Here is a 57,671-nt window from a genome sequence, read left to right as displayed (position 1 = left end):
ACTTCAGGCTGTTCTGGTCTTGCTTATGTTCTTGAGTTTGTTGACGAAGTCGACACTCATGACCAGGTCTTTGAACAGTTTGGTGTTAAAGTTTTCGTAGACCCAAAAAGTCTGGTTTATCTCGAAGGTCTAGAAATGGACTACGTGAAAAACGGCTTGAACGAAGGCTTCGAATTTAATAACCCAAATAAAAAAGGCGAATGTGGTTGTGGTGAGTCATTCACTGTCTGATTGCAACAATAATTCTCTTTTTTCAGCATTAAAACAGTGTGAAATACACTGTTTTAATTGCATTTAGGCAAGTTATTTTAATTGTCATCAAGCTTAATCATTTTTGCATATTAATCGCGGACTCTATCTCCCATGAATCATTTTGAGTTGTTCAATCTTCCTGTAGCACTCGATATTGATTTAGCCACTTTAAAAGCAGAGTTTTTAAAGTTGCAGCAACAATATCACCCCGATAAAGCTGAAGATAAAGATCAGGCTTTGATTAAATCAAGCGAGATCAACCAGGCATTCAAGGCTTTGTCAGCGGTTGATAGCCGTGCAGCTTATTTACTGTCTTTAAAAAAACAGGACTATCATCTGGATCAGTCTATTAGCGATTTTGAATTTCTTCAGGATGCGCTGGAAATTCGCGAACAATTAGATGAAGCCTCATCTGCTGAAGATCTTTCTTCTCTGAAAGTTGAAGTTCAGCAATGGATTGATGGTCTGGTTCGTGAGTTCAAAATCGACTATGAAGATGAAGACTGGGGTGAAGCTCGCGATACCGTGCGTAAACTGCGTTTCTTTGTTAAAGTCATGGCGGACATCGACAAAGCGGAAGACCGTTTCCTGGATGATGACAGCTTTGATCTTGATGATGAATTTTAATTTTTCTATTTAATTTTAACGTGCAAAGGATGTAACACTATGGCTCTCTTGCAGATTGCAGAACCAGGTCAATCAAGTGCACCACATGAACACCGCATTGCGATTGGTATCGATTTAGGCACCACCCACTCTTTGGTTGCCACGGTTCTTTCAGGTCAAGCCAAAGTACTCAAAGATGAACAAGGTCGTGTGTTACTTCCTTCTATCGTTCATTATGCAGCACAAAGCACTGAATATGGCGATGATGCCAAACCTTTTATTACCACCGATCCTAAAAATACGATTGTATCCGTAAAACGTTTTATGGGTCGCTCCCAAGCAGATATCAAATTCCAGCATCCTTATGCCTTGGTGGGCGAAGCGAATGAAATGCCAGCATTTGAAACTGCACAAGGTCGTAAAACGCCAGTTGAAATTTCTGCGGAAATTTTAAAGCAGCTCAAAGAACGTGCTGAAGCCAGCTTAAAAAATGAGATTAACGGTGCCGTGATTACGGTTCCTGCATACTTTGATGAAGCACAACGTCAGGCAACACGTGATGCTGCGCAACTGGCTGGTTTAAATGTTCTGCGTTTATTGAATGAACCAACGGCTGCTGCGGTAGCTTATGGACTGGATCAAGAAACCAACTTGAGCACAGATCGCAACTATGTGATTTATGACTTGGGTGGCGGTACCTTTGACGTATCCATTCTGCGTTTCTCTCAAGGCGTATTCGAAGTATTGGCGACTGGCGGCCATACTGCTCTGGGTGGTGATGATTTGGATCGTCTGATTCTGAAATGGGCTAAAAAACAGCTTAATATCGAAACCCTAGATGATGCTGAATATGCGCATTTCATTACTGCTGCGCGTAAAGCTAAAGAAGCATTATCTGATGCTGACTCAGTTGAATTAAAGCTGCTTGACCAAAGCCTGACTTTAGATCGTCCGACTTTTGAAGAAATTATCAAAGTTGCTTTGGATAAAACCATCAGCGTATGTAAGCGTGTCATGCGTGATGCTAAGCTAGAACTTGATGATATTCAGAATGTAGTTCTTGTGGGTGGTTCTACCCGTTCATATGCTGTGCAAAAGGCAGTGCGTGATGTGTTTAACCAAGAACCACTTTGCACCATTAACCCGGATGAAGTGGTTGCGATTGGTGCTTCAATTACAGCAAATCAGCTCATTGGTAACAGCAAAGATGGATCATTATTATTAGATGTGACTCCACTTTCTCTTGGTCTGGAAACTATGGGTGGCCTGGTTGAACGTCTGATTTCACGTAATACCGCGATTCCAGTCGCACGTCGCCAGGAATTTACGACCTATCAGGATGGCCAAACCGCTATGCTGATTCACGTAGTTCAAGGTGAACGTGATCTGGTAGAACATTGTCGTAGCTTAGGCCGTTTTGTCCTGCATGGTATTCCTCCAATGACTGCAGGTCAAGCACGCATTGAAGTGACTTTCCAAGTGGATGCAGATGGCTTGTTAACCGTTTCTGCCAAAGAAATGACTTCAGGTGTGACTGCACAAATCGATATCAAACCATCTTATGGTCTGTCGAGTGAAGATACTGAACGCCTATTGTTAGAAGGTTATCAGTTTGCTGAAGAAGATAAAAATCTTCGTCATCTGCAGGAAACCAAGGTGGAAGCACAACGTGAACTTGAAGCACTGGTTCAGGCACTGAAAGTAGATGCTCAATTGATGAATGAACAGCAATTGGCAGAACTGACTGCTGCGCAAGCACGACTTGAGTCCGAGCTACAAGGTACAGATATCAAAGCCATTGAATCTGCAGTAGAACAGCTTAAAATACATAGTGATGCATTTGCTGCTCTGCGCATGAATCAACATATTGATGCTGCCCTTAAAGGCACTAAACTCGACGATTGGTCAAACTCAAACTAATTTAAGGTAAAGACTATGCCACGTATTAAAGTTCTTCCACATGCGCAAATTTGCCCTGAAGGCGCTGAGTTTGAAGTTGAACAAGATGCCAATCTATGTGAAAGCATGCTGAAAAACGGAATCAAGATTGAACATGCGTGTGATATGTCATGTGCATGTACCACTTGCCACGTAATTGTCCGTCGCGGTTTCGACAGCCTTGAAGACATGAATGATGTCGAAGCTGACTTACTCGATCGTGCTTGGGGTTTAGAACCCGACTCTCGTCTGTCTTGCCAAGTGAAGATTGTAGATGAAGATCTGGAAGTTGAAATTCCAAAATACACCATCAACCATGCTTCAGAAAATCATTAAGATTCAAAATCAAAAAACCACGCTTAGGCGTGGTTTTTTATGGTCTTTATTATTTATTTAAATCATAAAAATTAGATGACTTTTGATCGTTCAGCTGCTCGAAATGCTTCATCAGTAGATAAAGGCTCAATCACTTCATCTTCAAGTTTTAATTTCACAATTCCTTGAGAGTTGGTCAGTTGCTGCTGGGTTTGAATGCGTTTAATCATTTTCTCCAGCACATGCAGCAACTCTGGGTAATCATAGTTTTGCACTTCATCCAGATTTAACAGTAAATGGAAACCTTTATATTCATAATCAAACCAGCGTTGATATTCAACTTTCTGGAAGGCATATTTTTCCATCACCTGCCAGGTGCGAACTGGTGCCTTAATCCCTTTCAGGAAAATTGGCTCTTTAGGTGCACATAGATAGTCATTTTTGATCAGGTTATGGGTATCTTCAGAAATCAGGATTTCATCAACTTCCGCAGCACTTTGTAAGCGTGCAGCCAGATTGGCATCACGACCAACAATCGTATAGGCCATACGGTGATTGGCGCCATAGTTCCCCACGTGGCAATAACCGGTTGAAATCCCCATACGGATATGTAATGGCGGATAACCCATTTTGATCCAGCGTTCGCGTAACAATTTCATTTGCTGACGCATTGAAATTGCCATTTCCAGACAGTTTTTAGCATCCTGCTCTACACCATCTGAATGCGGATCGCCAAAGAAGATCAGGATGGCATCACCCATAAACTTATCGACTGTTGCTTCATATTTCTTGGCGATTTCAGTCATATGACTTAAATAGTCATTCAGCAGGAAAGCCAAGTCATCCGGAATCAGAGTTTCAGAAAGCTCTGTAAATCCCTGAATATCCGAAAAGAAAATCGTGAGTTTTTTACGTTTGTATTCGATCTTAGCTTCAGATTCGCCTTTCATGATGGATTGCCATAACTGCACTGGCGCATAACGGCTGAGTTGATTGGCGAATTCCATATAACGGTTCATCTGGTCGAAGTAATGGTTTTTCTTCTGGGTCATATATTGCATACGACCGCTTTGATAGAAATTTCCAACACCAATATAAGTAATCAGACAGATGAAACCTAGTACGGTGAGTTCGGTACTGGTTGGACTGAAATAGCTGGTAAATCCAAAAATACCAATGGTAGACAGATAAAAGATCATCGTGCCAATCAGGCCAGCCAGTGACACCATCATGAATGAAATCTTGTTATTAATGGCAGTATACAGCAATGTGACCACTGCCAGCAGGGACAACACCAGATCCAGATGCACAGCTGCAAGTACAACCGATACGATAATCACATCTAGAACAAAGAAGAAATTACGTTTTAAATTATAGTCGTATTTATAAATCATCCACCGGGATAATTTCGGTGTGATCACCAAGACCAGTGCCAGAAACAACGGAACGAAAATCTGGTAATTGGTATCCGGCTCCGTATAGTGATAGACGATCAGAACCAGAGACAGCATGATATATCCCATCATCCGATGGAAATATTCAAACTGTTTCGGTTCCTGATGAATCCAGTCGTCTAATTGCACTCAATTACTCTCTTAAAGTCCAGAATCCTGAATGGACCATAAAATGTATGTCAACGCTTAGTCCATACGCCAGTCAAATGGCATATCCCCTTGACCGCGTAAAGCCAGCATCAAGGTTTGACGCATATGTGCCAATACTTCACTGCTATAAGGAACTGCTGGAGTACCCCATACCGGCTTAGGCCATGCTACATCATTTTGATAACGCACCACATGATGAAAATGCAGTTGTGGCACCATATTGCCCAAAGCTGCGACATTCATTTTATCGGCACGGAATACACGCGCTAACTGGCTAGATAACCAGCTTGATTCACGTAAAAACTGTTCTTGGTCAGCTTGGCTCAATTCATATAATTCGGTAATGCCTGGTACACGCGGAACCAGAATCAACCATGGAAATTGCATATCATTCATCAAACGACATGTTGATAAAGGAAAGTCGCCTACAAAAAACGTATCTTGAGCAAGTTGTGGATGCAAACTAAACATATCTTTATAAATGATGCAAAATTAGAATGATGGCTAATACTACCATATACAATTGCGACTGAGTATTGTAAGCGGGCGCTTTAGGGCAATTTTGTATGAATTGTGAAGGACAAAACGGCAAACTATTAGCTTAAATAATTTCATATGAAAACAAGCTGATATTCACACTATATTTATAAAAATGAAATATAGCGTGAATATTCATATTCCATGAAATCTAAAAATATTAATTTAGCTCTTTTAATAGGCTATCCAGTAAATCGCTGATGAACTGGATTCGTTTTTGATAATCTTCCAGCATCACCATCACTTTTAATCGCTGGCCGCCTTCCATCCTGAAATATGTCGGATGTTTCTGCATCATCTGGATAATACTCATAGCCTGAACTGGCGTATCTGGCGCAAACTCGATATGGCCACCCTGCCCACCAATGTCAATTTTAGTGATGCCCAATTGCTCGGCTTTAAGACGTAGCTGATGCACAGCAAATAATTGTTTCACCGGTTGCGGCGGAATGCCAAAACGGTCAATCAGTTCCATACGGATATTATCGAGTTTTTCCTGAGTATCAGTATTACTGATGCGTTTGTAGAACAGCAAGCGCTGATGTACATCACCCAGATAATCGTCTGGAATCAGGGCTGGCATATGCAGGTTGATTTCCGCAGTTAAAGACAGTGGCGTATCAAAATTCGGCGTTTTACCTTTTTGAATCGCTTTAGTCGCCTTTTCCAGCATTTCCATATACAGGCTATAGCCGATCGCCTGCATCGAACCACTTTGCTGCTCACCTAGAAGTTCACCTGCACCGCGAATTTCCAGATCTTCGGTGGCCAGCATAAAGCCTGCACCCAAAGTCGAGGCACGTTGGATCGCTTCCAGACGTTTTTCTGCATCACCTTTCAAGGCTTTTAGGGATGGCACTAACAGATAGGCATAAGCCTGGTGATGCGAACGCCCAACCCGACCACGCAACTGGTGTAACTGTGCAAGACCGAGCTTGTCTGCCCGCTCAATGATAATCGTATTGGCATTCGGCACATCAATCCCGGTCTCAATAATAGTCGAGCACACCAGGACATTGTATTCCTTGTGATAGAACTGCTGCATGACCTGCTCAAGCTCACGTTCACGCATTTGCCCATGTGCCACAATGACACGTGCTTCCGGCACCAGATTCCGGATATTTTCTGCAGCACGTTCAATGGTATCGACTTCATTATGCAGGAAATAGACCTGACCACCACGCAGCAATTCACGCAGAATCGCCTCTCGAATGGTGTCGCTGGTATGTTCCTGCACAAAAGTTTTTACAGCCAGGCGGCGTGCTGGTGGCGTCGCGATAATCGACAGATCACGCATTCCACTAAAGGCCATATTCAGTGTACGTGGAATTGGCGTTGCTGTTAGGGTCAGCATATCAACATCGGCACGCAAAGCCTTAATACGTTCCTTATCACGCACCCCGAAACGGTGTTCTTCATCGACAATCATCAGTCCCAGATTATGGAACTGGACATTTTCCTGTAAAAGCTTATGGGTGCCGATGACAATATCAACTTTGCCATCTGCTAGGTCTTCAATGGTTTTGGTATGCGCTTTAGAAGAACCGAAACGGGAAAGTACTTCAATGCGTACAGGCCAATCTGCAAAACGGTCTTTAAAAGATTCATAATGCTGCTGTGCCAGCAAAGTAGTGGGTACTAATACCGCAACCTGGCGATTATTCTGTACTGCGACAAAGGCTGCACGCATGGCGACTTCAGTTTTACCAAAGCCAACATCACCACAGACCAGACGGTCCATTGGTTTAGCCAGTTGCATATCATATAACGTGGCTTCAATCGCATTGGCCTGATCCGATGTTTCTTCATAGGCAAAGCCGCTAGCAAACTGCATATACAGGCTTTGATCAACCTCAAAACTGATACCTGGTTTAGATGAACGACGTGCCTGAATATGTAATAACTCGGCTGCGACATCATGAATCTGTTCCAAAGCTTTACGCTTGGCTTTATTCCAGGCATCTGTACCCAGTTTATGTAAAGGTGCCAGATCTGGATCACCGCCACTATAGCGGCTGATCAGATGTAGATTAGTCACTGGGACATAGACTTTAGCACCTTCTGCATAATCCAGTTGCAGAAATTCATGGTCCTGATCATCGATACTTAAAGTAATTAAGCCTGCATAACGTCCTACACCATAATCAATGTGTACCACTGGCGCACCAATGCTCAGCTCGGTCAAACTGCGGATCAGGAATTCTTCTGACACTTCCTGCTGACGCTTGCGACGACGTTGAACTACACGATGTTCATAGAGCTGATTTTCCGAGATCACACTGATCCGATTTGTCAGAACCAGACCACGTTCTAATGGTGCACTGGTAATCGCAATCGCATGCAGAGATTCAACAAAAGCATCAAAGTTTTCTACGGTCGGAATATCACCCAGACTTGGACGCAGCGCATCTTTTAAGGTTTCACGCCGACCGGCACTTTCAGCGACCAGTAAAACCGGATGATTGGCCGCATCAATATATTTTTTGACTTCGGTAAAGGGCTTTTCACGTTTTGGATCAACAGGCAAGCGTGGTGGTAACTGGGTATCCAGATTAATCACGCCGGCTTTCTCATCAAAAGCTTCTTGTGCCGCAATGATGCGACTAAACTGATTTAGCTGTTCTAAAAGCTGATTGGTCGGACAGAACAGTGCTTCAGGCGGCAGAATCGGCTGATCAATATTATGGCGGCGATCTTCATAACGGCGAGTTACGTCCTGCCAGAACTGTTCTAAACTCTGCTCCAATGCCTTATCTGTAATGACAATGCCATTCTTTGGTAAATACGAAATCAAGGTACTTTGCCCTTGCATCGCTTCATGACTAAAGAATAAAGGCAGGTAGAACTCAATTCCAGGTGAAGCAATGCCATCCATCACATCCTGATAAATTGGATTTTTCTTTGGATTAGCTGTCGGGAAAAATTCTGCATAACGGTCACGGAAAGTAGCACGACCTTCCTTAAGGGGAAATTCTTGTGCGGGTAATACCGTAAATTGTTCTAGAGTTTGCGTAGTGCGCTGGGTTTCCGGATCAAAAAATTTCAGGGTCTCAATTTCGTCATCGAACAGGTCAATCCGGATCGGTGCATCCTGACCTGAAGCATATATATCGATAATGCTACCGCGAACTGCAAATTCACCATGGTCATAAACGGTATCGACCAGATGATAACCAGCCTGAATCAGTTTTTTCTTTTGCTGTTCCAGATCCAGCTTTTGTCCAACTCGAATATCGAAGTGTTCACCCAGCACCCATGAAGTAGGTGCAACACGCTGTGCCAATGTAGAAGCTGCCAGCAACAATACGCCACTTTGAGGCATATTAGATAAAATTGCCAGACGTTCAGAAACGATATCCTGATGCGGTGACAGACGGTCATAAGGCAAAATTTCCCAATCTAGAAATATGGTTGGTTTAATCCCATAAAATTCCAGTTCGCTTTCCAGTTGACCCAAATGCTGGTTATTACGTGCAACAATAACAAATAGGCGCGATTGCTGCTGCTTGATAATTTCTTTCAGCAATAATGCAGTAGACGAGCCTTGCAGATTGCCTAACCAGCGTTTCTCGCCTGCCTTGAGCTTGGGTAAATTAAGTTGGGAAATTTCTTGTTGGAACATGTATATAGCTTTAAAGTCTAAACAACATGAAGCTTATACTATCACGATGATCTGGTGCTATTTCGTTATTTTTATGCAGTCGTTACAGATTGACTGCACAGGATAAAATCAGCCTATGATTCATCTATTTTTTGTCGCGTAAAAAGTTACGATAATAGTCATTTAACTTTTTCACAATCATTTTAAATTGCAGCAAGTTTTCTTCAGTATTTCCTAATCTTGCATTAAAACGTTGATTGGCAATTTCCAGATCAATTTTTTCATTAATGATCATTGCAGTTGAATATAGCGATTTTAAATCATCAAATGTTTTCATACGTCGGTTAGACAAGTATTCCAGCCGCTCACCCAGCTGCTGATTTAAATTAATTCCATCCACAATATAACCAGTCCCTTCTATATATTGGATATGATTCTCTTCCAAAAAAGCCTGAGCCGGATCAGGTTTGTTTGATTTAAATAAGTTACTGATTTTATCAAACATGCTATACACTCAATTCATCGTATGATCGATATAGTCTAGATGAAAATGCCCCAAACCCACAGACGGGATTTGAGGCAAATGGTTAAAATCAGCACGAATCTATATTCGGCTCATCTTTAAGCTTTCAGGATACCTGTTCCCATTGATTCATCATTGGGACTTCTGAAACCAAATTTTCAAAGGCAAAGATTTCATCCAGCTGAATTTCACTCAACAAACCCAGCTCCAGCACCACTTCGGGTACAGTTTTATTTTCACGAATACATTGCTTGCCAATTTCATCGCAAGTGGCATGACCTAAAAGTGGCTCCAGTAAGGTGATAATCCCGATACTACGCATCACTGCATTTAAACAGTTCTGTTCGTTGGCCTGAATCCCGGCAATACATTTTTGTTGTAGGGTCTGCATACCTTGAGTTAATAACTGGATGGATTCATTTAAGGATACTGCAATGACCGGTTCCATGACATTGAGCTGTAATTGCCCTGCTTCTGCTGCCATCGTTATAGTCAAGTCATTGCCAATCACGCGAAACGCAATCTGATTGACTACTTCTGGAATAACCGGATTGACCTTGGCTGGCATGATAGAAGAACCTGCCTGCAATTCTGGCAAACGGATTTCCGCCAGACCGGTACGTGGGCCAGAACTCAAAAGACGCAAGTCATTACAGATCTTGGATAATTTAACAGCCAGACGTTTCAGACTGCTCGATAGAATAATAAACACACCACAATCGCTGGTCGCTTCGACATAATCTTCCGCGCCTTTTAAAGGTAGGCCAGTAATTTTCGCTAAAGTGTGTACTGCATGTTTGGCATAACCATCAGGAGTATTCACGCCGGTTCCAATGGCTGTCGCACCCAGATTCACTTCCAGCAATAACTGACGCATTTGTTCTATCAGCTTCAGGTCTTCTTTTAATAGAGTCGCGAAAGCACGGAATTCCTGTTCCAGGGTCATTGGAACCGCATCCTGTAACTGGGTACGCCCCATCTTGATCACATACTGAAACTCTGATGCCTTGCTATATAAAGTATCAATCAACGATTTTTGTACATGAAGCAGTTCATCCAGACGTGTATATGTCGCTAGACGTAGTGCCGTGGGATAGACATCATTGGTCGATTGCGAAGTATTCACATGATCATTCGGATGCAAGATATGGTAATCGCCTTTACGATGCCCGAGCAATTCTAGCGCCCGATTTGCAATAACCTCATTCGCATTCATATTAATAGAAGTACCGGCTCCCCCCTGATAAGGATCAAGCGGAAATGCTTCCTGCCAATCCTGAGGTTGATGAATCAACTCATCACAGGCTTGTTGAATAGCAGTACTTTGTTGTTCTGATATTTTCTGAAAATGTAAATTTGTTTGTGCTGCTGCTTTTTTAACTTGCGCCAATGCGCGAATAAAGTGTGCTTGCTGGCCTACTGCCAGACCTGAAATCTGAAAATTTTCAATCGCACGCAAAGTATGAATACCATAATAGCTGTGCTGGGGAATCTGCTTCTTACCCAATAAATCCTGTTCAATTCGGCTTGATTCTATTTGCAACATATTGTCCATGTCATATTACTCTTAGCGATGATGCGCCATTCAGAATGGCATTACTGCACTATGAAGAGAGGCTCTAAAAACAAATAGAAGGGATTTAAGCAGGATTTGAAACAAAATATGACTAATTCGAGCTTGTTGTTAGTTTTGTAAATTTGTGTAATTAAAATACAAAATTTCAATGAATTTAACCGTTTATTAAAATTACCTATTTTTCTTCAAAACCATGTGTAACTTTGCATTTTACGACCCTCTACTAATTCTGCATTTTTATGAGAAAACCCTTAATTTACACAAAATATACATAAAAGCTGATCAACTGTTACAGAGTGTAATTTTTAAACCGTGTTTGAATCACTGCCCTGTAAACGCAGTTCAAAAAATCATCCCGGATGATGATGTTTAAAATTTAAGGATACTCTGCCTATGAGCTCGCTAAACCCGACACTGATTACTTTTATGTTTTATATCGTCGCCATGATTGGGATCGGTTTATACGCCTATCGTGCGACGTCCAATTTTGATGAATATATTCTGGGTGGGCGAAGTCTGGGCAGTGTAGTGACTGCACTATCCGCAGGTGCATCCGATATGAGCGGCTGGTTGCTGATGGGTTTACCCGGAGCCATTTATCTGTCTGGCCTGTCTGAAGTCTGGATTGCGATTGGCCTGATTATTGGCGCCTGGCTGAACTGGTTACTGGTTGCTGGCCGTCTACGGGCGCATACCGAGTACCAGAACAATGCCCTGACCCTGCCGGATTATTTCACCAGCCGTTTTGCGGATAAGAAACGGATTCTACGCTTACTCTCTGCGATTGTAATTTTGGTGTTCTTTGCAATTTACTGTGCTTCCGGCATAGTCGCAGGTGCACGTCTGTTCGAAAGCCTGTTTGGCTGGGATTACACCACGGCACTCTGGCTTGGTGCAGTGGCTACGATTCTATATGTGTGTATTGGCGGCTTCCTGGCAATTAGTTGGACCGATACTTTCCAGGCAGGATTGATGATCTTTGCCCTGCTCATTACACCGATCATTACCTATTTGGCATTGGGTGATAATGCTCAACAAGTAGGTGCTCTATTAGAAACCGCCCGTCCACACGCATCCAATATGCTGGAAGGTCTGAGTTTTGTGGCAATTATTTCCAGCCTAGCTTGGGGCTTAGGCTATTTTGGTCAGCCACATATTCTGGTGCGCTTTATGGCGGCAGATTCGGTTAAAACCATTCCTGCTGCACGCCGGATCGGGATGGCTTGGATGATTCTGTGTCTGGTGGGTGCGATGTCTGCGGGCTATATCGGAATTGCTTATTTTGCGGCAAATCCTGACCTGCCAGCTGCTGCAATCGTGAACCAGAATCCTGAAACCGTGTTTATGGAACTGACTAAAATTCTGTTTAATCCATGGGTAGCAGGTATCATCTTGGCTGCGATTCTGGCTGCGATTATGAGTACATTGAGCTGTCAATTGCTGGTCTGCTCCACTACCCTGACTGAAGATTTATATAAGGGTTTCCTACGTAAAAATGCCTCACAAAAAGAACTGATCTGGGTGGGTCGTGGCATGGTGATTGTGATTGCCTTGATTGCAATTTCCTTGGCCATTAATCCGAATAGTAAAGTTCTGGGTCTGGTGGCTTATGCGTGGGCTGGCTTTGGTGCTGCCTTTGGTCCACTGATCATTTTCTCATTGTTCTGGAAACGCATGACCCTCAATGGCGCGATTGTCGGAATGGTAGTTGGTGCTGTAACTGTAATTGCCTGGAAAAATTATATGGGTGATACCGGTCTATATGAGATTATCCCGGGCTTTATTCTGGCTGCGCTGAGTATTGTGATTGTGAGTCTATTGGATAAAGCGCCAAGTCACGATGTCGTTAATCGTTTTGAACTGGCGAAAGCTGAATATCAAAAAGAAATGGCTGAAATGAATAAATAATCTTTCTATTTCAAATTAAAAAGGGACTTTATGTCCCTTTTGTTTTGTCTGAATTTATACCTTAGCTTTAGCCGGCATTTTCAACTTGATCTGCTGGGTTTCCTTGATCACTTCCATGACCGGATAACTACGGGTTTCTTTTACCCCCGGTAATTGCCACAAAATATCACCGGAGATTTTTCGGAATTCATCCATATTGGCACAGCGAATTTTCACTACGAAATCAAAGCCGCCGCTAATCATATGACATTCCACAATATCCGGAATATGCTGCACTGCCTCGGAAAATTCTTCCAGCACATTCGGTGTGGTTTTATCCAGCAGGATTTCAACAAAGACCACAAAACCGTTATTCAGCATGATCGGATTAAGCCGCGCTTCATAACCGAGAATAAATCCCTCCTTGGTTAGTTTTTGTACACGCGCCAGTACCGCAGTTGGTGATAGATTCACCATTTCTGCCAGTTTAATATTGGAAATTTTCGATTCAGACTGCAGCAAATCGAGGATGCGAATATCTATTCGGTCAAGGCTTAAATAAGGGCTATTCATTAGAATTATTCTCTAAAAATCATACAAACTATAGTGAGATATTCGTCAATTATTTTGGGATTATAGATTAAAACTCATTCAACTCAAAGAACCGTTTGACGCAGTACAGGAAGTCACTATGTCCACCACCCTACGCCCAAATTCGCACTCGAATGCCATGCAGCAGTCGAATTATATTGCTGAATTTAAGGATAAAAATGAATATGAACAGCGCATTAATTCTGCATGGCGACGTGCAGAATCCGAGTGCGTGGAAACCCTGCTGGAACATAGTGAAATTTCCTCTGAACTGACGGACAAAATCCAAAACCTGGCTTTTGATCTGGCGCATTCCTTGCGTGAACGTAAAGGTTCAGGTGGCAAGGCCGGCATTGTACAAGGGCTATTACAGGAATTTTCGCTGTCTTCTCAGGAAGGTATCGCATTGATGTGTCTGGCAGAAGCTTTGCTGCGTATTCCGGATACGGCGACCCGCGACCTGCTGATTCGTGACAAGATCAATCAGGGCAACTGGAAAGAACATCTCGGGCAAAGCCAGCTGATGTTTGTCAATGCTGCGGCCTGGGGACTGATGCTGACCGGAAAGCTGATGGAAACCCCACAACAGAAAAGCCTGTCAAGTCTGTTAACTGGCCTTTTGGCACGCAGTGGCCGTGGCATTATCCGCAAGGCGGTCGATGTGGCGATGCGTATGATGGGTGAACAGTTTGTGACTGGCGAAACCATTGATGAAGCACTGAAAAATGCCGAACGTCTGGAAGAAAAAGGTTTCCAATATTCTTATGACATGCTGGGTGAAGCAGCACTAACCGATCCGGATGCAGAACGTTATTATCAGGATTATCAAAATGCAATTCATGCCATCGGTCAGGCATCAACAGATAAAGATGTTTATAACGGCCCGGGTATTTCCATTAAACTGTCTGCGCTGCATCCACGTTATCAACGCTCACAGATGGATCGTGTGAATGATGAACTGTATAGCAAAGTACTGAATCTGGCGGTTCTGGCGAAAAAGTACAATATCGGTCTGAATATCGATGCGGAAGAAACCGAGCGTCTGGAAATTTCCTTAGAGCTTTTAGAACGCCTGTGTTTTGAACCTGAACTCAATAACTGGAAAGGCATTGGTTTCGTGATTCAGGCTTACCAGAAACGCTGCTTCTATGTCGTGGATTACATCATTGATCTGGCTAAACGCAGCCAGAAACGCCTGATGATTCGTCTGGTGAAAGGCGCTTACTGGGATAGCGAAATCAAGAAAGCTCAAATTGAAGGCATGTCAGATTATCCGGTATTTACCCGTAAAGTGCATACTGACCTATCCTATATTGCCTGTGCACGAAAACTATTAGCAGAACCGGACTATATCTACCCGCAATTTGCGACGCATAATGCGCAGACTGTTGCCACTATTTACCAACTAGCCAATCCAGAACGTTATTATACCGGTCAATACGAATTCCAGTGTCTGCATGGCATGGGTGAACCACTATACGAAAATGTGGTGGGTGACAAAGCTGCTGGAAAACTCGGTGTTCCATGCCGGATCTATGCACCTGTCGGGAACCATGAAACTCTACTGGCTTATCTGGTGCGTCGTCTGTTAGAAAATGGCGCCAATACTTCATTCGTGAATCGCATTGCCGACAAAAATTTAAAAGTCGAAGACCTGATTGAGAATCCACGTCAAACCATTTTAAAAGCAGCCCAACAGGAAAATGCCTTAGGTGCTAAACATCCGAAAATCCCTTATCCAAAAGATTTATACGGTGCTCTGCGATCAAATTCGTCCGGATTGGACCTGGCCAATGATGCAAACCTGCAAGCCTTAAATGAAGTTGCAACAGACTTAGCGAATAGTCAATTCCAGGCTGCTGCAATGGGTACTGCTTTCTCAGAAATCGATAGTAGTCATCCAGTACAGATTATCAATCCAGCACAGCATCAGGACGTTGTTGGTACTGTCTATGAAGCCACCACTGAACAGGCAGAAATTGCCCTGACTCAGGCAGTGAATGCACAAAGTTTTTGGAGTAATCTGCCAAAGAATGAACGTGCTGCTTGCCTAAACAAAGCCGCCGACCTGATGCAACAACGTTTACTGCCACTGATGGTTCTACTGTCTCGTGAAGCCGGTAAAACCTATGCCAATGCGATTGCCGAAGTTCGTGAAGCGATTGACTTCCTACGCTACTATGCTGGCCAGATGCTGGACCTGTCTAATGATGTACATATTCAGCCTTTAGGAACTGTACTCTGCATTAGTCCTTGGAACTTCCCGTTAGCGATCTTTACCGGACAGATTTCGGCGGCATTGGTTGCTGGCAATACAGTCATCGCAAAACCTGCTGAACAGACTCCGTTGATTGCCGCTCAAGCTGTGCAGATTCTCTGGGAAGCGGGTATTCCACAAGATGTACTGCAATTATTACCGGGTCGTGGTGAAACCATTGGTGCTCAACTCAGCCAAGATTCACGCATCCAGGGCATCATGTTTACCGGTTCAACCGAAGTAGCGAAGATTCTGCAAAAAACTGTCGCAGCACGCCTGAATCAGTTTGGCGAAAGCGTCACTTTAATTGCCGAAACTGGTGGTCAGAATGCCATGATCGTAGATTCGTCTGCGCTCACCGAACAGGTTGTGCTGGATGTAGTTAACTCAGCCTTTGACAGTGCTGGTCAGCGCTGTTCTGCCCTGCGTGTGCTCTGCGTACAGGAAGATAATCTAGATACCGTACGTAAGATGCTAAAAGGTGCAATGCAGCAATTGCGAGTCGGTAATCCGGTTCTACTCAAAATGGATATCGGTCCTGTGATTGATGCCGAAGCACAGCAAAACATCCAGGAACATATTGAGCAGATGCGCAGTAAAGGTCATAAAGTTCATCAACTAATGTTTAATCAGGATGCTTTTGATCTAGCTCAAGGTACCTTCATCCCACCAACTTTGATTGAACTGCCGAATTTGAATGATCTTGAACGTGAAGTCTTTGGTCCAGTGCTGCATCTGATTAGCTATAAAGCCGGTGAGCTGCCACAACTTCTAGATCAGATCAATAGTAAAGGTTATGGCCTAACCATGGGCCTACATACCCGGATTGATGAAACCATGCAAACCGTGATTTCAAAAGCGCATGTCGGGAACTTGTATATCAACCGCAATATTGTCGGTGCTGTGGTGGGTGTACAACCCTTCGGTGGTGAAGGTCTGTCTGGGACTGGTCCTAAAGCTGGCGGTCCACTTTATATCTACCGTTTAATGCATCAGGTGTCTGAGAAGAAACTGGCTCAGCCTTATGCCATGCAGCCTGCCCAAGCTTCCTTTGGAAATCCGGTGTTAGAGGACTTTAAGGCCTGGGTAAACAAGACTTTCCCAAGAATTTCTTTGCAAGCTCCTGCTCAGATTACAACGGTACATAGCTTTAGCCTACAAGGTCCAACGGGTGAAGAAAACCAGTACTTGATCTTGCCGCGTGAGAGTGTGTTATCACTAGCAGAAAATGATATGGATCAGATTCAGCAAATCTTGTCAATTTTATCGGTCGGTAGCCGTCCGGCTGTACTGGCAGACAATACTTTTATACTCAAGTATCTGCAAAGTATGCCCGCGAGTGTGGTGAAGGCCATTAAAGTTATCAAGGATATTGAATCAGGTGATTTTGAAGCTGTACTGCATCATGGCAAGACCTCTGCATTGATGGATTTGCAGCAACGTATTGCAAGACGACAAGGAGCTATTGTAGGTATCACGCATTTAAGCTCAGGAAATTATGAGATTCCAGTGGAGCGTTTCGTGATTGAACGTGCAATCAGTATCAATACCGCAGCTGCAGGTGGTAATGCCAGTCTCATGACCATGTCAGGTCTGTAAAAAGCTTTAGTACTGAGATTATTTTAATCCCTTTCCTCTTATGGCCAAATCTCTCCCCTTTGAAGATTTGGCCTTTTTTTAACTGCTTTTCCAGCCTGTTTCCCTGAATAGTCTTAGGCAGAACAGCAAATTTTTGCTACCATCTTGGCTTTCAAAATATTTGCGATTTTTTACTGCATATGACCTCATCTTATCAGCAACAACTGGATGCCAAAGTTGAACGCATTAGCGCACAATTTGCCGAATATCAACCACCTGCCCTTGAAGTATTTGAGTCACCTGAACAGTACTATCGCATGCGTGCTGAATTCAGGATCTGGCATACTGAAGATGACCTGTTCTATGCCATGTTTGAGCGTGATGAGAACAATAATAAAAAAGTGATCCGTATTAATGAATTCCCTGTGGCTGACCGCAGTATTAATGACTTAATGCCGCAATTACTAGAAGCCTTCAAAGCCGATGCAACGCTGGGTCACCGCCTATTTGAAGTGCATTTCCTGGCAACACTAAAAGGTGAAGTACTGGTTTCCCTGATCTATCACCGCAAGCTGGATGAAAGCTGGGAACCTGCAGCTAAAGCAATAGCTGAAAAATTAAAGATCAAGCTGATTGGTCGTAGCCGTGGCCAGAAATTTGTCTTGAGCGATGAGTTTGTCGTAGAAGAACTCAGTGTATTTGACCGCAAATATCAGTACAAACAGATCGAAAGCAGCTTTACTCAACCCAATGCGCAAGTCTGCCAGAAAATGCTGGAATGGGCATGTAATGCCGCGCAGCAGTCTGATAAAGACCTGTTAGAGCTTTACTGTGGCAATGGTAACTTTACCCTGCCATTGTCTACCCGTTTCCGTCGTGCATTGGCAACTGAATTGGCCAAGTCATCTGTGTATGCGGCTGAATGGAATATCGAGCAGAACGGTATCGACAATATTCAGGTAGCACGTCTATCTGCGGAAGAATTTACACAAGCTTTTAATGGTGATCGTACTTTCCGCCGTCTACAAGAAGCCAATATTGACCTGTCGACTTATGACTTCGATACGGTATTCGTCGATCCCCCACGTGCAGGGATCGATGATGAAACATTGAAACTGCTACAGCGCTTTGAACGAATCATCTACATTTCTTGCAATCCGGACACATTACATGACAATCTGAAACAACTGTCCCAAACCCATAAAATTACCAAGTTTGCCCTATTCGATCAGTTCCCTTATACCCATCATGTAGAGTCCGGAGTACTGCTGGAAAAACGCTAAAAATATTGTTTCAATTTATTTTTTTGTTACATAAATGGAGCTTTTGTTAGCTCCATTTTTTATACATAAAATTAGTAACTTATCCATGAATTATCTTGTTTCAATCAAATAATATCGTTCAAAATCTCTTCTACAATCGAAAATTTAAAATACTGACTGCTGCTTTTATCACATAGGGCCTATTGCTTTATTTATTAAATTGGATATATTTCACCCTATGTTAGGTTGTGTATGAAGGCTCTATGAGTTTCTGGCAGAAGTTGTTTTCAGATGAACAACAAAATGAACACAAGAACCAGATTGCTTGTGTTGAAAATGATTGCTCTTGCAAGACAAATGAACAGCTCCTTGAAGCACTGTCTAAAGCAACTGATGAAGATATCATTATCGGAATCAAAAAAGTTCTAGCTTCTCGCGGTTACAGCCGTAAAGAACTCAATGAACTTCAGCACCTGCCGCTGCAATAAGCAGCTTAGGTCTTGATAAAAAGCATTTGCATACGCAAATGCTTTTTTTATATCTATCATTTGGATTTTTGCCTACCCCTCTTTGCTTTCAATCAAATTGAACCTACTCCTTATATCTAAACCTAAGTGTCTATGTGTCTATATATTTACTTCTTTTCAAATATGCAGATAAATGACTTTTCATATTTGCTTAGGCTATTTAGACATTATAATTTTAGATTTGCCTTAATCAGTTCACATACAACATTTATAAGGTTTGAGAAATTTAAAGATGACTGTCTAGACAACGAATTCTGGATAGAATTAAGCCCTAAAACATCGATTAATTCACAAAAAAACAGTACACTTGCTGTTTAAAATACACTTGTTATTAAATGGCTTAATCTTTACATGCAGCGAACTAAACGGTTTCCCATAGGTGCGCATCTTATGGTTAAACATTTCGGTTATACTCATCACGGGATTTATGCCGGGCGTGGTCGTGTCATCCACTATTCCGGTTTTGCACATTTATTTAAGAAGCATCCAATTGAAATCACCTCAATTGAGAAATTCAGCAACGGCAAACTGATTCAGATCCAGTATTATGCCTCAGCAAAATATAAAGGCCGTAAAGTCGTGCGTCGTATGCGTTCCAGAATGCATGAAAATAACTATCACCTGATTATTAATAATTGTGAACATCTCTGTACTTGGGCAATCACTGGTATAGAAAGCAGCCCACAAGTCATTCAGATGATGAATCGCCTAACGACGATCGGTTATATCAGCTCCATGATGAGCTTTATGAATAGCCTTTTCCTGACCTTGACGACCACCTGTTTCGCTCTAGCCCTCTATATCAAGAAAAAGCTTCGTGACAAGGCCAAACAACGTTTAGAGCAATATCGTGAGCTACATGAGCAGGTCAAAAACAATAGCCCAGATCTTGGCAATCATTTAAAACATCGTTAAGGTTTTAGTTTTTTGCTATTAAAGTTTTTAAGATAGCTATTTAAAAATAATTTAAAAATAAGATGACTTTCATTTGATTTATTTAATGATTAGCCTTTCAATAAAATCAGTTTAAACCTAAGTTAAATAAGCTTTTTGGACTTTAATCGCTTCAGGTAGTTCTTGTCCTAAAGAACTCAGGGTTTCACGTTCGATCAATCTCACAATAGAGTCTAAAGGCAGATCATTATCCTGAAGCCCAAAAGGCTCTTCCAGTTCCGCACTCAGCTCATCTAACCCTAACAGCATATAAGCAATCAGGCCGACTAGAATCGGAGTCCATAAACCAAGACTGGCTTCCAGACTAAATGGCAGGATAAAACAGAAAGAATAAACAGCACGATGCAACAGCACCGAATAGGAAAATGGTAACGGCGTCGACAGGATCCGGTCACAACCCGCCTGTATATCGCCTAAAGCCACTGTATGCTGATTCAGGTTGTTATAAATAATATCTGTGATTTTGCCCTGTTTATAGAGCAGAACCAAATCTTTCTGGATCTGTTCCAGTACCCATTGTGATGCATTGATATGCGTGGGCAATTGTTCATATGTAGCAGCTTCAAAACCAGTGTGGGCCTGGTAATGCTGAATACTTTGCTGTTGCTGTCTCAAACGGTCACGTAATAAATGAGTGAACAGCATCATTCGATACAACAGGATTTCACGTGACTGATCATCAAGGACGTAACTATCACGACATAAATGACGTGTCGTAGCAATCAGCGCTCCCCACAGCTTGCGTCCTTCCCACCAGCGGTCATAACAGGCGGTATTACGAAAGCTGAGAAAGATCGACAGAATCACCCCGAAGATGGTAAAGCCAATGGCTGGCACTGCAGGAAAGCTAAAAAAATGCGCCTGACGCAGATAAACTAGCAAGCCTGAAAGAAAAATTACCAGTCCCAAGGCAGGCAAAACTTTAGGCAAAATTGTGCCATGCCATGCAAACAGCAGACTAAAGCTATTACTTTTATCACGAACAATCATTCATTCTTCCCTGCCACGATTGAAAAAGCCCAATCGGAGTTGGGCTTTTTAGAGATTTAGCTTAAATTATTTGCCAGGTTTAAAGCTGTCTTTCAGATCCAGAATACGGTTGAATACTGGTTTGTCGCTTGTATGATCATATTGATCCGCTACAAAATAGCCTTCACGTTCAAATTGGAAACGATCTTCCGGTTTTGCCTGAGCCAGTGCAGGCTCAATAACTGCTTGAACCACTTTCAATGATTCAGGATTCAGATTCGCCAGGAAGTCATCACCAGTTTCTGGATCAGATTCAGTGAACAGACGATCGTAAATGCGAACTTCAGCAGGAACACCTTTGCTTGCAGATACCCAGTGAACCACACCTTTTACCTTACGGCCTTCAGGATTTTTACCTAAAGTTTCAGGATCGATTGAGCACTTCAGTTCAACTACTTCACCGTTCGCATCTTTAATCACTTCATCACATTTGATGACATAAGCATGACGAAGACGCACTTCACCGCCCGGAATCAGACGTTTGAAGCCTTTAGGTGGCTCTTCCTCAAAGTCTTTACGGTCGATATAGATTTCTGAAGTGAGCGGAATAATACGTTCGCCCATATCCACGTTTGGATGACGTGAATGAGTAAGATCCATATCCGCTGGCAGATTGGTTAAAGTCACTTTTAATGGATTCAATACTGCCATACCGCGAGCTGCAGTATTTTCTAAAGATTGACGGATGCAATATTCAAGCATTGCTACATCAACGATACTGCCATCGACTTTAGACACACCTACACGCTTACAGAAATCACGCAGACCTTCAGGGGTGAAACCACGACGGCGCATACCCACAACAGTCGGCATACGTGGATCATCCCACCCATTGACATAACCACCTTCAACCAGCTTGCGCAGCTTACGTTTAGAAGTGATGGTGTAATCAACATTCAGGCGGCTAGATTCGTACTGACGTGGCACAGATGGCGATTTAACTTTTTCCACCACCCAGTCATAGAATGGACGGTGATCTTGGAATTCCAGTGTACAAAGTGAGTGTGTAATGCCTTCAATCGCATCTGATAATGGATGCGCATAGTCGTACATTGGATAAATTTTCCATTTATCGCCAGTCTGGTGATGCGCAGAATGCAGAATACGATACAGAATCGGATCACGCATATGCACATTTGGCGAGTTCATATCTATCTTGGCACGCAATACCGCTTCGCCTTCAGCATATTCACCAGTGCGCATTTTTTCGAAACGCTCAAGGTTTTCTTCCACAGTCGCATCGCGTTGTGGCGAGTTTTTACCTGGCTCTACGAAGTTACCGCGGTTTAGCTTGATCTCTTCCGGAGTTTGTAGATCCACATAGGCATCGCCCTGTTCAATCAGTTGAATTGCCCATGCATATAACTGGTCAAAATAACTTGATGCATAGCGTGGTTCACCATTCCACTGGAAGCCCAGCCATTTCACATCATTGGCAATACCATCCACATATTCCTGCTCTTCTGCATCGGGGTTGGTATCATCAAAACGCAGGTTGCACAGGCCACCAAATTCTTCAGCAATACCGAAGTTCAGGCAGATCGCTTTAACATGACCAATATGCAAATAACCATTTGGTTCAGGCGGAAAACGGGTGACCACTTGCTGGGTACGGCCAGCTGCTAGATCGTCAGTAATCACCTGACGTACAAAGTCTAAGCCTGGTTGTTGTTCCTGCTGCTGCGCTGAATCGACTGCATTCTTATTTTGGGTCGGGTTGTCGGGCAGAGACGTCACAACATCATTTGGCTTCATGATTAATCATTCACTTCTAAAGTTAAAAAGGGATTAATGAATATGCAGTAGCTCACGCGGTCTAACTGTATTCACTAAATAAAGGTTCTTTAGTTTAACTATAGGTGAATGATCTCTCAACCGTTAACTTAGGTATTTGATTTCAATTCGTTCATTTTCAAATTGGAAAATACAATAGCTTACCAAATCGTAAAATATCCGCTTTTGACTGAGCCAACAGATCAGTGCATGCTCTTAGGGTCAGACAAGCTTTATAAAGACGAATGATCTCGAAGAAATGACTTTGTAAATCAATGCATAAATAAGATACGATTTTTATGTTTTTAACAAAGAAAATTATGTTTTTGCTTGCCTTGTCGATTGTAGTTTGCTTATGCTTCCTTCATTCAGAAAAAACCATGGCATTAGTCCATGATTAGGAGATTACACAATGAGTTTTCCTCAAGTCGAATTAAACACCAATAAAGGTCGTATTGTTCTTGAATTAAACGCTGAAAAAGCACCTAAAACAGTAGCTAACTTCTTGCAATATGTACGTGACGGTTTTTATGACGGCGTAATTTTCCACCGCGTTATTGATGGTTTCATGATCCAAGGCGGCGGCATGGATGAAAACTTCAAAGAAAAAGCAACACGTGATGCGATTGAAAACGAAGCTGACAACGGTTTAAGCAACGATGTAGGTACCATTGCAATGGCACGTACTCAAGCACCTCACTCTGCTTCTGCTCAGTTCTTCATTAACGTGAAAAACAACTCTTTCCTTAACCACACTGGCAAAACTGCACAAGGTTGGGGTTATGCCGTATTTGGTAAAGTAGTTGAAGGCATGGACGTTGTTGATGCAATCAAAGGCGTTCGCACTGGCAACCGTGGCTACCACGCTGACGTTCCTTTAGAGAACGTTGTGATCGAATCTGCAAAAATCATTTCTGAGTAATTTTAAATCCTCCCCAACCCTCCTTTAATAAAGGAGGGAACCACCATTTTTAAAGATGGTTTTTCTCTTCACTTTTGCAAAGGGAGGTCGGGAGGGATTAAAAAATAAGGAAAAGATTCGTGACCTATCTGTTTATCTCAGATTTACATTTGTCACCTGATCACCCTCGACTTGTTCGGGGGTTTTTAGATTTATTGGCAGCTTATCAGCATAAAAATACCCAACTGTATATTTTGGGCGACTGGTTCAATGCCTGGATTGGAGATGACTACACTGCTCCCTGGCTGGATGAAATCGTCAGTACTTTAAAACAGTTTAATCAAGCCGGCAATCAAATCTATTTTCTCATCGGTAACCGTGACTTTGCCTTAGGCCAAGATTTTCTGGATCAATTTTCCGGACAGCTTTTACCTGAAATGACCAGCTTAAATATCGGTTCACTCCGATATCGGATCGAACATGGTGATGCACTTTGTACCGATGATGTGTCCTATCAGCGTTTCAAAAAAGTCATCCGTCATCCCTGGATATTAGGCTTTTTAAGAAAAATGCCACTTAGCTTTCGTACCAGACTCGCTAATGGTTTCCGCAAGAAAAGCCATGAAGCACAGCAATTGAAAAGCTATGAAGTTATGGATGTAAATCCAATTGCGGTAGAAACTGCTCTCAAAGAAGCAGATGTACTGATTCACGGACATACTCACCGCGCAGCAATCCATGATATAAATGGTAAAAAAAGAATTGTTTTAGGAGATTGGAAAGCTGATTATGCTGAGATTTTAGAGCTGAGTAGCTCTGATATTGATATTCATAACATTCAGCTAAAAATCTGGTATTACCCATAAAAAAAGCAACTGCGAACAGTTGCTTCTTATATTTTATTTAACTTAAACGGTATAACTGGTTAAAACCAGTATAGAAACTTTTACCATCCAGATTAAATGGATATTGTTCACCGTTTTCAAGTTCAATCATCTTGCCCACATTGACCATAATCATACCATTGATAGTATTTTGCTGGCGTTGCATTGGTACAACTTTGACTTGAATTTCACAACCATTAATGGCGGTCGCGATAGACCATGTATTTAAATTTTTCAAAATATTCACTCATAATATGAGCTTTTTGTGATTAAACAAGGAGAGCTATAGACTAAAAATAAATCTTATTTCTGGGTTTGCTAGAGTTTTTTTAACAGGAAAACCTGTCTTTCGTGTATCACAATCAGCTAAAAATAAACCAGCGAAAACAGTATTCGCTTTAAAGTTATTATCTTATAACTCTTTTTTGACCAAATAGCAAAATTACATTGTAATGACATATGTCAAAAGTAGTATTTTTTAGATGCTTTTTCGCATATCTTAATGTCCAGTAAAGAAATATTTCACGATATAAAACAAACCGATCAATATCATGACACTAAAACCAGAGATCAAATCACCTGAATCAAGAAAGTTTAAAACTGTCAGATATCCAGTAACCAATGTATAAATCAGCATAAAGACTAAAAGATACCTTGCCCTAAACGATAAGGTTGTTGCTTTTTTTGCTCATGGATCTGTTTTTGCTGCTCATAAAATACATCAATTTCTTCTGGTTTCATTTTTCAATCCCCACCCATATTATTTTTAAATTACTATAGTTAAAGTAGATAAAAAAAACTCTGACAAATCAGAGCTTTTATAAAATATCTTTTGTTTAAGTAATAAATATTGAGAAATCATAATTTACGACTCTCAGATATTTTTATGATCAATAACCGCCTTCTGACTTGATGACTTCAGCATCAGGTTTATATTTTGCCAAAAGTTCACGAAGCGAATTCATTAGCACACTGATATCAACACCCACTGCAACGAACTCAGTTCCAAGCGCCAGATATTTCTGAGTAGCTTCATGCTGAGTCGATAAAATCCCAGCAACCTTACCAGATGCACGAATCCGCTGAATGGCATCTACTACTGCTTTTTGTACTTCAGGATGGTTTGGATTCCCCTGATAGCCTATAGTCGTTGAAAGATCTACCGCCCCAATAAATACACCATCAATCCCCTCGATCTTGAGGATTTCATCCAGATTTTCTAGACCTGTCACTGATTCGATCTGAATTAATAAACAGATATTTTCATGAGCAGTCTGGTAATAATTCGGGATACTGTTCCAGCGTGTCGCACGTGCTAATGTAGCACCCACACCACGAATTCCTTCTGGTGGATAGCGGACTGCTTTGACCATTAATTCGGCCTGCTCCACAGTTTCTACCATAGGAATCAATAAGGTCTGTGCGCCAATACCGAGTAACTGCTTGATCAGTTATACACTGCCTATTGGGGGGGCGTACTACAGCTTGCGATGAATAAGCAGCGATACTCTGTAATTGAGAGAGCGTTGTTCTTAAATCGCTTGGGGCATGCTCACCATCAATCAAGAGCCAGTCATAGCCTGCATTTGCCGCAATTTCTGTCCCATACGCCTCAGCTAGTCTGACCCACAAGCCAATTTGCTGCTGCGTCTTTAATTTACGTTTAAAGTAATTGGTATATTGCATCGGCCCACCTATCTTGCATGCTATTGCCTGAAGCTCTTATTAAACTCCTGTTACCAGAAACTGCCAATATACAAAAGCTTGCTTTTTATCTGATTTAACTCTTAGTTTTTCATAAAATTTCACTCAAGATTATATAAATATAGACTTTGCCGATGATGTTTTTATTGTAATAATCTTTTGATCAGAAAAATCTAGATGCCTAAAGCATATTTCTAAACGCCTTATCAAAAGATTGGAGTCCATCAATGGATTTACTCAAGATCGCTCAAACCCGTTATACCACTAAAGCTTACGACCCTAACAAGAAGATTCCAGCAGAACAATTTGAACGTTTATTAGAAATCTTACGCCTGACTCCATCTTCGATTAGTATTCAGCCTTGGCATTTTTTTATTGCCGACAATGATGCCGCTAAACAGCGTATTGCCAAAGCACTAGTTGGAACTTATGCCTACAATGCTCCCAAAGTGCTGGATTCTTCACATACCATTTTATTTTGTACCAAAGCCGATATTGACGAGTTACATCTGGACAATCTGTTAAATCGTGATGATCTCAGTGGTCGTTTTAAAGATGAGAGTGCCAAAGAAGGTCAAAAGAATACCCGTACCGGCTATGTACATTATTATCGTAATGAAAAAGGTGATATTCAGCGCTGGGCAGAAAACCAGACCTTTATTGCACTGGGACAGATCTTACTGGCTGCAGGAAGTGAAGGTATTGATGCCACACCAATCGGTGGTTTTGATGAAGACATTCTGAGTGAGGAGTTACAGTTAGCTGAACAAGGCCTGATTCCATCAGTATTGCTTACTTTAGGTTACCGCAGTGAAAATGATTTCAATGCCAAATTGCCGAAATCCCGCCTGCAAGCTGAAGATATTTTCACCAAACTGTAAGCATTTTATGTTATAAGAGGGGCTTAGTGCCCCTTTTCTTGTCAATTCGGGTCTAATTTTTGCTTTATTCTCCAAACATCCAACTAGAATAACAATTAGAGGTACCTATGTCTGTTTTACCAGCCAGCTCTTTAAAATTCGAATGCAAACACTGCGATAAGATCTATTTACATCATTATGCTAATGCCCAGCATCGTTACCCACATTGTCCAGACTGCAAACAGGCCGGTTTACTGCTTGGACGGGCTGAAAAAGAAGACCTGTTACGTTATCCGCTTGAATTTGCATCTTCCTATGTTAAACAGACATTGCATATGCTAGGCAAACAACACTAATCACGCCTAGAATCAGCCCGATCATACTTGCAGGTTTGAGTCGTTCTTTAAAGATGAGCAAACCTGCAATTACACCAAAAATCACCACCAGAATATTCATACCCGCGAATACAATCGCTGGTGTATCTTTGAGCATCATGTGTGCTTTGACGTAAAAAGCGATATTGGCAAAGTTCAACGCACCCAATAACAGACCGAAACCAATATCCTTGCCAGAACCCAGATGACGGTATTGCAGCAGCAGATAGATCATCGACAGAATCATGGCGCAGATAAACATCAAGTTAAGTGCCACAGCAAATTGCAAACCAAGGCTGGTGGTATATTTCAGCAAGACATCAATCAGTGCATAACCAAACCACACCAGGCCCAGAAAAAACATTCCCTGCCTGGAGCTTTCTGATGCCTGACGGTGTGAAAATAGAATGCACAGTACGGAACTTATGCCTAAGACAATACCCAGTATCTTGAGCTGGTTAAATTGTTCCTGAAAAATGAAATAAGCAGCGGCCAGTGATAATACCACTGATAATCGCTGGGCAATTTCAGTTTTTAAGATTCCTGCTGTTTGTAATGATTTGGCCAGAAATAGAAATACACTCGGTAATAAAACGCCAAGCGCCAGAATCAATAGCCATGGAGTCTGACTCATGGAAATATGCTGGATGTCTGGTTTGAACCAAAAAAAACACAATATGCTAGCTGTGACATAATTCCAGCTAATCATGTGGATTGGACTCATGCCTCTATTTTTAGCAATTTTTAAGAGTATTGAGACTGCAACACTACATAATGCTGCAATAAAAATCAGTTCCATATGCTGCTCTTATTCTTCATCTTGATTTATATATAAAAAAGCCCACATTCGCTGTGGGCTTTTTTTATAAATTATTCACAATGAATTATTTATAACGCTCAACCATTTTCTCTAAAGAGATTGGACGAATCTTGTCTGCATTACCTGCAGTACCAAATGCTTCGTAACGGTCGATACAAATTTGCTTCATTGCATCTACAGTTGCGCTGAAGAATTTACGTGGATCAAATTCGCTTGGTTTTTCAGCCATCATACGGCGCATTGCACCAGTTGATGCCAGACGCAAGTCAGTATCGATGTTGATTTTACGAACACCGTGTTTGATCGCTTCAACCAGTTGCTCAACAGGAACACCATAAGTTTCTTTGATGTCACCGCCATACTGGTTAATTACAGCTAACCATTCTTGTGGCACAGAGCTTGAACCGTGCATTACAAGGTGCGTATTTGGCAGTGCTTCGTGAATTTCTTTAATGCGGTCAATTGCAAGAATATCGCCTGTAGGTGGACGAGTAAACTTGTATGCACCATGAGAAGTACCCACTGCAATGGCTAATGCGTCAACATTGGTATCTGCAACGAATTGACGTGCTTCTTCAACTGAGGTTAAAAGCTGAGAATGGTCGAGTACGCCTTCAGCACCTACACCATCTTCTTCACCCGCCATACCTGTTTCAAGGCTACCCAGACAACCAATTTCACCTTCGACAGAAACACCACACGCATGCGCCATTTGTACCGTACGGCGAGTTACATCGACGTTGTATTCATATGAAGTCGGTGTTTTACCGTCTTCACCCAAAGAACCATCCATCATCACTGATGAGAAGCCTAACTGGATAGAACGTTGACATACGTCAGGGCTGGTACCGTGGTCTTGATGCATTACCACTGGAATGTGTGGCCATTCTTCGATTGCTGCCAAAATCAGATGACGCAAGAACGGTGCACCTGCGTACTTACGTGCACCCGCAGATGCCTGTACGATTACAGGTGAATTTGTTTGGTCTGCTGCCAACATAATGGCGCGCATTTGTTCTAAGTTGTTTACGTTAAATGCTGGTACGCCGTAAGCATGTTCGCCGGCGTGATCCAAGAGCTGGCGCAATGAAATAAGAGCCATAATATCCTCCCAGTGAATGCCACATATTCTACATGCACAAAGGTTTCAATTCAGCAACAAATAACACTATTTAAAAAAAATCCCTGCATTTGCAGGGATTTTGTCTCACATTGACCTAATTAAGGTGCCACAGCTTCCGAAGTTGCTGCGACTGAGTCGTCTGCAGTCGCTGCATCTGCCGGAGCATTCGCAATTTCAGCAGGAATGTCGGTATTTTTTTCATCTAGAACCGGCTGATCAATTGCATCAATCGCTGCTTGCTGTTCTGGCGTTACAGTCTCATCTGCAACGGCTGCCGAAGCTTCTGCTTCAGCTGCTGGGGCATTTTCCTGTTTCGCACATGCAGTCAGTGCCAATGATGCTGCCAATAATGCCGCTAAAGTTAACTGTTTTTTCATCACGTAATCTCGTCATTTGGTGATTTAATGTCTGCATCTTATGACAGATTTATTGCATTTTAATGACGGAGCCATGAATGGTAAGTTTCTGCTGTCAAAAAAATGACATAAAAAAGCTGGCACTTGGCCAGCTTTTTGAGGCTAAAACATGCAATTAAGCGCGTTCTAGGAGTACCGCAACTGCAGGAAGGGTTTTGCCTTCGACAAATTCAAGGAATGCACCACCACCAGTCGAGATATAACCGATTTGGTCAGCAACGTCGTATTTATCAATCGCAGCAAGCGTGTCACCACCACCTGCAATCGAGAAACCTTCCGATTCAGCAATCGCTAACGATAGAGTTTTCGTGCCTTCACCGAATTGATCGACTTCAAATACGCCCACTGGACCATTCCAAAGAATCGTTTTAGACGTTTTCAAAATTTCAGCAAATGCTTTTGCAGTTTCTGGACCTACATCAAGGATCATATCGTTGTCAGCAACATTTTCAACTTTTTTCACAACCGCTTTAGCAGCAGCTAATGAGCCCAGGAAGTCATCAAAATTGATTTCAGATGCATCAGCAACCACAACGTCCGTTGGAAGTGGAACAGAAACTTTGGCTGCAATTGCTTTAGCTGTGTCGATCAAATCATTTTCACACAGTGATTTACCTACATTGTAGCCAGCAGCTGCAAGGAAAGTATTGGCGATACCACCACCTACGATCAATTGATCACAGATATCAGAAAGTGAGGTCAATACGTCTAGTTTAGTTGAAACCTTGGAACCAGCAACGATTGCCACCATTGGTTTTTCAGGAGTTTTTAACGCACGACCCAAAGCATCCAGCTCAGCTGCAAGTAAAGGACCTGCTGCTGCCACTTTCGCCAGACGAGCCACACCTTCAGTAGACGCTTCTGCACGGTGTGCTGTACCGAATGCATCCATTACAAATACGTCACAAAGTGCTGCATATTTCGCTGCAAGCTCAGGGTTATTTTTCTTTTCACCAATGTTGAAACGGCAGTTCTCAAGTAAAACCACTTGACCAGGTTGAACTTCAACGCCATTCAGGTAGTCAGTGAATAGTTTTACTTCCTGACCTAATGCCTCAGTCAAATATGCTGCTACAGGTGCAAGTGACTGTTCAGCTTTAGGCTCACCTTCAACCGGACGACCAAGGTGTGAATACACCATAACCGCTGCACCTTTTTCTACGGCAGCTTTAATAGTTGGCAATGCTGCACGTAAACGCGCATCGCTAGTAATCACGCCATTTTTAACAGGGACGTTTAAATCTTCACGAATAAGAACGCGCTTACCCGCAAGGTCAAGGTCAGTCATACGTTGAAAGTTCATCTAGAGCTCTCTTTATAGATATTAAAAACGAGGCGATTTTAAATGATTATGCAGAAAAAGGTTAGCATCTTTTGCAGAAAAGCTAACGATTGCCAAAGTTTTGTTATGATAGGAAAAAGCATCCATCAGATTCAGTACCCATGTCGATACATCCAGATCCAGATTTAAACCGTTTAAATGTTTTGGGCGAGCCTTTGGCAAGCTGTTGTTTTGATCCCATTACTGGATATTTCCGTAATGGCTTTTGCCATACCGCACCTACCGATATGGGGCAGCACACTGTCTGTGCACAGATGACCTCTGAATTTCTGAATTTTTCCCAGAAAGTGGGCAATGACCTGATTACACCATTACCAGAACTGGGATTTCCTGGGCTGCAACCTGGTGATTTCTGGTGTATCTGCGTGACACGCTGGGTAGAAGCTTATGAAGCTGGACATGCACCACCGATCAAGCTGCAAGCCTGTCACAAAGCTGTCCTTGCTTATGTTCCTCTCCATATTTTAGAAGAATACGCTGTCTAATGAATACCGCAAAAATCATCTTGGCTTCTTCAAGCCAGACCCGTAAAGAACTGATGAACCGTCTACGTCTTGATTACGTATCGGTCGTCCCGGACATAGATGAATCACCCCAAGGTGAAAATCATGCGGATGAATTAGCTAAACGCCTAGCTTTTGAAAAAGCTCGTCATGTCGCTGAGCTACATCCTGATGCGATTGTAATTGGTTCTGATCAGGTAGCCTGGCGTGAAGGCGCACCAGATATCTTTATGGGTAAGCCTTTAACAATAGAAAAGGCCATTTGCCAGCTGCAGGCCAATTCGGACAAGATTGTGTATTTCATTACAGCGCTCAGCGTTCAGCAGAAATCAACCGGTTTTGAACGTACGCTGGTGGAACACTATAAAGTCAAATTCCGCAAATTATCTCAAGCAGAAATTGAGCGTTATGTAGAGATCGAACAGCCCCTGCATTGTGCCGGTAGTTTTAAATGTGAAAGCCTAGGTATTAGCCTGTTTGAAACCATGATTGGGCAGGATCAAACTACCCTGATGGGTATGCCGATGATTCAGCTATGCAATATTCTGCGTGAGCTAAAGATTTTAGTTCCTTAATCTCCTTTATTTTAGGCTTTATTTATGTCCCTACCTCTAGACGTTTTAGGCGGTATTACCGCTGAACAATTCCTTGCCGAATACTGGCAGAAAAAACCGCTGTTGGTACGTAATGCCATGCTTGAAATCGCAGGTCTGCTAGAGCCTGATGATGTCATGGAGCTGGCACTTGAAGAAAATGTCACTGCACGTCTGATCAAGCAGAAAGATCGTGATCCAAATCAGTGGTCGGTAAAGACATCTCCTTTATTAAAAGCTGATTTCCAGAAGATGCCTAAGCTCTGGACTTTACTGGTTCAGGCTGTGGATCACTATTCGTTCGACCTGTCTGAACTCTGGAAAAAATTTGCCTTTATCCCTCAATGGCGTCGTGATGACATCATGGTGTCTTATGCGCCTCAAGGCGGTTCAGTCGGTCAACATTTCGACTTTTATGATGTTTTTCTGGTTCAAGGCTATGGTCATCGCCGTTGGCAACTGGGGCAAATGTGTGATGCCGAGACCGAACTTGTACCGGGACAGCCATTAAAATTATTGCCAGAAATGGATGTGAATTTTGATGAAGTCCTTGCACCCGGTGATTTGCTGTATGTTCCACCCGGCCTTTCCCACTACGGCGTAGCAGAAGATGACTGTCTGACTTTCTCTTTTGGTTTTCGTATGCCAAATGTCAGTGACATGATGGACCGTGTAGGCGATAAATTTTCGGAAAATGAAGTCTTACGCAATCCATTGACTGACATTATTCGTGATCATATCAGTGCTGCGGGTGAAGTCACAGGCAATGAACTTGAATATCTGAAAGACAAAATCATGGAGCAGTTGCATAACTCTAATGTGCTTGAAGATGCCATCATGAGCCTGATGTCAGAACCGAAATATGAAGAGAATATTCCGGAAGCCGAAGAAATTGGTACAGGCGATCTGGAAGAAGCACTTGATCAAGGCTATAGCCTGATGCTTGAACCTGCTTCACGCCTGCTCTATACAGAAGAAGATGGTGAAACCTTGTTCTGGGCCAATGGTGAAGGAATCTGTATTTCTGAAGCATTTACCGCAAAACTAAAGCAGATTGCTGATGGTGAGCGTGTCTTACTGGATGAAGATTTCGCTGACGAAGATATGCTGGAGGATGTTGCTGAGCTATTGAATGATTCTGTACTGATGCTAGTGCCACCGGCTGAAGAAGAGTAAATTTTTATATCTTGGTCATTTAAATCTATAAAAAAGGAGGATCATATGGTCCTCCTTTTTTATGTCTGGATAATTTTGAGATGATTAAGGCTGATAGAGTTCCATCACCACGTGTACGCAGGTATTACCTTTCGCAGACTGAATATCCAGCATTCCACCCATACGTTCAATGCGCATTTTCATACTGCGCATACCAATACTCATGCCGTTTTTCTGCACCATCTCTGGATTAAAACCAACCCCATTGTCCTGAATTTTTAAAGTCAGTTGATGTGGTTGTGTATATTCCATACTCACACTCACTTTTGTGGCCTGACTATGCTTGATAATATTGGTCAGGCTTTCTTCTACCACACGAATCAGGGTCAGACATTGCAAAGCCGTAGGTTCACGTTGCCAAACTTTAGGAAATGACCATTCTACGGCAATATCCATTTCTTCCAGCAACTGGGTAAAGCGGTACCGTACTGGCGCAATCCAGATCACTGGCGTTTCAGGCACTTTATTGTCAATAGAAGAACCGCTATCGATGATTTGACGCAGGTCATCCCTAAGCAGCTTCAGCATGGATAAAAACTGTCGATTGGAAATGTTTTCGGTGCTTTGATCCACCAGAATCATGGAACGTACAATCGAACCACCCAGTCCATCATGCAGTTCATGTGAAAGATTAATCCGTTCCTGCAAACGCACATTATCTAGTTCCAGTTTATGCTGATCACTCAGGCTTTTATTTAGATCTGCACTGACTTGCCGTACTTTGGATTCTAACTGCGTATTAAATTTTTCGATCTTTTTGATATTACGATTCAGTCGTGTTCCCATAATCAGCACAACAAACAGGATAATAATCGGTGATGTATAAGGGGATAAAGGTGAGAATTCACTAACCGCCGTTCGCCCCAGAATGATCAAATCTATAATGACACACAGCAAAATTCCCCACAGACAAAGCATCAGGAACAGATATTCCCCATTGCGGGTTTTAATGGCCCAGTAGCTGACATAGATGACGCAACTAATATAAAGCAGCACATATGAGACAAAAGCAACACTGAGCACTGCTTCTAAATGATCTAAAGAACTGGCTATGATGAATACACTGAATAAAGCAGTAACCCCGATAAGTCCCCGCTCCAAACGCTGAAATTTCTGCTTTAAGAACCGAATTAGATATAGACAAAAACAGTGCATATAGAGGATAAAGAAAATCAGATTGGCTTTACTGGCCCATATACTGGAGGGAAAAGGAAAATTCTCTGTGGTTAATACATTGGAGATAAACAGAATCCACAATAATGAACTCAGCGCCAGCCAGCCAAAAGTGGTTTCTGAACGTCGGAATAGCCAGATAATCAGGCTAATGACTCCAATCGTACCGGATAGAATCATATTGATCTGAAAGAGCGTACGGCGATCCCAGATCTTTTTTGAATAATGCTGGTCATTGGCAATAATATTATGAAATTCAATTCTGCCAAGCCCTGCACCCTGGAAACTATAGCCTCGTACATAAATCAGCAGTTCATTGTCTGTCTGCTTCAAGCCTGCAATAGGCAAAATCCAGTAACGTGGTACATTCCAGCTTTTAGACAAAGGCTCTTGCAGATTTTGATCCGACCACAGCAGATCATCATTCAGGAAAACAGCTCCAGCAGAATTTAGATAGTCAATCCCAAAAACAATGGGTTCAGCCAGACGTATATTGTCCCGACAAGACCAACCCCAGCGAATTTTATACCAGGCACCCCCATTATATTTCGGCCAGTTATTTTTCCAGTTATCCGGCAATGTTACAGGTTGCCAACCTCCCTCCGGAATTTCGAGATGGCTCGGCACTTGAACTTTTTGTTGCTGTTCAATGTTCACCTGACAAAGCTCGTTAATCTGAAAATTATTCTGTGCCAGACTGATGCAAGAGAACAGGCTCAGCCAGCTCCCTATCATCAATAGAGCGAAGAACCTTAATCCTTGTCTAAACATCTTGCTAACAGACAGCATTCGCACTAAAGAATACCTAAATGCCGGGCCGTGCTGACTGCTTTGGTCCGCTTGCTGACACAAAGTTTGCGGTAAATATGCTTGATATGACTTTCAACGGTATAACGTGACACACAGAGTTCATCAGCAATTTCACGATTGCTGAGCCCCTGTGCCACCAATGAAAGAATTTCTTTTTCCCGTTGGGTCAGGCTTTCCTGTTCAGGATCAGGTACGATCTGCTCCAAAGAGGAAGATGGCTCTGAACTGGAAATCTGCTTGAGAATTTCACGCGCAATAAAAGGATCAATGGGTGCGCCGCCGCGCAAAATACTGCGAATTGCCAGACTCACTTCTGTATCATCGCGTTCCTTAAGTACATAACCAGTTGCTCCTGCTTTAATTGCTTTTAGCAGACTGTTCTGAGTACTCCAAGCGGATACGACGAGTATCAAAGTTTGTGACCCGAGCTCATGTATTTTTTCTATAATTGAAATGCCATTTCCATCTGGCAGTCCAAGATCAATCAGTGCTAAACAGAACGGTTCTTGTTGCAGAAGATATTCGGCTTCCCTGACATTATTGGCGAATAGCAATACCTCATCGCTATACCCTAGATCCTTCAATATGTTCTTTAAACGGCACTGAATGACATATTCGTCTTCAACAATTAATACAGGTACCGGTAGTACGGCGTCTTGTGCTGTCATAAGCACACCCCTTATCGTTATTCTTATTACCCCATTGAAATTAAAATATAAACAAAAAAAGAAGAAAAATCATGAGTTTTTTTAACTTTATTATGAGCAGGCATAAGTATGAATAATTTTGAAAGCAGAGTTCTTGTTCTTGGAAAATTCAAATTTATAAACTATAAAAATGCCATCTATTTTAAGATGGCATTTTTTTTGTAGCTTCTAAATATTAAACAGCAGTTTATTTTTTGCTTTTCTTTTCAGAACCGTATTGCTGCTTCAAATACTCCACAATATCTTTAGATTCGAACATCTTGACACCAGTATTTGGGTCAACTAGATAAGGAACTTGGATATTGTTCCCCATCACTTTTAGTATCTGTTCACGTTTACCCCCCGATAAGGGTTCATATTTACCCGGTTTTAAACGCAGTTTTGCTAGACCTTGATCCTGCCAGCGTTCTTTCGCCACATTATGGTAGATATAAGGGATTTCAAGTTCAGACAATACCCCACGGACAATACGGGTATATGGACTGGCTTCAAAGCCCCATAGTTCAAGAAGCTGTTCAGGTGCAGGAGTATTCTTCGATAACGGTTTAGCCATGCCACCACGTAGACCATTCACCATAGTTCCTGCAATGGCAGCAACCGGCACTTTGGGATAATTTGAATATTTGGCTGGTGTTTTACCCGTCTTGCCATAATGCTTAAACAGGTGATGAATAATATCTTGAGATTCGTACAACTTGTCTCCGGTATTTTCATCTACTAAAAATGGAAACTGAAGTTTGCCACCCTGCTGTTTCACTTCGGGACGAAAGCGTTTACCGCCTCGTGGGCACGGATACACTTCATAATCGAGATTCAGTAAAGTCATGACCTCACGGACACGACGACAAAAAGGTGATCCTTCATATTCATAAAGCTTGAGAGGCTTTTCAGGCTGATTCGGAAATGGTGTACCGGTCGTACCACGTCCACCTTCCAGAAATGCGGATGCCAATGCCTGTGCTACTTTAATCTGATGGCCTAACATATCGTCTGTCCTCTTTATTATTTTCAAACCGTGAAAGCAGCAATCTAAACTGCCTAACTTCCACGGTATAGCTTGTTTTTGTATATTTTCAATAACCGGAATTAGTCCACCAATTGTTCTTTGGACAGGACAATGCCATTGTTATCGGCATAAACGTATTCACCCGATTTAAAGGTCACACCACCAAAATAAAGCGGCACATCTACTTCCCCAATACCTTTACGATTGCTCTTCTGTGGAATTGAAGCCAGTGCATGCACACCAAGATCCAGCTCTGCAATCGCATCGACGTCACGCACACAACCGTAGATAATCACGCCATTCCAGTGGTTTTTCACCGCAGATTCAGCAATCAGGTCACCCATCAATGCACAGCGCATAGAAGCACCACCATCTACAACCAAAACCTTGCCGGTACCGTCTGTCGCCAATAACTCTTTTACGCGAGAGTTATCTTCAAAGCATTTTACGGTCACAATCTGACCACCAAATCTTTTACGTGCGCCATAGCTTCTAAAGAATTTGTCATCCAGGCATGGGGTGACCACCTGCAGGTTTTTATCCGGATTGTCATCAAGCAGGTCACAAGTTACAAATGGTACGCTGGACACGATTTTTTACCCTCATTTCATTTTTTGTATGGCTAAATTATCATAAATTTCAAATTTCACAGTCTGATTCAGCGCTGCATATACCATAGTATGAGCCACCTGCTCTGCTGTCACTGGCTTGTATTTAAAAGAATCGGGGATGAAATGCGAAAACTTGTCAAACAGGTTCTGTGCCGCATCTTCCAGCAAGCGCTGATGATCCCGCTCACCAATCAATAAAGACGGTCGGAACAAGCTGATACGCTCCAGAGACAAGCTCTGGATATAATCCTCTAATTCACCCTTTACCCGGTTATAAAACAGTCTGGATTTTGAATTGGCACCCATCGCACTAATCAACAGATAATGAGCATCCGTTTGCTGCACCAGTTCGGCAAAATGAGCATTGATGGTGTAATCGGTATTATAAAAAGCTTCTTTGGAGCCGGCTTTCTTTAAGGTAGTACCCAGACAGCTAAAGGCATGGGTATGGCCACTGACATCCTGGTCATTGAGCATTAAAAAGTCCTCAACGACCACCTGTTTGACCTTGTGCCATTGTTCAAATTCTGGTTGATGTTTACGCACGATGACGCTAATACGCTTACAACTTGGTTCATTTACCAGCTGTTGTACCAAAGTCTTTCCGACCAAGCCTGTAGCGCCAATCACGATAGGATATGTAATGGTTTTAGTCATTTTTTGTACGATCTCCCTGCTTAGATACTAATCTAACGTTTTCTTTAGAATTTTTCTGCAACTAAAATGTTGTCAAAGCATGTCAAGACTTGACTTAAGCCCATAGTTTCCTCAAAATATGGCACTTGTTTACGGGCTGGTGATAGTTCTTCTGATGTGGTTTTCAGTTGAGTTTCAGCCCGCCCAGACCAATCTATTTCAAGGAGTGCACGAGTGGCAAACTCTGCTCAAGCAAAAAAACGTGCTCGTCAAAACGTTAAAGCACGCAAACACAACGCAAGCTTGCGTTCTATGGTTCGTACATATCTTAAACGTACAGTAGCTGCTATTGCTGCTGGCGACTATGCTGTTGCTACTGAAGCTTACAAAAAAGCTGTTCCAGTAATCGACCGTATGGCTGACAAAGGTATCATCCATAAAAATAAAGCAGCTCGTCATAAGAGCCGTTTGAACGCGCAAGTTAAAGCATTAGCTTCTAACTAATCGCAAATCAAAAGAAGCCCTTTTAGGGCTTTTTTTGTGCCTGAAATTTAATACCAAATCAACAATAAAGAATGATGAATATCAGATTATTCTCAATCCTAGTCATAGAAATCTTTTACTTAGATAAAAACAGAATACATTATTCATCCTTATCCATAGAATGAGGCGTGGTGGTCTGATCTTGCTGCGCATTGTCTGTATCACGCTGACAGGCAGTTAATCCCAGCATAACGACTAGACTTAAAATTGTGATTATTTTCATGATGACTCCTATGCTTCCAAAATTGGTTTAAATATCAGCATAGTGATATTCCATCGTTACTCTATTTCACTTTCATACGATAAATGTAAAAAACTCAACCTAAATGATTGAGCCTTTGAATTATTTATTTACTTTTAATTCGGTATTCTGAAATTGGGAAATATCCAGCTCATGCACTTTGCCACGCCAAATCCATTTTAGTTTAGATTCCTCAAATACATCGCCTTCAAACCAGACAAACAGACCTTCCATCATTTTCGGCCAGTCTTCACGGCTGACTTCCTGATGTCCCGACATGACAGCAATCATCGCTGCCAGAATGGTGTCATGACTGACCGCCAGACTGAGCCCATACGGCGTTTTCGGATGAGTGTTATAAATTAATTCAAGTACATCCACTACGCCATTAATTGGATGTTTCATTCCGGGCAAGGCATTATTGACGAAGCTATTAATAAAGCCTAATGCCCCCTGTTTTTTGAAATATGGCCCTGCTTTTTGAATATCCAGTACAAAACTGCCTGGCTCAACCAGCAAACCCTGTTCAACGATTTCAATCTTATGGGTATGCGGTGCTTTATCCGTTGCATCGGCCCCTTCGATCATCAATGCTGCGGTATCTACGCAGCGCTGAATCGGACTCGATATACAATGCTGGATATGCCGATCTGTTTGATTGACCAGATAAGCGCCCCATTCCTGCGCCAGATCACGTCCTTGCGGCGTCAACTGCAAATCATAACCTGCCAGCCCCTGACCAGCGACATCTTCACGCAGAGAATGCCGCGTAAACAGAGTCACAGGTGTCTTGGTATCAGGCAATAAATCTATTGCATTGAGCATACTTGGTGGAAGCAGTTTTAATGCCACAATCTTGCCAACTGATCTATCAACGGAATCTTCCTCACTATACCATGAACGGCTATGAGCTCAATCATTGTCTTGCATGTCCGCCAGTGCCTGTAAGGCCAGTGCTTTCATGGCTTCATTCTTATAGGCGATAAATCCGCCATTCAGTAAGGTCTTGCGCTGGTTGTAGATGAATGGCCGACCTTCAAGATCAACCAACCCTCCACCAATCCGCTCGAGCATGCATTGACCGGCACTGGTATCCCATTCCGAGGTTGGATGAAAACGAGGATAAATATCTACCCGGTCTTCAAGGATCATGCAGAATTTATAAGCACTTCCTGCCTTGAACTCGGTGTACGCGCTAAGTTTAGCTAGACTTTGCAAATACTCGACATATTTTGGTTTTTGCTGGCTGCTCTGACTCAGACCGATAAAGACATCCTGATGAGCGGTAGCTGACTGATAGCCAAACCATACCTGATTCAGAATATCGTATTTAATTGGCAGGCCCTGTTCAGGACAGAAATAAATTAGCTGCTTTGCAGGAACTGCCAGAATAGCAAAAGTGGTTAAACTACCTCTAACCAGACTGAGATTAATCGTGAATTCTGGGCGCTGGTGCAGAAACTCTTTGGTGCCATCCAGAGGATCAAGTAACCAGAAATCTGTCCAGGCATGGCGTTGATCCTGCTGCCCCTCTTCTGACAGTAAAGGTAATTCTGAAATTTCTGCCAAAGCCTGGGTTAAATAACTATTCACCCGATAGTCTGCCTGGGTCACAGGAGAATCATCACTTTTCTTGACAATATCAAACGCAGCACCTGAACAATAACGCTGATATTCTTCTCGCAAAATTTCACAAGCCTGTGTCAAAATGGGCACAAACTGCAAAATCATCGGATCTTGTGGTGCTATTGTCGCTTTAAACATAGAAAACCTTATATGTCGAATTGCTCAGAAAAACCGCCTGTCATTTTTGATATGGACGGAACTTTACTTGATCTTGCCTACGATGATTTCATCTGGAACGAGTTATTACCGATCCGTTATGCCGAAACACATGGCTGTAGTCTGAAACAGAGCCGCGAAACGCTTTATGCATTCTATCAGCAACATAATCATACCCTAAACTGGTACTCTTCTCGCTTCTGGACAGCTAAAGTCGAAGTCGATGTTCTGGCCATGCAAATTGAGCATAAAGATAAAGTTAGCTTACGCCCTTATTGCCTCGAATTACTCGATTATCTTAAAAATAATGGCTATCCGATCTGGCTTGCCACCAATGCCGACTGTGCCGGTCTAGCCTTTAAACTGGAACATCTCAATCTCAAAAATTATTTTAATGTCATTGTCAGCTCGGAAAGCATTGGGCATGCCAAAGAATTTGTAGAATTCTGGCAAGGCCTGAATGCCCTGCATTCCTTTGATCCTGAGCAGGTCTATTTTATTGATGATACCGAAAAAGTCCTGAATGGCGCCAAGGCTTATGGCATCCAGAACCTGTTCTGCATCCAGCAACCATCTTCCAGTAAAGTTGCGCGCCAGACTTGCAATTACCCGATGCTGCACCAATTAACAGATTTAATCACTCATTTAAATCAGTCTGAGGTAAACAAGCAATATGCGTAAATCGTCTTTACCCGAAGATGCGGTAGGCATGCGTATAGATAAATGGCTGTGGGCGGCACGTTTTTTTAAAACCCGTTCCATTGCCAAGAATGCTATTGAGGGCGGTAAAGTCCATCATAATGGTGAGCGTGTAAAAGTATCTCGCGAAGTCCGTGTGGGTATGGAGTTGACGATTCAGCAAGGTATCGACAAAAAAACCGTAGTTGTAAAAGAACTTTCTGATGTTCGTGGTCCTGCACCTGTGGCACAGAAACTGTATGAAGAAACTGAAGTCAGTATCGCTCGCCGGGAATTGATTGCATCGCAAAGAAAGTTGCATAATCTAGCGCGTCCCGATCATCGACCAAGCAAAAAAGATCGTCGAGACATCAGTCGATTCAAGAATGAAAATAGTCAGAACTTTGATCAACATTGGTCATATAATGATGATTAAATTCAAGCGTCAGCATGTGTCGTAACATTGCTGGATTTTATAGAACACAAGGGAAATTTCTGTCACTATATTCCTGTGGAACGAAGCTCTAATGTAAGACATCCACTTGAGTACTAAGTTTGTGACATCGTATTGAGGTTGTAAGATGGATGAGAATAAAAACAAGGCGCTCAACGCTGCCTTAAGCCAGATTGAAAAACAGTTTGGTAAAAACACAGTGATGCGTCTTGGTGACAATACCGTGCAAGCAGTTGAAGCTGTATCTACGGGTTCTTTAACGCTTGATATTGCACTCGGTATTGGTGGTTTACCGAAAGGCCGTATTATCGAAATTTATGGTCCTGAATCTTCAGGTAAGACCACAATGACATTACAAGCAATTGCTGAATGTCAAAAAGCTGGCGGTACATGTGCATTCATCGATGCCGAGCACGCACTTGATCCTCAATATGCCCGTAAACTCGGTGTAGATATTGATAACCTGCTGGTTTCTCAGCCAGACAACGGTGAACAGGCACTTGAAATCGCTGACATGCTGGTACGCTCTGGCGCAATTGACCTGATTGTAGTCGACTCTGTTGCTGCATTGACGCCTCGCGCCGAGATTGAAGGCGAAATGGGTGACTCGCATATGGGTCTGCAAGCACGTTTGATGAGCCAGGCACTGCGTAAAATTACCGGTAATGCCAAGCGTTCAAACTGTATGGTGATTTTCATTAACCAGATCCGTATGAAGATTGGTGTTATGTTCGGTAGCCCGGAAACGACTACTGGTGGTAATGCACTGAAATTCTATGCTTCTGTACGTCTGGATATCCGCCGTATCGGTCAGGTAAAAGAAGGCGACGAGATTGTAGGTTCTGAAACCAAAGTCAAAGTTGTGAAAAACAAAATGGCGCCTCCATTCAGAGAAGCTCTGTTCCAGATTCTGTATGGTAAAGGTGTTAACCATCTTGGTGAACTGATTGATCTTGCAGTACAGCAAGAAATCGTTCAAAAAGCGGGTGCATGGTATTCATATCAAGGTGACAAGATTGGCCAAGGTAAGAACAATACCATCCGTTACTTGGAAGAACACAAAGAGCTGGCGGATACCATTGAAAAACTGATCCGTGAGCAACTGCTTACTACAGGCAAAGTAGTCGAAGATAAAGACGAAGAAGAACCAGCAGACTTTCTGGATGCATAATCCTTAAACATCATAACAGAGCGCCCTAAGGGGCGTTTTTGTTATTATGGAATAGATATTTTAATCGAGATCAATATGTCAGACGCAAAATTCAGCAAACTTTTGGACTATGATGCGATTAAACAGCAGTTTGGTGATGCTGAAGATTCAGTCACTCCTGCACCTGTTGAGTCACAGGCTTTGCCAGAATTTGATCCGGAAGATAGCTTATTTGGTAACTCTAATAAAGAGCAAAAGAAACCCGGTCTAACCGGCTCCCGTTTGCGTTCTTATGCCTTTGCTGTACTGACTCGCAAGGAATACTCCAAAGCTGAACTCATCGAAAAACTGGCACTTTATGCAGAAGATCGCAATGAAGTGGTCACTTTGGTTGAAGAACTATCTAGAGAAAACTATCAAAGTGATCAACGTGTCGCTGAAATCATGTTGTCGAGCCAAAAGCGTAAAGGCAAAGGCCCCAATCAGATTAAAATGAAGCTAAAAAGCAAAAAGATTGATACTGCCCTGATCAGTGAAGAACTCAAAGAAACGGACTGGGTACAACAGGCTTATGAACTGAAGCTTAGAAAATATGGTCCAGAAGTGACGAAAGACCCAAAACTTAAAGCCAAACAGATCCGTTTTCTAATGTATCGTGGTTTTGAAATGGATGCGATCATGAAAGCGATCAGCCGCAAGGCCAAGGCCGAAGATTAATTCTTTTGTATTTGTGAAAAAATATGCTTAGGCTATTTTTTATTTTCCTCTTAGCCATCCTGCTTAAATAGTTTCCCTTATTACAATTAATCTCAAACAGCAAAAAGCTTTCAAAAGCTCAAATTAAGATAATCTATTTTCATGATTGAATTTTAATGTTCCAAACAATTCAAGTATCCAAGGAAGTGGCATTAGATAGAAATTTAAAAGTAAACATTAAAGAAAGGGAAAATAATGAAGATTAAGATTTAAAAATAAAGAGAGAATAGAGAAATTTTATAATTATAAATCTGGTGGCAACCCTACCAGCAAAGCTCCGGCACATCATAGATCTACTACCGTTGCTACCTTCCGGTCCTGGCGGGGTTCATAGAGTACAATTGCGAAGTAACCGGCAGGGCTACCATTACAGAAACAGAGTATAGAGATTTTTACTGAAGTTGCAAGGGCTGTATTTCAAATTTTCGGCATAAGCTATCCGTTTGATTATTTTAAAAACAATATGCCCCAAGATGCTGGTTTTTTAATATTCTTCACAATTAATTCATGAATATCGAAATTCACATGATCTTTGTAAAACCTTGTTGCAATTTCTAAAAATGCCGTTTTAAATGTGAAGCTATTAAACGGGTTATCTCTTTTAGAATAAATGAGCTGCGGATACATAATCTCGCCAAAAATCATGGAACTTATATGATGTTTAAGAAACAGGTATTGTGTGCCCTCACTGCACTCTGTACAACCTCTCTTTTTGCTGCGATTCCTATCGAATCACGTGGACTCAGCCAAGGTGCTCAATCAAATAATATCAGCTCTCAATCTGCCATTGCTACAGGTGCAGATGCACCTCAGACCAATACCAGTTGGCAGCTCATGCAAAAAAACCAGCAGCTTGAAAATGATCTACGCAGTTTACGTGGAAAAATCGAAGAACAAGAAAATGAGATCGAGAGATTAAAAAGCGAATTAACCAACCGCTATGCCGATCTGGATCAACGTCTTGAACTGTTGCAGCAAAAAATTGAACCTGCTGAAGATACTCCCGCGGAGGATAACCAACAGGATATTTCTCCCAGTTTAAGCTCTAATGCTCCAGTAGCGACTAATCAGGCATCCACAACGCAACAGTCGAGTGAGCAGGAAAAAGCGGCTTATACTATTGCACTGGATGCCTATAAAAATGGTGGTGCAGCTAAAGCCATTGCGCCCATGCAGAATTTCATCAAGAATAACCCAAATAGCGTCTATATCAGCAATGCTCACTTCTGGTTAGCCGAATTCAACCTGTCCATTGATCCACCGAATTTTAATGAAGCAAAGAAGAATTATCTGATTGTGGTTGACCGCTATCCGAATTCTGCAAAAGCCTCTACTGCCGTTTATCAGCTTTATAATATTAGTAAGGATGTAGAAAAGAATGCTACTCTTGCTTCGCAATATAAAGCGAAACTACTCAAGAACTATCCGAAAGCTGAAGAAGTTAAATTTCTTAAGTAAAATATAAAGCCTCAAAATAAAAAAGACACCATGCAGGTGTCTTTTTTAATTCCAACTTCACTTCTATAACTTAACGCACAATGCCACGCTTTGATTGTTCAAGTGAATCAATCAGACGTTGGGCTTCAGAAACTTCTGGAAGAATCTCGTTACGGATTTTCTCAATAGCTTCCTGAGTCGTTAAGCCAGATTTATAAATCAGCTTAAAGGATTCACGTAAACCATTAATCACGTCTTTTGACCAGCCTTTACGACGCATGCCTTCAATATTCATGGCAAATGCATGGGCCGGGTTACCCGATACCATCACATAGGCAGGAACATCTTTCAGAATCAGTGAAGCACCACCAATCATGCTGTAAGAGTCAATTTTACAGAACTGGTGAATACCTGAGTTACCACCAATCACGACATAATCGCCTACGTGTACGTGACCCGCCACACCGACATTATTTGCAAAAATGTTATGATCACCAACCATACAGTCATGTGCAATATGCGTATTTACCATTAACAGGTTATGACTGCCAATCTTGGTAATACCTTTGTCCTGAACCGTACCACGGTGCAGACTGCAGTGTTCACGAATCTTATTATAATCACCAATTTCCAGCCAGGTTTCCTCACCTGCATATTTCAGATCTTGGCAGACTTCACCAACACTGGCGAACTGAAAAATTTCATTATGTTCACCAATACGTGTGAAACCACCTACCACGACATGTGAATGCAGTTTGGTACCAGCACCAATCGTGACATTTGGCCCAATAATACAATAAGGGCCAATCTGTACATCTGCAGCAATTACTGCAGATGCGTCAATGATGGCAGTTGGATGAATTAGGGGATTATTGCTCATGCCTGCTCGACTTTCAGATGGGAAACCATAATTTCCGCGGTTGTTGCGACAATGCCATCTACTGTGGCAATACAATTATATTTATAAATGCCACGTTTTTGCATCACTAATTCAGATTTAAGTACTAATTGGTCGCCAGCAACCACTTGTTTTTTAAATCGAACCTTTTCAGCGCCAGCAAAAAGGAATAATGAACCTTCTTTTGGAGTTTCATTATTCCTGACAAAACCAAGGATACCTGAGATCTGTGCTAATGCCTCGACAATCAATACGCCTGGCATGATTGGATAGTTCGGAAAATGGCCTTGCAGAAACTCTTCATTAATTGAGACGTTTTTATAACCAACAATGCCATTTTCGGTAATATCGACAACGCGATCTACCAGCAGAAATGGATAGCGATGGGGCAAATATTCACGAATCTTTTGAATATTCATTGGCAATTCAGGCTTCGTGAATGTAGGCAAATTCGACTCTGTCATCATAATTATTTACGCAACTTAAATGTTGATTCAATGGACTCAATTTGAGATTGCATATGATCCAATCGTTTTACCAACTGGGTCAATGGCACATCTGCTAATTGTCTTAAGCGAACCACTGTGCGTTTCCATTGCTGATTTGGCAACAATCCCATGCCTGAAGAATAAGTACCTTCTTCAGTAATGTTATTTGTCACCATTGACATTCCTGTCAAGGTCACATTATCGGTGATATGTAGGTGTCCTGCTACCCCACAGGCCCCCGCGAGAATACAGTTTTTGCCAATCGTGGTACTACCGGCAATCCCGCATTTGGCTGCAATCGCAGTATTTTCACCAATCTTGACGTTATGGGCGATTTGCACAAGATTATCAATAATGACACCTTGTTCCAGAATTGTGTCATCCAGTGCACCCCGGTCAATACTACAGTTTGAGCCGATCCGGACATCATCTGCAATACGGACTGAACCCAACTGGGCAATCCGATGCCATTTACCTTGATAAGGTGCGAAACCAAAACCTTCACTACCAATCACGGTATTGGCATGGATACGAACACGATTACCAATTTTTGTAGCACCTGTTAAAGTCACATGTGCATCAATAAAACAGTCCCGACCAATTTCAACCTGGTCGTCAATCTGAACGTGTGACTGGATAATGGTATTTTCACCCACCACACAATTCTCACCAATGACGGCATAATGGCCAATATAGGCGCTGTCAGCAATGATGGCAGATGGATGAATTTGTGCGGTACTTTCAATTCCCTGAGTCGTATGCTTTTTCTCAAAAACGTGAGTCAGAATTGCAAAAGCCAGATAAGGATTGGCAACGACAATGAAGTTCTGCTGGGAAATTAGCTGCTCTTTTAATTCAGCAGTCACAATTAAAGCACCTGCCTTACTCTGAGCTGCCTGTTCCAGATATTTATCTGCATTGACAAATGCAAGGTCATGAGAGGTTGCATTTTCAAGACTTGCCAAACCTCTCAAACATAAATCCGCCTGACCTACATACTCACCTTGGACAAGACGAGCGAGGTCAGCTAACTGAAGTTTTTGATGATTCATCGATTATTTAATTGCATTAACCTTTTGAATCATTTTATCAGTTAAATCATACTTCGCGTCATAAGCAAGTACGGAATTTTTATTTAAAACCACATCTAGCTTGTTTTCTTGGCGCAATTGTTCAGCAGCACGCTTCAAATTCCCTTCAAAAGCCTTATTTACACTTTGCATGCGCGTTTGTACAGTTGCCTGTACCTGTTGCTGTACACCTGCCAGTTGAGTCGCTTTCCCTTCAAATTCTTTAGCTATTTTTTCACGTTCTGCCTGTGTTTTTGCAGTCTGGCCTTTTTGCTTGATTGCAGCAAGGTCTTTTTGAAACTGTGCAATCTGGGCAGTTTGCGGCTTGATTTCATTTTCCAGAGTGGCATTTTGCTGCTTTAAATAAGTACTGTTTTGTACTACTTTTTCCAGATCAACGATCCCATAATCATCCGCATGTGACAATGAAGTTAAACCCGCTAAAGCAATACCCATTGCCATCATCATTTTTTTCATGTTTTTACCCATTCAAAAAATTTTGCTCACAAAACCTGATGGCTTCATGAGCAAAATTTGTATTTAAGATCAAAGTCTTCTTAGAAAGTACGTCCAATTTCGAACTGAACATTTTGAGTTTCATCACCGTCTTTATCATTCAACGGGTATGCATAGCTCAGTGATAATGGACCAATCATGGTAATCCAGGTGAAACCAGCACCTACGCTATAACGCATATTGCCTGCATCGAAACCAAAGTTATCTTTACAGTACTGTTTACCACTCACCGAGCTGCCATTCACGAAAATATTATCATTAGATACATCACACTGAGTATCAAATACTTGAGCACCTTCAGCAAAGAGTACCGGACGAACCTGACGCGCCCAATCTCCCTTAAATGGAACAGGCAGAACCAACTCAGTACCAAACTGAACTAAAGCATTACCGCCCACTTCTTCTGGGGATGGATCAGTTCGGCCGATGTCAGAGAAATATACGCCTGGATATTTAGGACCTAAGGTACTGTTTTCATAACCACGTACTGAACCATAACCACCGGCATAGAAGTTCTTATAGAAAGGCAAGTCATTACCATAGCCCAACTTACCATATCCACGCAGAACAAAATCTTTGCCTAATGGGAAGAAAGCCTGAGCGTCATAAGTGAGCTTTTGATATTCCACATCGCTACCTGGCAAAGCAATTTCTGCATTGACACGATGTGACATACCTGTGGTCGGGAACATTGGACGGTTCAAAGTATTATAAGACCAACCCAGATTCAGGTTATAGGTCAAGAAATCACCCTTAAACTCTTGACCATATGAAATAGTATCAAGTGGAGCACCATTTGCATCTACACAGTTGCCTGTTGCAGATTCAACCTGACCTGGACAGAAGTCACCACGCTTGGTTTCTTTACCACCATTACGTTCCAAATAGTCAGCCACATATGTAGATACATATGGCCCTGTGGTCACTTCAGTCTGGTCTATATTCAGACCCAGGCTTATACTCTGGTTCTCATCAATTGGATAACCAAAGTTGATACCACCACCCAAGCTGTCTGTAACATAGTTGTTTACGTTATAGTCATCATCCAGCTTGGTTTTACGGTAGTACATATTATAGCCGCGACGTACACCATCAATCGTGAAGTACGGGTCCATTACACTCAAGTTATAATAATCTTGAGTTTCAGAACGTGACAGATCAATCGAAACGCTGTTCCCTGTACCCAGGAAGTTAGTCTGACTTAATCCAGCCTGGAACGTTACACCACCGCTTTGCGAGAAACCAACAGCTAGAGTACTTGTACCTGAATGCTGCTCTTCAACTGTCACATTCAAATCAATTTGATCTGGTGATCCTGGAATACGAACAGGTTTGATATCAACTGTTTTGAAGAAACCAGTACGTTCTAAACGTACTTTAGACAGATCAATCTTCTCATTGCTTGCCAGTGCACTTTCCATCTGGCGCATTTCACGACGCAATACCTCATCGGCAGTTTTAGAATTACCTGTGAAATTGATCCGACGTACAGTCACTTGTTGACCTGGATTAATATAGTAGTTCAGATCAACCTGTTTAGTTTCATTATTGATTTGAGGTACAACATTTACTTCAGCATAATAATAGCCAGCATTACCATATTTACGTAACAATAACTGTTTAACCGCATTCACTCGTTCCTGAGAGTAGGTGTCGCCTTCTTTATACAACTGCAAAGCTTGTAGCTCTTCAGGTTTATAAAGCGCATCACCCAGGAATTTGGTTTGTCCAAACTTAAACTGTTCGCCTTCATTGACTGAAACTTCAATAAAGACATTCTTTTTATCTTCACTCAGGTTCAGACTTGAATTGGTAATATTGAAGTTGATGTAACCGCGGTTCAGATACATCGCACGTAAGGCTTCCAGGCTCGCAGCCATTTTTTCACGTGCATAACGGTCATTACGCGAGATGACCGAGCTCCAGCCACTTTCTTTAACAGCGAATGCCTGTTTGATATCTGATTCTTTAAAGACAGTATTGCCTATAATATTGATATCAAAAACTTTAGCGGCTTTACCTTCAACAAAATCGATCAGCACTTCAACGCGGTTGTTTGGTCGCGGTGTCGTTGTTACCGTAATATCGGCATCATAACGACCTTGCTGCATATATTGCTGTTCCAGCTCGGTTTCGACTGTTTGCAGTGCAGATTTCTTCAGTACCTCACCTTCAGCCAGACCCATTTTTTTCAGGCCTTCTTCCAGCGCTTCCTTCGGAATCAGCTTATTGCCTTTCAGCTCGATTTTTGAAATTACCGGACGTTCTACCACCTGGAATACCAAGGTATTGCCCTGCTGAACGGCTTTAATGTCATCAAATAGTCCAGATGCATACAAGCTACGAATCGCATTGGCAATGATCGGATCATTCACCCGGTCACCACTGTTGATTGGCACCAAGCCGTACACATTTTCTGGAGTTAAACGTACCAATCCATCAAATTTTATATCTTGTACAATGAAGTCTTCTGCCGCATATACTTGTTGTGCTACTGCCATTGCACTAACGAGTGCCAAAGGCATAAATAAATGTGTGTGCTGCATGCCAGTCTTTTCCGCTGTTAATTATTCCATTTACGTTATTATAAACGCATAAAGTCATTAAATAATGCCAAAAGCATCATACTGCCGAGCAGTACCATACCAATTTTTAATCCAACCAATTGTATTTGTTCAGAAACAGGTTTACCACGAATTAATTCGATAAAATAATAAACCAGATGTCCGCCATCAAGCATTGGGATTGGCAATAAGTTTAATATCCCTAAACTTACACTCATTAGCGCCATAAAGGAAATAAAAGTTTTCCAACCCATTTCCGCGCTTTGTCCCGCCACTTTGGCAATGGTAATCGGGCCAGAAAGATTATCCAGACCAATCAGACCACGTACCATTTTGACGATCGAGTTCAAAATCATTGAAGACAGATGTGCTGTCTTGTCAAAGGCCATCACCATCGCCTCAACAGGCGTATAGTGAATCGTCTGTTTATATTCAGCAGGAATTGTCACCTTGCCCGGATCACTTTGAACTCCGAGCATACCGGTTACATTCCCCATATTGTCACGTTTGCCTTGCGGCATGACTTGAAGATGTACCACCTGGTTACCACGCAATACATCTATCTTAAGTAATTTTTCTGGTGATGCCTGTACAACCTGTACCACATCGAACCAGTCTTTCATCTGTACACCATCAATGGCCAGAATCTTATCGCCTTCTTTAAGACCCTGACGAATGGCTGCACCATCTTCACTCAGTTTGCTCACCACAGCCGGAATTTCCGGACGATATGGCAAGAAACCTAGTGTATCAAGAGGTGACTGACTTTGATCTTTAAGAAAGTCTTGAATTGGTAACTGGAATATCTTGTTTTCACCCGCACGGTCTGCCTGAATCGAGACCACACCAGTTTCACCCACACGATCCACCAAGGCATAACTCAGTTTTTCCCAAGTTTCGACTTGCGCACCATCTACAGCGACAATCTTGTCACCCGGCTGCATCTGTACTGCGGCTGCCGGTGTGTTTGGTAAGACCTTGCCTACGCGAGTATTAAGCTGTTCTTGTGCAGGTAAAAAAAGCACCCAAAACAGGACAACGGCTAAAAGCAGGTTAATGAGAGGACCCGCAGCAACGATGGCAATACGTTTCCAGGGATGCTGACGGTTAAAGGCTTTAGGCAAGTCTTCTTCTGCCACACTGCCTTCACGCTCGTCTAGCATTTTGACATAGCCACCCAAAGGCAAAGCTGAAAGCTGATATTGGATACCGGATTTTTTAGAAGTCCATTTTAGGAGGGTTGGCCCAAAACCAATGGAATAGACCAGTACTTTAACGCCCAGTTTACGTGCCACAATGTAGTGACCAAACTCGTGAATCGCAATTAAGGGACCGAGTAATAGGATTGCGGCTGCAATAATAAACAAGGCGTTCATGTCTTAACTTCCTTTATTCACAACATATTGCTGTGATAAACCTCGTGCTGTGTGATCTGCATGCAGAATAGTATCCAGATCATGTGCTGGTTGATTGTCCATCTGATTCAGGACAGTTTCAACCACCTGAGGAATTTGGGTAAATCTGATTTGCTGATTTAAAAATGCAGCAACTGCAATTTCATTGGCCGCATTCAAAATTGTAGGCGCAATTCCACCACTCTTCATGGCTTGACGTGCTAATTTCAGTGCCGGAAAACGCACCACATCCGGTTCCTGGAAATTCAGCTGTGAATGCTTAAACAAATCCAGAGCCGGGATATGGGTACTGATCCGTTGTGGCCATGCCAAAGCATGTGCAATTGGCGTGCCCATATCCGGGTTACCCATTTGTGCCAATGTCGACCCGTCCACATATTGCACCATGGAATGAATAATACTCTGTGGATGGACAACAACTGTAACAAATTGTTCTTGAACTGCAAACAAATGACACGCTTCGATAAGTTCCAGCCCTTTATTCATTAAAGTAGCTGAATCTACAGAAATCTTTTGCCCCATTGACCAGTTTGGATGTTTGCAGGCTTGAGCAGGCGTCACATCATGCAATTGCTCAAGAGAATGATTCAGGAATGGACCGCCAGAAGCAGTCAGTAAAATCTGATGAACACCGAGCTTAGGTTGACCATTACGTTCGGCATCAAAGTAGTTTTGAGGCAGGCACTGGAAAATCGCATTATGTTCAGAGTCGACTGGCAATAATAATGCACCATAATCTCGCGCAGCTTGCATCATGATGTCGCCGGACATGACCAAGGCTTCTTTATTGGCCAATAGGACACGCTTACCCGCTTTGACTGCAGCCAATGTAGGAAGCAGGCCCGCCGCCCCGACAATTGCTGCCATCACGATATCAACATCCGCATACTCTGCGACTGAAATTAAGCCTGCTTCGTCCTGAAGAATTTCGATATCTGATAAGCCCTGTACTTGTAGCAGCTGAGAAAGCTCATCAACTTTATTTGCAGGCACTACAGCCACTTTAGGACGGTACTGCTGACAGATTTCTGCCAGCTCAGTAATACGACTTTGCGCTGTCACAGCGAAAACCGAGTAAGCTTCAGGATGTTGCTGCAAAATTTTTAAAGTACTTTGACCAATTGAACCTGTAGCACCCAGTATACAAACAGCTTGTGACATTTATAAATCTACGCCAATAAGTTTTAAAACATATATGCCTGTTGCAAAGATAGGAGCTGCAGCAAGCAAAGAATCAATACGATCTAGTACACCACCATGACCCGGCAAAATACGGCCCGAATCCTTGATTCCAGCACGACGCTTGATCATGGATTCAAACAGGTCACCTAGCACTGAACTAAATACGGTAATAACAGAAAGAATCAGGAACAGACATAGCTCTGGCCAGGTCATATCCAGATAAAGTGAAGCGACGGCAACCACGATGAGCATGGAGGTAAGAATACCACCGTATAGACCTTCTACCGACTTGTTTGGGCTGACATTTGGTGCGAGTTTTTTCTTGCCGAATTTGCGTCCAACAAAGTAAGCGCCACTGTCTGCACCCCAAACCAGCAGGAACAGGTACATTAACCACCATGGGGAGTTTAACCAAACCGAGAAGATTGCCGTAACAGCAGCAGAAACCAGTACAATCCCGATGCCATGCAAGCTGACATTGTACCAGCCATCATAATCAGGATAGGTTTTAACCCAGTAGATACTCAGCAACCAGGTCAGAATAGATGCCGACCACAATAATAAGGCCACATCCCAATAGTATAAAGCCAGTGCAGATAGGGCTGCAGTCAGTAGACCATAGCCCCACGCCACTGGCTTGATAACATTTTTACATTTTCGCGGCATGAGTTTAAACCACTCATAGCCTGCCACCCCGGCAGCCACAACCATCAATGCGAACATTGGATATTGTGATTTGGTCGCAAACATACAGCTCAGTACGACTGCAACCAGCACCAATGCGGTTATAATCCGCTCAAACATGTGTATTAATTCTCAAGTCTTTCTTGAAGAATCTGCTCTGATGTTTTACCAAAACGACGTTCGCGCCCACCAAATACAGCAAGTGCATCATCGAATTCCTCTACGGTAAATTCTGGCCATAAGGTCTCAGTAAAATACAGCTCTGCATATGCTGCCTGCCAGAGCAGGAAATTGGACAGGCGGAAATCTCCACCGGTACGAATCAGCAGATCAACAGGCGGCAAGTCACTCAAACTGACATATTGACCGAACACATCAGTATCAATTGCTTCAAGATCTAATTTATTTATTAAAACATCCGCAGCAATCTGCTTCGCAGCTTGTGCCATGTCCCACATTCCACCATAGCTGATTGCAATGGTAAGCGTCATACTATCGAAATTAGCAGTCCTTTGTTCTGCTTGCAACATCAATGCTTGCAATTCAGGAGATAAACGCGACCGATCACCAATAAAACGTAAAGCAATATTAAATTTTTGCATACGTGGTAACTGTTCATGAATCGTGTCTTCCAACAACTTCATGAGCAAGTCGACCTCATATTGGGGACGGTTCCAGTTTTCGCTAGAGAATGCAAAGACCGTTAAAGCCTGGATATTTCTTTTTCTACAATGTTCAACAATCGGGTCTAGAACCGTTTTTCCTTCACGGTGTCCATCGCCTTTCTGCATCTGATTTTTTTTGGCAAAACGATTGTTGCCATCCATGATGATGGCAACATGTTTTGGAAGACGGGAATTTTCTTCAGAAGCGGTCATTGATGAATTAAACCTTCATCAATTCAGCTTCTTTCGCAGCCAAGCGCTTGTCAACTTCAGCAACAAATTTGTCTGTGATTTTCTGAATTTCGTCAGATGCACGACGTTCATCATCTTCAGAAATTTCTTTTTCTTTCAACAATGCTTTGATGTCACCCAATACATCACGACGGATGTTACGAATCGCGACTTTGGCATTTTCAGCTTCGTTTCGTGCAACTTTCTGCATGTCACGACGGGTTTCTTCAGTCAACGCTGCCATTGGTACACGGATCGCGTCAGCAGTAATCGGGTTCAAACCAAGATCAGACTCACGGATCGCCTTATCAATCGCAGCAACCATTGAACGTTCAAATGGTTGAACCAGCAATGTACGTGAATCTTCCACGCCTACGTTTGCAACCTGATTCAATGGCACATCAGAGCCGTAGTAAGGAACCATGACGCCGTTCAAAATTGATGGATGCGCACGTCCGGTACGAACTTTTGCGAAACCATGTTCTAACGAGTCAAGAGACTTGTTCATACGCTCTTCTGCGTCTTTTTTAAGATCGTTAATCATATGATCTTCCTTACTTAATTCTTAAAAGATGTATTTACTAAATTAGGAGGTAGTATAAAGGGCTTTGTAGCTCACGTCATTAATTGGTGACGTGAGTTCCTTCTTTTTCACCCATCACCACTGAAAGCAATGCGCCAGATTTGTTCATGTCAAATACTTGAAGTGGCACATTGTGGTCACGACATAAGCAGATCGCAGTTAAATCCATGACGCCCAACTTCTCGTCCAGCACCTGATCAAATGTCAAGGTATCGTATTTCACGGCATCTTCGTATTTGCTTGGATCTTTGTTGTAAACGCCATCAACCTTAGTAGCTTTCAGGATCAGGTCAGATTCAATCTCGATACCACGCAAACAAGCTGCTGTATCCGTAGTAAAGAACGGATTACCTGTACCCGCAACAAATACGCACACTTCACCTTGAGTCAGATGACGAATCGCATCACGGCTAGAATAAGATTCAACCACTGCACCAATCGGTAATGCAGACATCAAACGGGTTTTGATATTACGGCGTACCAAAGCATCACGTAATGCCAGACCGTTCATGACAGTCGCCAACATACCCATCTGGTCACCGGTTACACGACCAACAAGACCGTCTTTTTGCAACTGGCTACCACGGTACAGGTTACCGCCGCCCACCACGATACCGACTTGTACACCCAAACCCACGAGATGCGCAATAGAAAGTGACATCTGATCGAGCACTTGTGCATCGATACCCATGTCCTTGTTTCCTGCCAGTGCTTCACCAGATAGCTTTAGCAGGATGCGACCAAATCGTGGCTTTTTAGAATCCAACATCATCAAACTCCAAATTATTTAATCTAAATTCTTTTAATTCAAAATCTTAAGCAGACTTGATTGAGATCAGTTTGGCAAATAAATCATATTCATCTGCATCAGTGATTTCGACTTCAAGCAAATCCCCTGCCTTAATCACACTTTTGTCGATATCTTCAACAAAAACATTACCATCAATTTCAGGCGCATCCGCATATGAGCGCGCTACAGCAACCGGGAATTCTTCTTCCAGGTCATCGACTAGCACCGTCATTTTCTGGCCAATACGTTTTTGTAGCTTCGCTGCTGAAATTTCCTGCTGAACCTGCATGAAACGTTCATAACGCTCCTGCTTGATCTCTTCCGGCACATGGTCTGGAAGATCATTCGCTGTCGCGCCTTCAACTGGTGAATAAGTAAAACAGCCCACGCGATCCAGTTGCGCTTCTTTTAGCCAATCCAGAAGCATCTGGAAATCCTCTTCCGTTTCGCCCGGGAAACCCACCACAAATGTAGAACGGATGACTAGGTCAGGACATTTTTCACGCCAAACTTTTAAACGCTCCAGTGTATTTTCACTGTGCGCCGGACGTTTCATCAGCTTCAGGATTCTTGGGCTGGCATGCTGGAATGGAATATCCAGATAAGGCAGGATTTTGCCTTGAGCCATCAAATCGATCACGGCATCTACGTGTGGATATGGATAGACATAGTGCAGACGCACCCAGATGCCCAATTGACCCAATGCTTCACACATATCATAGAATTTGGTTTTAACTGGCTGACCGTTCCAGAAGTCCAGTTTGTATTTGGTATCAACACCATAAGCAGAAGTATCTTGGGAGATCACGAGTACTTCTTTGACACCTGAACGTTTCAGTGCTGCAGCTTCTTCAAGCACAGAACCGACTGGACGGGAAACCAGATCACCACGCATGCTTGGAATGATGCAGAAGGTACAACGGTGGTTACAGCCTTCCGATATTTTCAGATATGCATAATGTTTAGGGGTTAAACGGATACCCTGCTCAGGCACCAGATCAATAAATGGATTGTATTTTGGCGGCTCAGGAACATACTCATGTACCGCATCCATCA

At 42.4% G+C, this 57,671-nt stretch carries 55 protein-coding genes, 1 other RNA gene and 1 pseudogene (2 of these 57 cut by a window edge); 22 read left to right on the top strand and 35 right to left on the bottom strand.

The window, feature by feature from the left end:
• From iscA to fdx, 4 genes are all read left to right on the top strand, one after another.
• A protein-coding gene (gene iscA / locus F897_RS09450; protein WP_004786063.1) for an iron-sulfur cluster assembly protein IscA crosses the window boundary here: on the top strand, positions 1-231 show its 3' portion. It extends 90 nt beyond the left edge of the window; only the last 231 of its 321 coding nucleotides appear in the window; its start codon lies off the left edge, out of view; it ends in the stop codon at positions 229-231.
• Between the two features lie 132 nt (positions 232-363).
• On the top strand, positions 364-879 hold the full coding sequence (hscB, locus tag F897_RS09445; RefSeq protein ID WP_004786065.1) for a Fe-S protein assembly co-chaperone HscB: 516 nt from the start codon (positions 364-366) through the stop codon (positions 877-879).
• Between the two features lie 39 nt (positions 880-918).
• Entirely contained in the window at positions 919-2,778 is a 1,860-nt protein-coding gene (gene hscA, locus F897_RS09440) for a Fe-S protein assembly chaperone HscA (RefSeq protein WP_005235361.1), read from the top strand.
• A gap of 15 nt (positions 2,779-2,793) precedes the next feature.
• Positions 2,794-3,132: an ISC system 2Fe-2S type ferredoxin gene (fdx, locus tag F897_RS09435; protein ID WP_004786069.1), complete on the top strand. Its 339-nt coding sequence runs from the start codon at positions 2,794-2,796 to the stop codon at positions 3,130-3,132.
• 71 nt (positions 3,133-3,203) lie between these two features.
• Here the strand turns inward: fdx and F897_RS09430 are convergent, their stop codons facing one another.
• The 5 genes from F897_RS09430 to aspA form a co-directional block, all read right to left on the bottom strand.
• Positions 3,204-4,694: an adenylate/guanylate cyclase domain-containing protein gene (locus F897_RS09430; RefSeq protein ID WP_005235359.1), complete on the bottom strand. Its 1,491-nt coding sequence runs from the start codon at positions 4,692-4,694 to the stop codon at positions 3,204-3,206.
• Between the two features lie 57 nt (positions 4,695-4,751).
• Positions 4,752-5,186, bottom strand: coding sequence for an HIT domain-containing protein (locus F897_RS09425; RefSeq protein ID WP_004786072.1), 435 nt, complete (start codon positions 5,184-5,186; stop codon positions 4,752-4,754).
• 226 nt (positions 5,187-5,412) lie between these two features.
• Complete coding sequence (gene mfd / locus F897_RS09420; RefSeq protein ID WP_005235357.1) at positions 5,413-8,874, bottom strand: transcription-repair coupling factor; 3,462 nt, start codon at positions 8,872-8,874, stop codon at positions 5,413-5,415.
• Between the two features lie 124 nt (positions 8,875-8,998).
• Positions 8,999-9,358, bottom strand: a complete 360-nt coding sequence (locus F897_RS09415; RefSeq protein WP_005235355.1) for a hypothetical protein — start codon at positions 9,356-9,358, stop codon at positions 8,999-9,001.
• Between the two features lie 124 nt (positions 9,359-9,482).
• On the bottom strand, positions 9,483-10,931 hold the full coding sequence (gene aspA, locus F897_RS09410) for an aspartate ammonia-lyase (protein WP_005235353.1): 1,449 nt from the start codon (positions 10,929-10,931) through the stop codon (positions 9,483-9,485).
• Between the two features lie 414 nt (positions 10,932-11,345).
• Here aspA and putP point away from each other — a divergent pair, with 414 nt between their 5' ends.
• Positions 11,346-12,860, top strand: coding sequence for a sodium/proline symporter PutP (gene putP, locus F897_RS09405; protein WP_005235352.1), 1,515 nt, complete (start codon positions 11,346-11,348; stop codon positions 12,858-12,860).
• Between the two features lie 54 nt (positions 12,861-12,914).
• Here putP and F897_RS09400 read toward each other — a convergent pair whose 3' ends face one another.
• Positions 12,915-13,412, bottom strand: a complete 498-nt coding sequence (locus tag F897_RS09400) for an Lrp/AsnC ligand binding domain-containing protein (protein ID WP_004786082.1) — start codon at positions 13,410-13,412, stop codon at positions 12,915-12,917.
• 118 nt (positions 13,413-13,530) lie between these two features.
• Here F897_RS09400 and putA point away from each other — a divergent pair, with 118 nt between their 5' ends.
• The 4 genes from putA to F897_RS09380 all read left to right on the top strand — a co-directional run bounded on the left by putA (position 13,531) and on the right by F897_RS09380 (position 19,969).
• Positions 13,531-17,286, top strand: a complete 3,756-nt coding sequence (putA, locus tag F897_RS09395; protein WP_005235346.1) for a trifunctional transcriptional regulator/proline dehydrogenase/L-glutamate gamma-semialdehyde dehydrogenase — start codon at positions 13,531-13,533, stop codon at positions 17,284-17,286.
• Between the two features lie 179 nt (positions 17,287-17,465).
• Positions 17,466-18,548: a tRNA (uridine(54)-C5)-methyltransferase TrmA gene (trmA, locus tag F897_RS09390; protein WP_005235344.1), complete on the top strand. Its 1,083-nt coding sequence runs from the start codon at positions 17,466-17,468 to the stop codon at positions 18,546-18,548.
• A gap of 242 nt (positions 18,549-18,790) precedes the next feature.
• Complete coding sequence (locus tag F897_RS09385; RefSeq protein ID WP_004786091.1) at positions 18,791-19,015, top strand: hypothetical protein; 225 nt, start codon at positions 18,791-18,793, stop codon at positions 19,013-19,015.
• 390 nt (positions 19,016-19,405) lie between these two features.
• Entirely contained in the window at positions 19,406-19,969 is a 564-nt protein-coding gene (locus F897_RS09380; protein WP_034170334.1) for a lecithin retinol acyltransferase family protein, read from the top strand.
• A gap of 117 nt (positions 19,970-20,086) precedes the next feature.
• Here F897_RS09380 and F897_RS09375 read toward each other — a convergent pair whose 3' ends face one another.
• Together F897_RS09375 and F897_RS09370 are read right to left on the bottom strand one after the other, a co-directional pair.
• Entirely contained in the window at positions 20,087-20,998 is a 912-nt protein-coding gene (locus F897_RS09375; protein ID WP_005235340.1) for a bestrophin family protein, read from the bottom strand.
• A gap of 66 nt (positions 20,999-21,064) precedes the next feature.
• Entirely contained in the window at positions 21,065-22,792 is a 1,728-nt protein-coding gene (locus F897_RS09370; protein WP_005235338.1) for a glutamine--tRNA ligase/YqeY domain fusion protein, read from the bottom strand.
• A gap of 430 nt (positions 22,793-23,222) precedes the next feature.
• Here F897_RS09370 and F897_RS09365 point away from each other — a divergent pair, with 430 nt between their 5' ends.
• The gene (locus F897_RS09365) at positions 23,223-23,732 is read left to right on the top strand and encodes a peptidylprolyl isomerase (RefSeq protein ID WP_004786097.1); all 510 of its coding nucleotides are present in this window, start codon (positions 23,223-23,225) and stop codon (positions 23,730-23,732) included.
• Between the two features lie 119 nt (positions 23,733-23,851).
• On the top strand, positions 23,852-24,577 hold the full coding sequence (locus F897_RS09360) for a UDP-2,3-diacylglucosamine diphosphatase (RefSeq protein ID WP_005235335.1): 726 nt from the start codon (positions 23,852-23,854) through the stop codon (positions 24,575-24,577).
• A 37-nt stretch (positions 24,578-24,614) separates the two neighbouring features.
• Here the strand turns inward: F897_RS09360 and F897_RS09355 are convergent, their stop codons facing one another.
• Positions 24,615-24,833, bottom strand: a complete 219-nt coding sequence (locus F897_RS09355) for a hypothetical protein (protein WP_004786100.1) — start codon at positions 24,831-24,833, stop codon at positions 24,615-24,617.
• Between the two features lie 652 nt (positions 24,834-25,485).
• Positions 25,486-26,281: pseudogene (hpaI, locus tag F897_RS17480) on the bottom strand (4-hydroxy-2-oxoheptanedioate aldolase).
• Positions 26,282-26,526: 245 nt separating this feature from the next.
• On the opposite strand from hpaI, the gene nfsB reads away from it, so the two are divergent.
• Both nfsB and F897_RS09340 read left to right on the top strand, forming a co-directional pair.
• Positions 26,527-27,180: an oxygen-insensitive NAD(P)H nitroreductase gene (nfsB, locus tag F897_RS09345; RefSeq protein ID WP_005235331.1), complete on the top strand. Its 654-nt coding sequence runs from the start codon at positions 26,527-26,529 to the stop codon at positions 27,178-27,180.
• A 107-nt stretch (positions 27,181-27,287) separates the two neighbouring features.
• On the top strand, positions 27,288-27,515 hold the full coding sequence (locus tag F897_RS09340; protein ID WP_005235329.1) for a hypothetical protein: 228 nt from the start codon (positions 27,288-27,290) through the stop codon (positions 27,513-27,515).
• On the opposite strand, the gene F897_RS09335 is transcribed toward F897_RS09340, so the two are convergent.
• The 4 genes from F897_RS09335 to F897_RS09320 all read right to left on the bottom strand — a co-directional run bounded on the left by F897_RS09335 (position 27,478) and on the right by F897_RS09320 (position 31,195).
• Positions 27,478-28,332: a DMT family transporter gene (locus F897_RS09335; RefSeq protein WP_005235327.1), complete on the bottom strand. Its 855-nt coding sequence runs from the start codon at positions 28,330-28,332 to the stop codon at positions 27,478-27,480. The genes F897_RS09340 and F897_RS09335 overlap by 38 nt on opposite strands.
• Positions 28,333-28,417: 85 nt before the next feature.
• Positions 28,418-29,455: a class II fructose-bisphosphate aldolase gene (gene fba / locus F897_RS09330; protein ID WP_004786117.1), complete on the bottom strand. Its 1,038-nt coding sequence runs from the start codon at positions 29,453-29,455 to the stop codon at positions 28,418-28,420.
• Between the two features lie 119 nt (positions 29,456-29,574).
• On the bottom strand, positions 29,575-29,853 hold the full coding sequence (locus F897_RS09325; protein ID WP_004786119.1) for a hypothetical protein: 279 nt from the start codon (positions 29,851-29,853) through the stop codon (positions 29,575-29,577).
• A gap of 154 nt (positions 29,854-30,007) precedes the next feature.
• Entirely contained in the window at positions 30,008-31,195 is a 1,188-nt protein-coding gene (locus F897_RS09320; protein ID WP_005235325.1) for a phosphoglycerate kinase, read from the bottom strand.
• Between the two features lie 140 nt (positions 31,196-31,335).
• Here F897_RS09320 and F897_RS09315 point away from each other — a divergent pair, with 140 nt between their 5' ends.
• Genes F897_RS09315 through F897_RS09305 form a run of 3 tightly spaced genes read left to right on the top strand, consistent with a single transcriptional unit; the run spans position 31,336 to position 33,506 of the window.
• The gene (locus F897_RS09315; protein ID WP_005235323.1) at positions 31,336-31,719 is read left to right on the top strand and encodes a DUF2237 family protein; all 384 of its coding nucleotides are present in this window, start codon (positions 31,336-31,338) and stop codon (positions 31,717-31,719) included.
• The gene (locus tag F897_RS09310) at positions 31,719-32,312 is read left to right on the top strand and encodes a Maf family protein (RefSeq protein ID WP_005235321.1); all 594 of its coding nucleotides are present in this window, start codon (positions 31,719-31,721) and stop codon (positions 32,310-32,312) included. Before F897_RS09315 ends, F897_RS09310 begins: the two co-directional genes overlap by 1 nt.
• A gap of 24 nt (positions 32,313-32,336) precedes the next feature.
• Positions 32,337-33,506 carry a ribosomal protein uL16 3-hydroxylase gene (locus F897_RS09305; RefSeq protein WP_005235320.1) on the top strand — a complete coding sequence of 390 codons (1,170 nt, stop codon included), beginning with the start codon at positions 32,337-32,339 and terminating at the stop codon, positions 33,504-33,506.
• Positions 33,507-33,590: 84 nt separating this feature from the next.
• Here F897_RS09305 and F897_RS09300 read toward each other — a convergent pair whose 3' ends face one another.
• The 5 genes from F897_RS09300 to F897_RS09280 all read right to left on the bottom strand — a co-directional run bounded on the left by F897_RS09300 (position 33,591) and on the right by F897_RS09280 (position 38,509).
• Complete coding sequence (locus tag F897_RS09300; RefSeq protein ID WP_005235318.1) at positions 33,591-35,453, bottom strand: sensor histidine kinase; 1,863 nt, start codon at positions 35,451-35,453, stop codon at positions 33,591-33,593.
• Positions 35,454-35,512: 59 nt separating this feature from the next.
• Positions 35,513-36,196, bottom strand: a complete 684-nt coding sequence (locus F897_RS09295) for a response regulator (RefSeq protein ID WP_004786132.1) — start codon at positions 36,194-36,196, stop codon at positions 35,513-35,515.
• Positions 36,197-36,422: 226 nt separating this feature from the next.
• Positions 36,423-37,220: a glutathione S-transferase N-terminal domain-containing protein gene (locus F897_RS09290; RefSeq protein WP_005235310.1), complete on the bottom strand. Its 798-nt coding sequence runs from the start codon at positions 37,218-37,220 to the stop codon at positions 36,423-36,425.
• A gap of 101 nt (positions 37,221-37,321) precedes the next feature.
• Positions 37,322-37,831 carry a ribonuclease E activity regulator RraA gene (gene rraA / locus F897_RS09285; RefSeq protein ID WP_005235309.1) on the bottom strand — a complete coding sequence of 170 codons (510 nt, stop codon included), beginning with the start codon at positions 37,829-37,831 and terminating at the stop codon, positions 37,322-37,324.
• Between the two features lie 12 nt (positions 37,832-37,843).
• Positions 37,844-38,509 (bottom strand): Rossmann-fold NAD(P)-binding domain-containing protein, encoded by a 666-nt coding sequence (locus F897_RS09280; protein ID WP_005235308.1) that lies wholly within the window; start codon positions 38,507-38,509, stop codon positions 37,844-37,846.
• 213 nt (positions 38,510-38,722) lie between these two features.
• On the opposite strand from F897_RS09280, the gene rpsT reads away from it, so the two are divergent.
• Positions 38,723-38,992: a 30S ribosomal protein S20 gene (rpsT, locus tag F897_RS09275; RefSeq protein WP_004786139.1), complete on the top strand. Its 270-nt coding sequence runs from the start codon at positions 38,723-38,725 to the stop codon at positions 38,990-38,992.
• Between the two features lie 139 nt (positions 38,993-39,131).
• Here rpsT and F897_RS17940 read toward each other — a convergent pair whose 3' ends face one another.
• The 3 genes from F897_RS17940 to F897_RS09265 form a co-directional block, all read right to left on the bottom strand.
• Complete coding sequence (locus F897_RS17940; protein WP_004786141.1) at positions 39,132-39,254, bottom strand: hypothetical protein; 123 nt, start codon at positions 39,252-39,254, stop codon at positions 39,132-39,134.
• Positions 39,255-39,374: 120 nt separating this feature from the next.
• Positions 39,375-40,124 (bottom strand): histidine phosphatase family protein, encoded by a 750-nt coding sequence (locus F897_RS09270; RefSeq protein WP_034580938.1) that lies wholly within the window; start codon positions 40,122-40,124, stop codon positions 39,375-39,377.
• A 60-nt stretch (positions 40,125-40,184) separates the two neighbouring features.
• Positions 40,185-41,036: a 3'(2'),5'-bisphosphate nucleotidase CysQ family protein gene (locus F897_RS09265; RefSeq protein WP_005235306.1), complete on the bottom strand. Its 852-nt coding sequence runs from the start codon at positions 41,034-41,036 to the stop codon at positions 40,185-40,187.
• Positions 41,037-41,048: 12 nt separating this feature from the next.
• Here F897_RS09265 and F897_RS09260 point away from each other — a divergent pair, with 12 nt between their 5' ends.
• The 4 genes from F897_RS09260 (at position 41,049) to F897_RS09245 (ending at position 44,053) form a co-directional block, all read left to right on the top strand.
• Complete coding sequence (locus F897_RS09260) at positions 41,049-41,735, top strand: HAD hydrolase-like protein (RefSeq protein WP_005235305.1); 687 nt, start codon at positions 41,049-41,051, stop codon at positions 41,733-41,735.
• On the top strand, positions 41,728-42,168 hold the full coding sequence (locus F897_RS09255; RefSeq protein WP_004786147.1) for an RNA-binding S4 domain-containing protein: 441 nt from the start codon (positions 41,728-41,730) through the stop codon (positions 42,166-42,168). The genes F897_RS09260 and F897_RS09255 overlap by 8 nt, the downstream gene beginning before the upstream one ends.
• 145 nt (positions 42,169-42,313) lie before the next feature.
• Positions 42,314-43,357, top strand: a complete 1,044-nt coding sequence (gene recA / locus F897_RS09250; protein ID WP_004786150.1) for a recombinase RecA — start codon at positions 42,314-42,316, stop codon at positions 43,355-43,357.
• A gap of 75 nt (positions 43,358-43,432) precedes the next feature.
• Positions 43,433-44,053: a regulatory protein RecX gene (locus tag F897_RS09245; RefSeq protein ID WP_005235303.1), complete on the top strand. Its 621-nt coding sequence runs from the start codon at positions 43,433-43,435 to the stop codon at positions 44,051-44,053.
• A 300-nt stretch (positions 44,054-44,353) separates the two neighbouring features.
• Here the strand turns inward: F897_RS09245 and ffs are convergent.
• Positions 44,354-44,450, bottom strand: an RNA gene (gene ffs, locus F897_RS17075) — signal recognition particle sRNA small type.
• A gap of 296 nt (positions 44,451-44,746) precedes the next feature.
• Here ffs and F897_RS09235 point away from each other — a divergent pair.
• Complete coding sequence (locus F897_RS09235) at positions 44,747-45,550, top strand: YbgF trimerization domain-containing protein (protein ID WP_005235301.1); 804 nt, start codon at positions 44,747-44,749, stop codon at positions 45,548-45,550.
• 70 nt (positions 45,551-45,620) lie between these two features.
• Here the strand turns inward: F897_RS09235 and lpxA are convergent, their stop codons facing one another.
• The 12 genes from lpxA to rimO all read right to left on the bottom strand — a co-directional run.
• On the bottom strand, positions 45,621-46,409 hold the full coding sequence (gene lpxA / locus F897_RS09230) for an acyl-ACP--UDP-N-acetylglucosamine O-acyltransferase (RefSeq protein WP_005235299.1): 789 nt from the start codon (positions 46,407-46,409) through the stop codon (positions 45,621-45,623).
• A complete protein-coding gene (gene fabZ, locus F897_RS09225) occupies positions 46,406-46,891 on the bottom strand; it encodes a 3-hydroxyacyl-ACP dehydratase FabZ (RefSeq protein WP_164071350.1) in 486 nt (161 codons plus the stop codon). The genes lpxA and fabZ overlap by 4 nt, the downstream gene beginning before the upstream one ends.
• Positions 46,892-46,896: 5 nt before the next feature.
• Positions 46,897-47,967 (bottom strand): UDP-3-O-(3-hydroxymyristoyl)glucosamine N-acyltransferase, encoded by a 1,071-nt coding sequence (gene lpxD, locus F897_RS09220; RefSeq protein ID WP_005235295.1) that lies wholly within the window; start codon positions 47,965-47,967, stop codon positions 46,897-46,899.
• 3 nt (positions 47,968-47,970) lie between these two features.
• On the bottom strand, positions 47,971-48,462 hold the full coding sequence (locus F897_RS09215; protein ID WP_034581159.1) for an OmpH/Skp family outer membrane protein: 492 nt from the start codon (positions 48,460-48,462) through the stop codon (positions 47,971-47,973).
• An 80-nt stretch (positions 48,463-48,542) separates the two neighbouring features.
• Positions 48,543-51,002, bottom strand: a complete 2,460-nt coding sequence (gene bamA, locus F897_RS09210; RefSeq protein WP_420864483.1) for an outer membrane protein assembly factor BamA — start codon at positions 51,000-51,002, stop codon at positions 48,543-48,545.
• Between the two features lie 83 nt (positions 51,003-51,085).
• A complete protein-coding gene (gene rseP / locus F897_RS09205; RefSeq protein ID WP_005235289.1) occupies positions 51,086-52,441 on the bottom strand; it encodes an RIP metalloprotease RseP in 1,356 nt (451 codons plus the stop codon).
• Between the two features lie 3 nt (positions 52,442-52,444).
• Complete coding sequence (gene ispC / locus F897_RS09200) at positions 52,445-53,641, bottom strand: 1-deoxy-D-xylulose-5-phosphate reductoisomerase (protein WP_005235287.1); 1,197 nt, start codon at positions 53,639-53,641, stop codon at positions 52,445-52,447.
• Positions 53,642-54,466 carry a phosphatidate cytidylyltransferase gene (locus tag F897_RS09195; RefSeq protein WP_004786167.1) on the bottom strand — a complete coding sequence of 275 codons (825 nt, stop codon included), beginning with the start codon at positions 54,464-54,466 and terminating at the stop codon, positions 53,642-53,644. It abuts the gene before it with no gap.
• 5 nt (positions 54,467-54,471) lie between these two features.
• Entirely contained in the window at positions 54,472-55,224 is a 753-nt protein-coding gene (gene uppS / locus F897_RS09190; RefSeq protein WP_005235285.1) for a polyprenyl diphosphate synthase, read from the bottom strand.
• A gap of 7 nt (positions 55,225-55,231) precedes the next feature.
• Positions 55,232-55,786: a ribosome recycling factor gene (gene frr, locus F897_RS09185; RefSeq protein WP_005235283.1), complete on the bottom strand. Its 555-nt coding sequence runs from the start codon at positions 55,784-55,786 to the stop codon at positions 55,232-55,234.
• Positions 55,787-55,865: 79 nt separating this feature from the next.
• The gene (pyrH, locus tag F897_RS09180; RefSeq protein WP_004786170.1) at positions 55,866-56,594 is read right to left on the bottom strand and encodes a UMP kinase; all 729 of its coding nucleotides are present in this window, start codon (positions 56,592-56,594) and stop codon (positions 55,866-55,868) included.
• 46 nt (positions 56,595-56,640) lie between these two features.
• On the bottom strand, positions 56,641-57,671 hold the 3' portion of the coding sequence (gene rimO, locus F897_RS09175) for a 30S ribosomal protein S12 methylthiotransferase RimO (RefSeq protein ID WP_005235275.1). Its footprint extends 313 nt past the window's final position; only the last 1,031 of its 1,344 coding nucleotides appear in the window; its start codon lies beyond the right edge, outside the window — the gene reads right to left on this strand; its stop codon occupies positions 56,641-56,643.

The sequence above is a fragment of the Acinetobacter variabilis genome, assembly GCF_000369625.1.
GTDB classification, from domain to species: domain Bacteria; phylum Pseudomonadota; class Gammaproteobacteria; order Pseudomonadales; family Moraxellaceae; genus Acinetobacter; species Acinetobacter variabilis.
Note: the sequence above shows the minus strand (reverse complement) of the source record. Positions and strands in the feature narration are given on the sequence as shown.

Excerpts from the sequence above, each read along its gene's own strand:
- hscB (WP_004786065.1), top strand. The coding sequence starts at position 364 with ATGAATCATTTTGAGTTGTTCAATCTTCCTGTAGCACTCGATATTGAT.
- hscA (WP_005235361.1), top strand. The coding sequence starts at position 919 with ATGGCTCTCTTGCAGATTGCAGAACCAGGTCAATCAAGTGCACCACAT.
- fdx (WP_004786069.1), top strand. The coding sequence starts at position 2,794 with ATGCCACGTATTAAAGTTCTTCCACATGCGCAAATTTGCCCTGAAGGC.
- F897_RS09425 (WP_004786072.1), bottom strand. The coding sequence starts at position 5,186 with ATGTTTAGTTTGCATCCACAACTTGCTCAAGATACGTTTTTTGTAGGC.
- mfd (WP_005235357.1), bottom strand. The coding sequence starts at position 8,874 with ATGTTCCAACAAGAAATTTCCCAACTTAATTTACCCAAGCTCAAGGCA.
- F897_RS09415 (WP_005235355.1), bottom strand. The coding sequence starts at position 9,358 with ATGTTTGATAAAATCAGTAACTTATTTAAATCAAACAAACCTGATCCG.
- aspA (WP_005235353.1), bottom strand. The coding sequence starts at position 10,931 with ATGGACAATATGTTGCAAATAGAATCAAGCCGAATTGAACAGGATTTA.
- putP (WP_005235352.1), top strand. The coding sequence starts at position 11,346 with ATGAGCTCGCTAAACCCGACACTGATTACTTTTATGTTTTATATCGTC.
- F897_RS09400 (WP_004786082.1), bottom strand. The coding sequence starts at position 13,412 with ATGAATAGCCCTTATTTAAGCCTTGACCGAATAGATATTCGCATCCTC.
- putA (WP_005235346.1), top strand. The coding sequence starts at position 13,531 with ATGTCCACCACCCTACGCCCAAATTCGCACTCGAATGCCATGCAGCAG.
- trmA (WP_005235344.1), top strand. The coding sequence starts at position 17,466 with ATGACCTCATCTTATCAGCAACAACTGGATGCCAAAGTTGAACGCATT.
- F897_RS09385 (WP_004786091.1), top strand. The coding sequence starts at position 18,791 with ATGAGTTTCTGGCAGAAGTTGTTTTCAGATGAACAACAAAATGAACAC.
- F897_RS09380 (WP_034170334.1), top strand. The coding sequence starts at position 19,406 with ATGCAGCGAACTAAACGGTTTCCCATAGGTGCGCATCTTATGGTTAAA.
- F897_RS09375 (WP_005235340.1), bottom strand. The coding sequence starts at position 20,998 with ATGATTGTTCGTGATAAAAGTAATAGCTTTAGTCTGCTGTTTGCATGG.
- F897_RS09370 (WP_005235338.1), bottom strand. The coding sequence starts at position 22,792 with ATGAAGCCAAATGATGTTGTGACGTCTCTGCCCGACAACCCGACCCAA.
- F897_RS09365 (WP_004786097.1), top strand. The coding sequence starts at position 23,223 with ATGAGTTTTCCTCAAGTCGAATTAAACACCAATAAAGGTCGTATTGTT.
- nfsB (WP_005235331.1), top strand. The coding sequence starts at position 26,527 with ATGGATTTACTCAAGATCGCTCAAACCCGTTATACCACTAAAGCTTAC.
- F897_RS09340 (WP_005235329.1), top strand. The coding sequence starts at position 27,288 with ATGTCTGTTTTACCAGCCAGCTCTTTAAAATTCGAATGCAAACACTGC.
- F897_RS09335 (WP_005235327.1), bottom strand. The coding sequence starts at position 28,332 with ATGGAACTGATTTTTATTGCAGCATTATGTAGTGTTGCAGTCTCAATA.
- fba (WP_004786117.1), bottom strand. The coding sequence starts at position 29,455 with ATGGCTCTTATTTCATTGCGCCAGCTCTTGGATCACGCCGGCGAACAT.
- F897_RS09325 (WP_004786119.1), bottom strand. The coding sequence starts at position 29,853 with ATGAAAAAACAGTTAACTTTAGCGGCATTATTGGCAGCATCATTGGCA.
- F897_RS09320 (WP_005235325.1), bottom strand. The coding sequence starts at position 31,195 with ATGAACTTTCAACGTATGACTGACCTTGACCTTGCGGGTAAGCGCGTT.
- F897_RS09315 (WP_005235323.1), top strand. The coding sequence starts at position 31,336 with ATGTCGATACATCCAGATCCAGATTTAAACCGTTTAAATGTTTTGGGC.
- F897_RS09310 (WP_005235321.1), top strand. The coding sequence starts at position 31,719 with ATGAATACCGCAAAAATCATCTTGGCTTCTTCAAGCCAGACCCGTAAA.
- F897_RS09305 (WP_005235320.1), top strand. The coding sequence starts at position 32,337 with ATGTCCCTACCTCTAGACGTTTTAGGCGGTATTACCGCTGAACAATTC.
- F897_RS09300 (WP_005235318.1), bottom strand. The coding sequence starts at position 35,453 with ATGATAGGGAGCTGGCTGAGCCTGTTCTCTTGCATCAGTCTGGCACAG.
- F897_RS09295 (WP_004786132.1), bottom strand. The coding sequence starts at position 36,196 with ATGACAGCACAAGACGCCGTACTACCGGTACCTGTATTAATTGTTGAA.
- F897_RS09290 (WP_005235310.1), bottom strand. The coding sequence starts at position 37,220 with ATGTTAGGCCATCAGATTAAAGTAGCACAGGCATTGGCATCCGCATTT.
- F897_RS09280 (WP_005235308.1), bottom strand. The coding sequence starts at position 38,509 with ATGACTAAAACCATTACATATCCTATCGTGATTGGCGCTACAGGCTTG.
- F897_RS17940 (WP_004786141.1), bottom strand. The coding sequence starts at position 39,254 with ATGAAAATAATCACAATTTTAAGTCTAGTCGTTATGCTGGGATTAACT.
- F897_RS09265 (WP_005235306.1), bottom strand. The coding sequence starts at position 41,036 with ATGTTTAAAGCGACAATAGCACCACAAGATCCGATGATTTTGCAGTTT.
- F897_RS09260 (WP_005235305.1), top strand. The coding sequence starts at position 41,049 with ATGTCGAATTGCTCAGAAAAACCGCCTGTCATTTTTGATATGGACGGA.
- F897_RS09255 (WP_004786147.1), top strand. The coding sequence starts at position 41,728 with ATGCGTAAATCGTCTTTACCCGAAGATGCGGTAGGCATGCGTATAGAT.
- recA (WP_004786150.1), top strand. The coding sequence starts at position 42,314 with ATGGATGAGAATAAAAACAAGGCGCTCAACGCTGCCTTAAGCCAGATT.
- F897_RS09245 (WP_005235303.1), top strand. The coding sequence starts at position 43,433 with ATGTCAGACGCAAAATTCAGCAAACTTTTGGACTATGATGCGATTAAA.
- F897_RS09235 (WP_005235301.1), top strand. The coding sequence starts at position 44,747 with ATGATGTTTAAGAAACAGGTATTGTGTGCCCTCACTGCACTCTGTACA.
- lpxA (WP_005235299.1), bottom strand. The coding sequence starts at position 46,409 with ATGAGCAATAATCCCCTAATTCATCCAACTGCCATCATTGACGCATCT.
- fabZ (WP_164071350.1), bottom strand. The coding sequence starts at position 46,891 with ATGACAGAGTCGAATTTGCCTACATTCACGAAGCCTGAATTGCCAATG.
- lpxD (WP_005235295.1), bottom strand. The coding sequence starts at position 47,967 with ATGAATCATCAAAAACTTCAGTTAGCTGACCTCGCTCGTCTTGTCCAA.
- F897_RS09215 (WP_034581159.1), bottom strand. The coding sequence starts at position 48,462 with ATGAAAAAAATGATGATGGCAATGGGTATTGCTTTAGCGGGTTTAACT.
- bamA (WP_420864483.1), bottom strand. The coding sequence starts at position 51,002 with ATGGCAGTAGCACAACAAGTATATGCGGCAGAAGACTTCATTGTACAA.
- rseP (WP_005235289.1), bottom strand. The coding sequence starts at position 52,441 with ATGAACGCCTTGTTTATTATTGCAGCCGCAATCCTATTACTCGGTCCC.
- ispC (WP_005235287.1), bottom strand. The coding sequence starts at position 53,641 with ATGTCACAAGCTGTTTGTATACTGGGTGCTACAGGTTCAATTGGTCAA.
- F897_RS09195 (WP_004786167.1), bottom strand. The coding sequence starts at position 54,466 with ATGTTTGAGCGGATTATAACCGCATTGGTGCTGGTTGCAGTCGTACTG.
- uppS (WP_005235285.1), bottom strand. The coding sequence starts at position 55,224 with ATGACCGCTTCTGAAGAAAATTCCCGTCTTCCAAAACATGTTGCCATC.
- frr (WP_005235283.1), bottom strand. The coding sequence starts at position 55,786 with ATGATTAACGATCTTAAAAAAGACGCAGAAGAGCGTATGAACAAGTCT.
- pyrH (WP_004786170.1), bottom strand. The coding sequence starts at position 56,594 with ATGTTGGATTCTAAAAAGCCACGATTTGGTCGCATCCTGCTAAAGCTA.